The 57,671-nt window shown below is 50.7% G+C and carries 50 protein-coding genes (1 of these 50 running past the window's edge); 11 read left to right on the top strand and 39 right to left on the bottom strand.

Translation table 11 applies throughout. The annotated features are described in order from the left end of the window. The 10 genes from AC0YNW_RS18050 to AC0YNW_RS18005 all read right to left on the bottom strand — a co-directional run. Positions 1-525, bottom strand: partial view of a TRM11 family SAM-dependent methyltransferase gene (locus AC0YNW_RS18050; RefSeq protein WP_475833106.1) — the 5' portion only. The gene continues 411 nt to the left of window position 1, outside the view; the window shows 525 of its 936 coding nt (coding positions 1-525); its start codon is at positions 523-525; the stop codon falls past the left edge of the window. A gap of 11 nt (positions 526-536) precedes the next feature. Continuing rightward, on the bottom strand, positions 537-893 hold the full coding sequence (locus AC0YNW_RS18045; RefSeq protein ID WP_387471499.1) for a LapA family protein: 357 nt from the start codon (positions 891-893) through the stop codon (positions 537-539). 146 nt (positions 894-1,039) lie between these two features. Continuing rightward, on the bottom strand, positions 1,040-2,074 hold the full coding sequence (locus AC0YNW_RS18040; RefSeq protein WP_387471497.1) for an NADH:flavin oxidoreductase/NADH oxidase: 1,035 nt from the start codon (positions 2,072-2,074) through the stop codon (positions 1,040-1,042). 95 nt (positions 2,075-2,169) lie between these two features. Beyond that, positions 2,170-2,814 (bottom strand): SGNH/GDSL hydrolase family protein, encoded by a 645-nt coding sequence (locus AC0YNW_RS18035; protein ID WP_475833105.1) that lies wholly within the window; start codon positions 2,812-2,814, stop codon positions 2,170-2,172. 82 nt (positions 2,815-2,896) lie between these two features. Then, positions 2,897-3,907 carry a zinc-dependent alcohol dehydrogenase gene (locus AC0YNW_RS18030; protein ID WP_475833104.1) on the bottom strand — a complete coding sequence of 337 codons (1,011 nt, stop codon included), beginning with the start codon at positions 3,905-3,907 and terminating at the stop codon, positions 2,897-2,899. A gap of 21 nt (positions 3,908-3,928) precedes the next feature. Then, positions 3,929-6,187 carry a helix-turn-helix transcriptional regulator gene (locus tag AC0YNW_RS18025; protein WP_387471491.1) on the bottom strand — a complete coding sequence of 753 codons (2,259 nt, stop codon included), beginning with the start codon at positions 6,185-6,187 and terminating at the stop codon, positions 3,929-3,931. Between the two features lie 58 nt (positions 6,188-6,245). Further along, positions 6,246-7,109, bottom strand: a complete 864-nt coding sequence (locus AC0YNW_RS18020; RefSeq protein ID WP_475833103.1) for a carbohydrate ABC transporter permease — start codon at positions 7,107-7,109, stop codon at positions 6,246-6,248. Next, on the bottom strand, positions 7,103-7,987 hold the full coding sequence (locus tag AC0YNW_RS18015) for an ABC transporter permease (RefSeq protein WP_387471684.1): 885 nt from the start codon (positions 7,985-7,987) through the stop codon (positions 7,103-7,105). Before AC0YNW_RS18015 ends, AC0YNW_RS18020 begins: the two co-directional genes overlap by 7 nt. 173 nt (positions 7,988-8,160) lie before the next feature. Beyond that, the gene (locus AC0YNW_RS18010) at positions 8,161-9,789 is read right to left on the bottom strand and encodes an extracellular solute-binding protein (RefSeq protein ID WP_475833102.1); all 1,629 of its coding nucleotides are present in this window, start codon (positions 9,787-9,789) and stop codon (positions 8,161-8,163) included. A gap of 319 nt (positions 9,790-10,108) precedes the next feature. Further along, positions 10,109-10,675 carry a hypothetical protein gene (locus tag AC0YNW_RS18005; protein WP_475833101.1) on the bottom strand — a complete coding sequence of 189 codons (567 nt, stop codon included), beginning with the start codon at positions 10,673-10,675 and terminating at the stop codon, positions 10,109-10,111. 342 nt (positions 10,676-11,017) lie between these two features. On the opposite strand from AC0YNW_RS18005, the gene AC0YNW_RS18000 reads away from it, so the two are divergent. Both AC0YNW_RS18000 and AC0YNW_RS17995 read left to right on the top strand, forming a co-directional pair. Next, complete coding sequence (locus tag AC0YNW_RS18000; protein ID WP_475833100.1) at positions 11,018-11,941, top strand: hypothetical protein; 924 nt, start codon at positions 11,018-11,020, stop codon at positions 11,939-11,941. Positions 11,942-12,076: 135 nt separating this feature from the next. Then, complete coding sequence (locus AC0YNW_RS17995) at positions 12,077-12,322, top strand: NHLP leader peptide family RiPP precursor (RefSeq protein WP_475833099.1); 246 nt, start codon at positions 12,077-12,079, stop codon at positions 12,320-12,322. Positions 12,323-12,372: 50 nt separating this feature from the next. On the opposite strand, the gene AC0YNW_RS17990 is transcribed toward AC0YNW_RS17995, so the two are convergent. The 4 genes from AC0YNW_RS17990 to AC0YNW_RS17975 all read right to left on the bottom strand — a co-directional run bounded on the left by AC0YNW_RS17990 (position 12,373) and on the right by AC0YNW_RS17975 (position 16,436). Then, positions 12,373-14,271 carry an ATP-binding protein gene (locus AC0YNW_RS17990; protein WP_475833176.1) on the bottom strand — a complete coding sequence of 633 codons (1,899 nt, stop codon included), beginning with the start codon at positions 14,269-14,271 and terminating at the stop codon, positions 12,373-12,375. A 202-nt stretch (positions 14,272-14,473) separates the two neighbouring features. Beyond that, on the bottom strand, positions 14,474-15,193 hold the full coding sequence (locus AC0YNW_RS17985) for a hypothetical protein (RefSeq protein WP_475833098.1): 720 nt from the start codon (positions 15,191-15,193) through the stop codon (positions 14,474-14,476). Further along, a complete protein-coding gene (locus tag AC0YNW_RS17980; protein WP_475833097.1) occupies positions 15,190-16,071 on the bottom strand; it encodes an ATP-binding cassette domain-containing protein in 882 nt (293 codons plus the stop codon). The genes AC0YNW_RS17985 and AC0YNW_RS17980 overlap by 4 nt, the downstream gene beginning before the upstream one ends. Beyond that, positions 16,068-16,436, bottom strand: a complete 369-nt coding sequence (locus AC0YNW_RS17975; protein WP_387471475.1) for a GntR family transcriptional regulator — start codon at positions 16,434-16,436, stop codon at positions 16,068-16,070. Before AC0YNW_RS17975 ends, AC0YNW_RS17980 begins: the two co-directional genes overlap by 4 nt. 292 nt (positions 16,437-16,728) lie before the next feature. Between AC0YNW_RS17975 and AC0YNW_RS17970 the strand changes: the two genes are divergently transcribed. From AC0YNW_RS17970 to AC0YNW_RS17960, 3 genes are all read left to right on the top strand, one after another. Further along, positions 16,729-19,107 (top strand): beta-propeller domain-containing protein, encoded by a 2,379-nt coding sequence (locus AC0YNW_RS17970; protein WP_475833096.1) that lies wholly within the window; start codon positions 16,729-16,731, stop codon positions 19,105-19,107. A gap of 186 nt (positions 19,108-19,293) precedes the next feature. Then, the gene (locus AC0YNW_RS17965) at positions 19,294-20,262 is read left to right on the top strand and encodes an acetylxylan esterase (RefSeq protein ID WP_475833095.1); all 969 of its coding nucleotides are present in this window, start codon (positions 19,294-19,296) and stop codon (positions 20,260-20,262) included. 211 nt (positions 20,263-20,473) lie between these two features. Beyond that, positions 20,474-21,340, top strand: a complete 867-nt coding sequence (locus tag AC0YNW_RS17960) for an alpha/beta fold hydrolase (RefSeq protein ID WP_475833094.1) — start codon at positions 20,474-20,476, stop codon at positions 21,338-21,340. 647 nt (positions 21,341-21,987) lie between these two features. On the opposite strand, the gene AC0YNW_RS17955 is transcribed toward AC0YNW_RS17960, so the two are convergent. The 11 genes from AC0YNW_RS17955 to AC0YNW_RS17905 form a co-directional block, all read right to left on the bottom strand. Then, positions 21,988-22,533: a GNAT family N-acetyltransferase gene (locus AC0YNW_RS17955; RefSeq protein ID WP_475833093.1), complete on the bottom strand. Its 546-nt coding sequence runs from the start codon at positions 22,531-22,533 to the stop codon at positions 21,988-21,990. 90 nt (positions 22,534-22,623) lie between these two features. Next, positions 22,624-23,157 (bottom strand): GNAT family N-acetyltransferase, encoded by a 534-nt coding sequence (locus AC0YNW_RS17950; RefSeq protein ID WP_475833092.1) that lies wholly within the window; start codon positions 23,155-23,157, stop codon positions 22,624-22,626. Positions 23,158-23,311: 154 nt separating this feature from the next. After that, positions 23,312-23,512, bottom strand: coding sequence for a hypothetical protein (locus AC0YNW_RS17945; protein ID WP_475833091.1), 201 nt, complete (start codon positions 23,510-23,512; stop codon positions 23,312-23,314). An 82-nt stretch (positions 23,513-23,594) separates the two neighbouring features. Continuing rightward, on the bottom strand, positions 23,595-25,076 hold the full coding sequence (locus AC0YNW_RS17940; protein ID WP_475833090.1) for an ABC transporter substrate-binding protein: 1,482 nt from the start codon (positions 25,074-25,076) through the stop codon (positions 23,595-23,597). Positions 25,077-25,244: 168 nt separating this feature from the next. Then, positions 25,245-26,741 carry an ABC transporter substrate-binding protein gene (locus AC0YNW_RS17935; protein WP_475833089.1) on the bottom strand — a complete coding sequence of 499 codons (1,497 nt, stop codon included), beginning with the start codon at positions 26,739-26,741 and terminating at the stop codon, positions 25,245-25,247. 277 nt (positions 26,742-27,018) lie between these two features. Further along, on the bottom strand, positions 27,019-27,621 hold the full coding sequence (locus AC0YNW_RS17930) for a response regulator (protein WP_387471457.1): 603 nt from the start codon (positions 27,619-27,621) through the stop codon (positions 27,019-27,021). Next, a complete protein-coding gene (locus AC0YNW_RS17925; protein WP_475833088.1) occupies positions 27,618-28,757 on the bottom strand; it encodes a histidine kinase in 1,140 nt (379 codons plus the stop codon). The genes AC0YNW_RS17930 and AC0YNW_RS17925 overlap by 4 nt, the downstream gene beginning before the upstream one ends. A gap of 66 nt (positions 28,758-28,823) precedes the next feature. Beyond that, on the bottom strand, positions 28,824-29,876 hold the full coding sequence (desA, locus tag AC0YNW_RS17920) for a Delta(5) desaturase DesA (RefSeq protein WP_475833087.1): 1,053 nt from the start codon (positions 29,874-29,876) through the stop codon (positions 28,824-28,826). Between the two features lie 129 nt (positions 29,877-30,005). Continuing rightward, on the bottom strand, positions 30,006-32,003 hold the full coding sequence (locus tag AC0YNW_RS17915) for a dihydroorotate dehydrogenase (protein ID WP_475833086.1): 1,998 nt from the start codon (positions 32,001-32,003) through the stop codon (positions 30,006-30,008). 53 nt (positions 32,004-32,056) lie between these two features. Continuing rightward, a complete protein-coding gene (locus AC0YNW_RS17910; protein ID WP_475833085.1) occupies positions 32,057-33,295 on the bottom strand; it encodes an aminopeptidase in 1,239 nt (412 codons plus the stop codon). A 54-nt stretch (positions 33,296-33,349) separates the two neighbouring features. Then, entirely contained in the window at positions 33,350-34,324 is a 975-nt protein-coding gene (locus tag AC0YNW_RS17905; protein WP_475833084.1) for a helix-turn-helix transcriptional regulator, read from the bottom strand. A gap of 146 nt (positions 34,325-34,470) precedes the next feature. Here AC0YNW_RS17905 and AC0YNW_RS17900 point away from each other — a divergent pair, with 146 nt between their 5' ends. After that, positions 34,471-35,355: an SDR family oxidoreductase gene (locus tag AC0YNW_RS17900; protein ID WP_475833175.1), complete on the top strand. Its 885-nt coding sequence runs from the start codon at positions 34,471-34,473 to the stop codon at positions 35,353-35,355. Positions 35,356-35,418: 63 nt separating this feature from the next. Here AC0YNW_RS17900 and AC0YNW_RS17895 read toward each other — a convergent pair whose 3' ends face one another. The 4 genes from AC0YNW_RS17895 to AC0YNW_RS17880 all read right to left on the bottom strand — a co-directional run bounded on the left by AC0YNW_RS17895 (position 35,419) and on the right by AC0YNW_RS17880 (position 38,733). Continuing rightward, positions 35,419-36,288, bottom strand: a complete 870-nt coding sequence (locus AC0YNW_RS17895; RefSeq protein WP_475833083.1) for an SDR family oxidoreductase — start codon at positions 36,286-36,288, stop codon at positions 35,419-35,421. 14 nt (positions 36,289-36,302) lie between these two features. Then, positions 36,303-37,106, bottom strand: a complete 804-nt coding sequence (gene speD, locus AC0YNW_RS17890; RefSeq protein WP_387471443.1) for an adenosylmethionine decarboxylase — start codon at positions 37,104-37,106, stop codon at positions 36,303-36,305. 150 nt (positions 37,107-37,256) lie between these two features. Beyond that, complete coding sequence (locus AC0YNW_RS17885; RefSeq protein ID WP_475833082.1) at positions 37,257-38,174, bottom strand: DUF4871 domain-containing protein; 918 nt, start codon at positions 38,172-38,174, stop codon at positions 37,257-37,259. Then, positions 38,167-38,733: an RNA polymerase sigma factor gene (locus AC0YNW_RS17880; protein ID WP_475833174.1), complete on the bottom strand. Its 567-nt coding sequence runs from the start codon at positions 38,731-38,733 to the stop codon at positions 38,167-38,169. Before AC0YNW_RS17880 ends, AC0YNW_RS17885 begins: the two co-directional genes overlap by 8 nt. A 139-nt stretch (positions 38,734-38,872) precedes the next feature. On the opposite strand from AC0YNW_RS17880, the gene AC0YNW_RS17875 reads away from it, so the two are divergent. After that, complete coding sequence (locus tag AC0YNW_RS17875) at positions 38,873-39,970, top strand: AI-2E family transporter (RefSeq protein WP_475833081.1); 1,098 nt, start codon at positions 38,873-38,875, stop codon at positions 39,968-39,970. A gap of 115 nt (positions 39,971-40,085) precedes the next feature. Here the strand turns inward: AC0YNW_RS17875 and dcuC are convergent, their stop codons facing one another. From dcuC to AC0YNW_RS17850, 5 genes are all read right to left on the bottom strand, one after another. Next, positions 40,086-41,516 carry a C4-dicarboxylate transporter DcuC gene (dcuC, locus tag AC0YNW_RS17870; RefSeq protein ID WP_475833080.1) on the bottom strand — a complete coding sequence of 477 codons (1,431 nt, stop codon included), beginning with the start codon at positions 41,514-41,516 and terminating at the stop codon, positions 40,086-40,088. Between the two features lie 35 nt (positions 41,517-41,551). Further along, positions 41,552-42,478 carry a ribonucleoside hydrolase RihC gene (gene rihC, locus AC0YNW_RS17865; protein WP_387471435.1) on the bottom strand — a complete coding sequence of 309 codons (927 nt, stop codon included), beginning with the start codon at positions 42,476-42,478 and terminating at the stop codon, positions 41,552-41,554. A 72-nt stretch (positions 42,479-42,550) separates the two neighbouring features. Continuing rightward, complete coding sequence (gene rbsK / locus AC0YNW_RS17860; protein ID WP_475833079.1) at positions 42,551-43,435, bottom strand: ribokinase; 885 nt, start codon at positions 43,433-43,435, stop codon at positions 42,551-42,553. 13 nt (positions 43,436-43,448) lie between these two features. Continuing rightward, the gene (locus AC0YNW_RS17855; RefSeq protein ID WP_475833078.1) at positions 43,449-44,423 is read right to left on the bottom strand and encodes a LacI family DNA-binding transcriptional regulator; all 975 of its coding nucleotides are present in this window, start codon (positions 44,421-44,423) and stop codon (positions 43,449-43,451) included. A 261-nt stretch (positions 44,424-44,684) separates the two neighbouring features. Then, positions 44,685-45,677 (bottom strand): lipoate--protein ligase, encoded by a 993-nt coding sequence (locus tag AC0YNW_RS17850; RefSeq protein ID WP_387471429.1) that lies wholly within the window; start codon positions 45,675-45,677, stop codon positions 44,685-44,687. A gap of 169 nt (positions 45,678-45,846) precedes the next feature. Between AC0YNW_RS17850 and AC0YNW_RS17845 the strand changes: the two genes are divergently transcribed. Then, positions 45,847-46,821 (top strand): aldo/keto reductase, encoded by a 975-nt coding sequence (locus AC0YNW_RS17845; RefSeq protein ID WP_475833077.1) that lies wholly within the window; start codon positions 45,847-45,849, stop codon positions 46,819-46,821. Positions 46,822-46,834: 13 nt separating this feature from the next. Here AC0YNW_RS17845 and AC0YNW_RS17840 read toward each other — a convergent pair whose 3' ends face one another. Together AC0YNW_RS17840 and AC0YNW_RS17835 are read right to left on the bottom strand one after the other, a co-directional pair. Further along, positions 46,835-47,548 carry a DUF4085 family protein gene (locus AC0YNW_RS17840; protein ID WP_475833076.1) on the bottom strand — a complete coding sequence of 238 codons (714 nt, stop codon included), beginning with the start codon at positions 47,546-47,548 and terminating at the stop codon, positions 46,835-46,837. Positions 47,549-47,642: 94 nt separating this feature from the next. After that, complete coding sequence (locus tag AC0YNW_RS17835; protein ID WP_475833075.1) at positions 47,643-48,629, bottom strand: Gfo/Idh/MocA family protein; 987 nt, start codon at positions 48,627-48,629, stop codon at positions 47,643-47,645. A 91-nt stretch (positions 48,630-48,720) separates the two neighbouring features. On the opposite strand from AC0YNW_RS17835, the gene AC0YNW_RS17830 reads away from it, so the two are divergent. Further along, the gene (locus AC0YNW_RS17830; RefSeq protein WP_475833074.1) at positions 48,721-50,109 is read left to right on the top strand and encodes a DUF5808 domain-containing protein; all 1,389 of its coding nucleotides are present in this window, start codon (positions 48,721-48,723) and stop codon (positions 50,107-50,109) included. Between the two features lie 266 nt (positions 50,110-50,375). Here the strand turns inward: AC0YNW_RS17830 and AC0YNW_RS17825 are convergent, their stop codons facing one another. Then, positions 50,376-51,140 (bottom strand): AAA family ATPase, encoded by a 765-nt coding sequence (locus AC0YNW_RS17825; RefSeq protein ID WP_475833073.1) that lies wholly within the window; start codon positions 51,138-51,140, stop codon positions 50,376-50,378. 46 nt (positions 51,141-51,186) lie between these two features. After that, complete coding sequence (locus tag AC0YNW_RS17820) at positions 51,187-51,696, bottom strand: CYTH domain-containing protein (RefSeq protein ID WP_475833072.1); 510 nt, start codon at positions 51,694-51,696, stop codon at positions 51,187-51,189. Between the two features lie 162 nt (positions 51,697-51,858). On the opposite strand from AC0YNW_RS17820, the gene thiD reads away from it, so the two are divergent. Together thiD and AC0YNW_RS17810 are read left to right on the top strand one after the other, a co-directional pair. Beyond that, positions 51,859-52,680 carry a bifunctional hydroxymethylpyrimidine kinase/phosphomethylpyrimidine kinase gene (thiD, locus tag AC0YNW_RS17815; RefSeq protein ID WP_475833071.1) on the top strand — a complete coding sequence of 274 codons (822 nt, stop codon included), beginning with the start codon at positions 51,859-51,861 and terminating at the stop codon, positions 52,678-52,680. 83 nt (positions 52,681-52,763) lie between these two features. Then, entirely contained in the window at positions 52,764-53,630 is an 867-nt protein-coding gene (locus AC0YNW_RS17810; RefSeq protein ID WP_475833070.1) for a DUF4358 domain-containing protein, read from the top strand. A 1,195-nt stretch (positions 53,631-54,825) separates the two neighbouring features. On the opposite strand, the gene AC0YNW_RS17805 is transcribed toward AC0YNW_RS17810, so the two are convergent. Next, positions 54,826-57,561 carry a hypothetical protein gene (locus tag AC0YNW_RS17805; RefSeq protein WP_475833069.1) on the bottom strand — a complete coding sequence of 912 codons (2,736 nt, stop codon included), beginning with the start codon at positions 57,559-57,561 and terminating at the stop codon, positions 54,826-54,828. Positions 57,562-57,671: the final 110 nt, after the last annotated feature.

Raw genomic sequence — 57,671 nt, 5'->3', positions numbered from 1 at the left:
TAGACTTTGCTCCCCGGCAGCAATGTTCACGATCGCTCTCGCAGCGCGGGTAGGAAGCGCGGTGGAATAGTTCTGGGGCTTACCCTGATGCTTCAGCCAATGCGATTCAGCGTCCTCGCAAGGACCGAACAGCCAGCTTCCCTTATACCGGATCAGCCCGAAGAGCTTGTCCGGCCTGCGCATCTCCGCTTGCCCCTTCAGCACCGAACCCGCCATTCTCTCCAGCATTCGCCGCTCTTCATAAGCGTGATGCTCGTCTCCTTCCGTATACAGCACTTTGAAAGTTCCGCTGATAGGCTGGAGCAGGGCCAGACGCTTGGTCAGTTCCGACATGCTCGCCGCTTCCTCGATAACCTCGATGCGTCGCTTGAAGAATGGACTTCTGTTCACAGACGGCGAGACTTCGCTTGCCGACGATACGATGCCGTGACCGATAGCCGCCTCGTCACCGAACATAGAGTGAAGCTCTAGCCCACATAACTCCGCTTCATCCTCATGTCTTGCATATGTATAGATGGCTTTCATGCTCTCACACCCTAGCGTTTGCTCTCGTCTTCTCCATCCGGCTGGCTCTCCGGCTGTTCCTCGGAAGCTTCATTCTCCTTCGCGTCGTATGCGAAGCTCGCTTCGAACTTATCCGATGCGTCTGGCTGCTCGGCGATACGCTTCTCCAGTGACTTAACCGTCTTCTGCAGCTTATAAATGCGCAGCATGCCGAACAAGCCTACCGTCAGACCGCCAAGCAATGTCGATACCAGAATAACCAGAATAAGCGGCGTATTCGTCTTGGCGAATAGAAAGTTAACTTGCACTTGATCCACATTGATGACTGCAAATACAGCAATGACCAGCGCAAATGCGAATGCCGATATCAGTATGCCTTGTCCCTTCATGAACGATCCCTCCAGTTCTTAGGTTAAGATTCTCACAATTAATCCAAATAGTCTAGTGGCAAAGAGGAGATCCCGCGCGAGCAAAAAAAGAGCCGGCCCGCTCGTCATGTGGACGAGCAGCCAGCTCCTAAATTCATAATCGAAGCTTAGTAACCACGGATATAGGCTGTCGGCACATGCGCGCGGAAGTCGCCTCCCGTTTCCTTGATCGCATGAATGGCCCAATACGGGTCGCGCAATAATCCGCGGCCAATCGCGACCAGATCGGACTTGCCTGTCGCGAGCACCTCAGCCGCGAAGTGAGGATCGTCCAGCATGCCGACAGCGATTACGGGAACGCCCAGCGCCACCTTCACCGCATGTGCAGCTTCCAACTGGAAGCCCGGCTCTACCTTCGGCCGCTTGGCAGGTGTCGGCGTACCTTCACCGCCCGTCGAGATATGAAGCAGGTCGACGCCCGCTTCCAGATAGGTGCGGCATAGCTCGATACCGTAATCGATGCCATAGCCGTCCTCGACGTATTCGAGCGCAGAGATGCGTAATAATAACGGCATATCTTCCGGCATATGCTTCTTCACTTCAGCAATGACCTCTCGGCCGAATAACGTCAGGTCTTGTCCGTATTCATCGTCGCGCGTATTCGTGCGCGGCGAATGGAATTGGTGCATTAGATAGCCATGCGCGCCATGCAGCTCGATCGTATCGAACCCTGCCTCTACCGCTCTGCGGGTGGCGTCGCCAAATTTCTTGACCATATCCTTGACTTCATCCGTCGTCAGAGCGCGCGGTTGTTTGTACGTCTCGTCGAAAGCGATAGCCGATGGCGCTACAGGCTGTGCGGCATCCTGCGCTTTCCGTCCTGCATGCGCGATCTGGATGCCGATCTTGGCGCCATGCGCGTGCGCAGCGTCCACAATACGCTTCAGCGCCGGAATGTGGTCATCGGACCACAAGCCCAGACATTGGTCGGAAATCCGGCCGTCAGGCTCGACATTCGTCATCTCCACGATGATAAGGCCAATGCCTCCTAGCGCACGGGATGTATAGTGCAAGTAATGCCACTCATTGGCGATCCCGTCCTTCTTCGTAACGCTGTATTGACACATCGGTGCCATAACTGTGCGGTTGCGAAGCTGGAGTCCTTTCATAGAAAAGGGTGTTTCTAATGTGAATCCACTCATTGGTTTCTTCCCTCCTGAATCTGTCTGCATGACCGCGCCGTTCGAACGGTACGTGGTAATCTATTGTACAGCTGCGTTCACAGTCATGCAAGCACTCAGAGGGGGCCGCTGGCTCCAACCGCTTGAAGCCAAGCTCTAGCCATTAACGCATGTCCGGCCGGTGTAGGATGGACGCCATCCGGCGCCCAATATTCAATGGGGGCTCTTGCTCTCGCTTGCGCGAACAAGCCGTCCAGCGGCACATAGATAGCCCCTACCTCCTCCGCCAGATTGCGAATCGCATGAATCTTCGGATCGAGATCCTCACGGCATTGCCGGTGAATTTCCGCATGAGGGAGTACAAAAGGCTCCACGAGGATAAGCTTCGATCCGCAGGTCTCCACTGTCTTCAGAAGCAGCTTCCGGTAGATGCCGATGAAGGTCTCTGTCGGCAGATGCTGATCACGGTCATAGCGTCTCATCGCATCATTAATACCGATCATGACACTAACCCAGTCAGGCTTTAGCGCAAGGCAGTCCTCCTGCCAGCGGCCCTCCAGATCGATAACGCGATTGCCGGAGATACCTCTGTTTAAGAACTTCACGCCAAGCTCAGGATACATAGCGCCGAACAGACCGGCCGCCATGAACGCATAGCCGCTTCCCAGACTATGCGGGTCATGATAGTCGCGGGCAGCATCAGTTATGCTGTCCCCGATAAACAATACCGTCTCGTTACTCTTGATCACAGAACCGGACAATAACATCATCTCCTATCTTATGGTTACATTGGCGATTTCGATTAGGAACTCCTAACCTACTATGGTCAGTACTGCCCGCTACTTATGATTCGTCCGCTTCGTAGCGAATCAGCGTAGCAATTGACTTCCCCGTACTTCTATAATTATCGTAAGCTTCCGAAGCATGCTCTAGCGGATAGATATCTGTAATCAACGGCTTCATCGAGATGCGCCCTTCTCCCAGCAAGCGGATGTATTCCGCTATATTGCGGCCTTCCGTCCACCTAACATGGCCGCTTGGATAATCCCGGTTCTCCAATTCATATTGCTTGTCGTAGCGTCCCGGACCGCCAGCCCGCGAGATCAGAATCTGGGCTTCCTTGGCAAACATGAGCGCTCTGGAGTACGTCATGGACAGATCACCGACAATGATGACCTTGCCGCGATCCCGAATCCACTCCAAAGCCTGATTAATCAGCGATTCGCCCGGACCACCAGCGCATAACAATACCGCGTCCGCTCCCCCTGCTCCTGCCGCATCGCTAAGATTGCTGGTTAACTCCGCTGCATCGTGATACATATGCGGATAGCCCTGGCTTCTCAGCATGGCCGCACGTTCTTCGGTGACGTCGATGCCGGCGGTCCGAATCGCAGCAGCACTGGCAATCTGCGTAATCAGATTGCCAAGCGTACCAAGTCCCGCGACAATCGCTGATTCGCCAAATCGAAGATCCGCTACGCGCAGCGCATGAACAGCAATCGCACCGAGTCCCGCAAAGGCCGCTTCCTTCGGATCAACATGATCAGGCACGACGGCCGTCAGATTAGTCGGCACATTCAACCACTCGGCGTGTCGAACATAAGGCACGCCGTAGCAAGCGAGCCGCTGGCCCCGTTGCACGCCGCTTACGCCTTCGCCCACGTCTTCCACAATGCCCACAGCGCTATAGCCTAGCGGGGTGAGCGTATCTGAGCCGCGAGTAACAAACCCCATCTCCGTGCCGGGACTGATCGCCGAATATTCCGTTCGAATAAGCACATGGCCCGGCGGCGTCTCCGCTACCGCCATATCGGCGATTACGATCTTTCCGTGCTGCGTGGCAACTGCTTTCATCTTCTTTGCCTCCCATGCTTGTCAGCCCGTATTTTGTTTTTGCTTGCGATATTCACTCGGCGAGATGCCGTAATATTTTTTGAACGTCGTCGTAAAGGTAGAGGAGTTCAAATATCCCGTCTTCTCTCCGATCTCCGACACACTGTAATTGGAATGCTTAAGCAGCTCACGCGCATGGGACAGCCGCACTTTGTTCAAGTACTCCACATAATTGACGCCGAACGTTTTTTTGAAGTAGCTGGAGAAGTACTTAGGCGAAGTGCCCGTTACCTCTGCCAGCTGATCCAGATACAAATTCCGCATATAGTTCAGTTCGATGTACTGAGAGACGTAAGCCTTGTTCAGCTTGCTCGCCGGTTCAGCCGCTTCGCTGTGATGAACGATGTGCTGCGCCGCATCATGCAGAAGCTGCTCCAGCTTCTCCGGGCTTGCCCCCGACTCTACAGTGCGGAGAAACTCACTTTCAAGCAAGTACAACTCATCATTCCGGTTGGCGGAAGGGGCTGCGTGGCGAACCATGGCATAGAACAGCGACTTCGCGATATAAGCGAATTGGTGCTGATGCACATTCCGCTCCGCCGTCTCGCGAATCGTCTCCGTAACGATTGTTTTGCTCTCCTTCAGCTTGCCGTTCATCACGAAGCTGGCCAGCTTCTCCAGCTTCTCGATTGGAAGCGGCATGCTCCATTCATACTCCAGCTTGCTCGCATCAATGATCGATGCCCGCTCATTCACATGCCGATAGGCCATGGCATTCGCCAGGCTCTGATAGGCCCTGCTGCAATTAGCAAGCTCCGATGGATATACCTTGCTTACGCATGCGATTCCGGTATAACCGGACAGTTCACCCTGCTGCAGCTGTCCGAGCAGCAATCCGAGCAGCTTGAACAAGGTTTCTCGCTCGCTTGCCCCCCTGATGCCAATCAGCGCCAGGAATTGCAGCTCTCGCTCATGGTAGACGTTCGCCATAGCCTGCCTCTCACGCAGCCCCGTCCGGAGCAGCTCCGCAATCGACTCGGCCGATGCTTGTGTCCCATCCCCCGATTGTGCCGGAGCGCTCCAGCGGAACATGACCATGACGAACTGCTTGTTCAGGAAGAAATCCGCTTCATAACGCTGGATGAGCAATTCATGCTCAGCCGACAGCTCGCGATGATCCAGCGCCAGCAATAGAATGCCTCTGCGCGCCTCTCCATCGACAAAAGCCAGTTGTTTTTTATACGTGTCGTTCTCCGCTTGCATATGCTTGATCCCGCTAAGAATTTTCGCAAAATCATTACCGCTATGCCGTCCGCCAAGCTGATGCAGGATGCGCTTCACCGGCTTGTTCAGATAGATGCTAAGCAGGATGGACAGCAAGATGGCGCATAAGATAGCTGTAAACATAATAAGACGGTTCGCCTGCGAGACGGAATCGATGTTCTGGAACTGGAACGGAATTTTCTCGATATAGATAAACTCGTTAAAATCCGATTTATAGAAATGATATTCGTAATTTTCCCGTGTCAGCGAGGTTTCCTGGGTCGAGCTCAAATAAACCTCTTCCATCATCCCGGTCATATTAAGCGCCGAATCGGTGCTGTACACGACTTGCTGATTCTGATCGAGAACGATGAGCGAAGCGCCTGGAATCATCAGATTCTGGCTGACTTGCTTCATGAATGCCTTTTCATTAATAAGCAGCATGACATTTTTATTGGACAATCTCACTTTATTGCCGCCTGCTGCAATCATGAGCTTTTTGGTCGTTTCTTTGAATGTATCCGAAGAAATGCGGTAGTAATCGCCCTGAAACAGCTTGAACGAATTTCTCTCCTTCATATAAGTGCGCCAGTAGGTAGCATTGAACCGGTCATGCTTGTACTTTTGGTTGAAAAATTGCGTCATGCTGCTCGTCCCTGTGGATGTGATGACGAGTTCCTGATCATCGTAGAAGATGACCGCATCCTCGATAAAGTCGACCGAAGACACAAGCGATGACAGATTGTCTTGCAGCAAATAAACATCCGACATATCCACATGCCCGTCTTCGCCCGGCTCCAGCACATTGTAGGGCAGCATATGAATGGAATGAATCAGATTGTTGATTGATCGGAAGTTGTTGTCGAAGGAGCCGATCATCGCCTTCACGGCTAACGAATTGTTTTCCGTCATCCGGTCATAGATGCCCGAGATTGAATTTCTGTAGAGATAGTACATGGAGATCACCATGATTCCGATGACAAGCAGCATAGCGAAGAAAATCTGGAAGGTCCCTTGATTTTTCAATAGTCGCTTCATCCTGTCGGCCACCCTTTCTTCTCATGCTGTATCCCATCTATTTCTACATCGAGATGAATTACCCCTTCTCCGCTCCCAACATTACGCCCTTGGCAAAATACTTCTGCACAAACGGATAGATGAGCAATACCGGCACCATCGACAATACAATTGTGGCATTCTTCTTCGCTTGCGGCGCAAGCGCAGAGGCATCCACCAAGCTCGCCCCGCTGCCTTCATTAAAGATCAGCATATCTCTAAGCACGACCTGGAGCGGATACATATCCGAATCATTCAAATAAATCATCGGCAGAAAGAAGCTGTTCCAATGCCCCATGAAGTAGAACAGGCCGATAGAGGCAAGCGCCGGCTTCGACAGCGGAATGACGATGTTGAACAAGATCCGGTATTCCGAAGCGCCGTCAATAAGCGCGGCTTCACGGATTTGCGAGGACATGCTCTCATAAAAGCTCTTCAATATAATAAGCTCCATCGTCCAGATCGCATTGGGGATGACCAGCGACCAGACCGTATCCGTCAGGCCAAGCTCGGAGACGATCAAGTAGTTCGGAATGATGCCGGGATTGAGGAACATCGTCAGCACAATCCCGAACATCCAATACTTCCGCCACAGGAAATCAGGCTTCGATAGCGGATATGCGGCAATCGCCGTTACAAGCAGGTTAATGGAAGTGCCCAGCGTCGTATAAAAGATCGTATTCAGATAGGCACGCGGAATGCGGGCATCCTTCAGCACATCCACATACGCATTGAAATTCAGGTCGATTGGATACAGCCATACGTTCCCTTGAATGACCTGGGACGTGCCGCTGAGCGAGATCGCGAATATATAGACGATCGGATACAGCGTCACCAAAGCCGCAATCGTGAGCACCAATCCATTGAACACGCCAAATAGCGTAATTCTCGATTCCCCTACCATAAGCCGCGCCCTCCTAGCCTTCTACTGATGAAATTAGCGGTTAGCAGCATGATCATAGCAATCAGCGCTTCGAACATGCCGACCGCCGCAGCATAGCTGTAGTTCGTCTCCAGCAAGCCTTTGCGATAGACGAAGGTTGAGAAGACGTCTGCTACCTCATAGGTCGTTGGTGTGTAGAGCAGCAGCACTTTTTCATAGCCGACGCGAATCATCGAGCCCGTCTTCAGAATGAACATGATGAGCACCGTAGGCAAGATGCCCGGTATCGTAATATGCCAGATGCTGCGCAGTCTGCTGCTGCCGTCCACCCTCGCCGCTTCGTACAGCGTTGGGCTAATGCCTGAGATTGCAGCCAAATAGATGATCGCTTCATAGCCGGCGGTCGACCATATATCAGATACAACGTAGACGGTTCTGAACCACTCCGGCAGGATGAGAAAGTAGATTTTCTCCAATCCGAGCCATGCGATGATCTGATTAATAATGCCGCTGCCCGGCGACAAGAAATCAATGATCATGCTGCTGATAATGACCACGGATAGAAAGGCCGGGAGATAGGTGAAGGTTTGCACCGATTTTTTGAACCATTTCACCCGAACCTCATTAAGCAGAATCGCGAGAATAATCGGAAATGGAAATCCGAATAGGAGCGAATAGAAACCCAGTAATAACGTGTTCTTGAACAAGAGATAGAAATCATCGCTCGTAAAAAACTTGGTGAAATGCTTCAGTCCTACCCAATCGCTTCCCATTATGCCTTGAAAGACGCTGTAATCCTTGAAGGCAATGATCAGTCCGTACAACGGACCGTAGCGAAACAGCAGATAAAATACAATGCACGGAATAAATAGAATCAGAAGCTGCCGGTCGCGCTTCATATGCTTCCAAGTCGCATGCAGCCGCGATCGGAATGAAGCGGAACGCTTCTTATGCTTCTGGACCGTCGTCCCCGTGACTGGACTTGGCATGTGCCGTTCCCTCCTAACGAGGATGGCGGCGGCATCCGCTTGTGAATTGGGACAGACGCCGCTCGCATCATCCTAACCGATCGTTATTTCGCTGCAGCGTCCAGTCGCTTCTGAGCCGCGTTGTAGACTTCCATATACTTGCTCTCGCCCAGCTTCTCTGCTGTCTTCTGCCATTCCGTCCACTCTTTCTCGCCATACGACTTGTTCAGGATATACTTTGCATTAAACTCATTGGCCGCTTTCTCCAGCGCGACCTGGTATTCCGCGACAATAGCGATTTCTTCATCCGTCAGATTAAGCTCAGGGTCCATCGGCTCGAACTTGTTCGCCGATACGATCTTGTCCTGCGCCTCCTGTTCCTTTTCGGTGAAGTTATAATAGACGGAGCGGCGGTCAGGAGCCAGATACATGCCTTCCAGCCATAATCCGTAACGGTCTTCCAGCACTTTAATATCAACCAGCGGAAGATCAGACAGCTCCGGATAGACCGGCTTGCCGCTTGCGTCGAAGCTGAACGTCTCGCCTTCCACGCCCAGCGTAACAAGCGCGGCGCCTGACGGACTCGTCAAATAATCCAGCAGCTTAAGTGCCGCTTCCTTGTTTTGATTGTTAGCGACAGCAATACCGAAGCTCGTATCGATTTTAGGCAGCGTCCTATTGTTGCCTGTCGGTCCAATCGGATTACCGTAACGCAAATTGTATTCCGGGTTATCCGCGCTAATCTGGTTGTAGAACAAGTCCAGGCGTCCGATCCAGTCCCAGGTCACGAACGACTTGCCTGTCGTCATCTTCGACGTCCAGGAATCCGGCGTGTCGGTCAGGAATTCGGGATCAAGCAGCTTCTCATCGTACAGCTTCTTCAGGAAATCGAGCATTTCCTTATGCTGCGGCTGCGTAGAAGCGAACTTCCACAGCTTCTCCGATTCATCATAATAGGCCGGATAGCTTGCTCCCCCGAGCCCCCAGCCATAAGCCAGATCGCGGAAAATGTATTCCTTCGTCTTGGATGCCATGGGGTACGAATCCGGGTATTGCTCCTTTAGTTTCTTGAGCGCGTCATAGAACTCATCCGTATTCGTCCACTCCGGGATTCCGTGCTTGTCGAAGATGTCTTGACGGAACATCATGCCATGATTGACGTCGCGGTTCATATTATAGATCGGCCAGCTGTACAGCTTGCCATTCTGATCGCCATGGGAGGCGATAACCGACGTATTCTCGTCGATATACAGCTTCTTGAAGTTCGGCAGCATGTCTGCATAATCGTTGATCGCGACCACGGCGTTCTGCTGGCCGATCTTCTTCAGCTCAGCCGGCTTAAGACCATGGAAGATATCCGGCAGCTTGCCTGAAGCAAGCGTCATCCGCAGCTTATCCTGGTAGGTGGCCGAGGAGTAATTCTGAATATTGAGCTTGATACCTGTACGTTTCTCAATTTCTTTCACGATAAGCTTGTCATTGACCGGATTCTCGCTTACAAGCATCCAGGTCAGCGTGGTTGGCTTATCTACGAGCGGGAGCGTCAGCCCTCCTGTATCCCCGTATGGGTTGACCGCTTCTCCCCCGTCGTTGCCTCCGTCGCTCGTCGGCGATGGCGACTGTGTCGGCGTCACGCTCGGGCTATTGCCGCCGCTGTTGCCGCTGCTGCAAGCTGCGAGCATCGATACAACCAGCGTCAAAGCAAGTACAACTGTCATCAGCTTCTTTGACATTTCTGTTTCCTCCCTGTGGTATGGTTTGGCTTGATTGATAAGTGCAGTTCACCGTCATCCGGCTGATTCACATTGTATAGAGGGTTTCTCGGCATCGTAAATAAAGCGTTTTCATTTCTATCGTCTTTTTGCTCTGCTTTACGAACATTGTATCCCTAAATCCAGTCCTATCAAGGGTTTTGAGGCTGTGGAATTTGCTAAACCGATTGAAATTGCTAAATTGTCGCATGAAAAATAAACCTATTCTTTTCGAATGGGCTGGGAGCAGAGCAGATCATATGGCAACAAAAAAAGACCTCTGCTGCAGAGATCTTTTGGATTAAGCGGTACGGAATGCGCTGGCTGCCGGTATGCTCTCGAAGCCCGTATAGGAATGCAGTCTTCCGTGATAGACCAGCTCCAGCTCCGGCGTATGCTGCAGATCGCCAGGCGTCACTAGCAGTGGTGACTTGTCTACCAGACTCACACCGCTTCTCTCGAACACCGTAGCAACGAATTGAGAGCAGAAGTAGGCGTAGCGCCGTTCCCACTCGATGTTGAACACAACACCAAGCATGCCTACCAAATTATATTTGTACAAATCTTGATATTGTTCGAAATGCTGTATTTGGTTACGAATGCTATTGTATGTCGCTTGGCTCACATTACAGCGGTACAGCGCGCACATCGATTCTTCGAAAAAATCGCCCCGCACATTTTCTTTCACGAATCCGGCGAAGAAAGGATTGCTTGGATTCTTCCTGCCGAAGCTATATACTTCGTCCAAATCCTTGTCAAAAGCAATAGATGCATGATTCAGCGGATCTTTCGTGAAGGTTCTTATAATTTTTGTTAAGACGGTTCCGGTATCGGTTAGCAATACATATATTTCTTTATCTCTGTTCATGACTTTCTGACCTCCACATGAAAGAACTCTTCTAGGTATTAACTTTAATGCAGGAAACGCAAAATTATTAACCTGCTCAGGTAATAGATGACCCTCGACTTTAGTCCAGTTGTGCTCAGCCTCTCATGAAAGAGAAAAGTGAAAATTTGATGAACGTCATCAGTCCTTCTTCATTCTACTGGATTTTCCAGCTTTCCTCAACCTATCAAACAAAAGATTTCATCAAAATAAATTCATATTCTGTCAGGATTTGTAGGAGCCTTGCCTGCGGCCATGATATAGTAGGAAAAAAAGCTTGTTTCCTTATATCCTACTCTATTCATGAACGGGAGATCGGTTACGATGGACTGGTACCAACGACATGTTAACAGCTTGAGCTCCGTATTCCGAAAAGCGCAGTTGCAAATTGCACAGTTCCCTCGCCCGCTTGGTGACATTGGGCATGCGTATGCGATGAACTATAATCCGCTGGATGATTCGGATAAGGGCAAAGACTACATATGCGTCCTGCTGCCGTACTGGATGCAGGAGATGACCGGCATCTCGGACGAGCAGTGTGATAGTCTGGCGCTTGCCAATATATATGGCATGCTTTACTTTTTTATTCTTGATGATGTAATGGATAGTACGCAGATCGAGCGGGTGAAGTCTCAACTTTCTTTGGCAAGCCTCCTGCAATTGGAGATGTACGCTCTGTTCCGGGAGCTGTTCCCTTCAGAAAGTCCGTTTTGGGCCTACTACGACCGCTACGTGACAGCCTGGGCGGATTGTGTTGTGAATGAGGCGGAAGCGGATTACTTTGTTCATGATCCGATTCGTACAGCCGGAAAGGCAGGTCCCGTGAAAATCTCAGCTGTTGGCGCATGCTTGCTTGCCGGAACCGAGGACCGCATTGCTGAAGTCGAGCAATCGGTCGACCTGGCTCTGATGACCTTGCAAATGCTGGACGACTGGGCGGACTGGCAGGAGGATATGTCTGAAGGCAGCTATAACGGGCTGCTCGCGTTGATTGCTTCCGAGACGGGCTTAACCTATAGTACGCTGACCGAAGAAGCTGTCCGGTCGCGCATCTACGTGCTCGGCTGTATGAACCGATATGCCGATATCGCAAGTCGCAATCATGACAGGCTGATGAAGCTTGGCCATCGCATCCCTGCCATCGAAGAATACCATCACTATATGGTAAGCAGCCTTCGCCAAATAGCGGACGGGATCGAAACGACGAAACGAAAAGCGCTGGGCGGCGGCATTAACTTTTTCCGCTAACGACACACAAGTCCATCCTCCTAGAACCACAAGACTAGAAACGTGTAGAATATAGTAAAAAAGTTGTAGTAAATGTCGAATAATCATGCTATCCTAGTCTTGGTAATCCTATACATATTTGAGAGGATGATTACGGTGCCAAGCGAAAAGGAACTACGAGAAAAGATTATTGAGAAGGCGTGGTCCGACAGTGCATTCAGACTGCAACTGTTGACTGATCCCAAAGCAGCGATTTTAGATGCGTTTAGTATCGATATTCCTGCTGAATTCAACCTCAAAGTACTGGAAGAAACGAATGATACTTTCTACCTGGTTCTGCCTAAGAAACCGGACGATAAAGATAGCGCTGCCACTCAAGTCTGTGGACCAAGATGGATTTAATAAATAAAAACCGTGATCTCCTATTCTATTCGAGATCAACGGTTTTATTTTTATGCTGACTGAATGGTTATGCAAGCTTCTGTTCCTATACCTTTTGTACTTTGAAACTTTAAATTTCCATTCATTGCTTCTATTATTCGATAAGTAACCATGAGGCCTAGTCCCGTACCTTTAGTTTTCTTTGAATAATAGGGTTCTCCTAATCTCTTTAAATCTTCTGGGTCTATTCCTTCTCCGTTATCTTTAACTTCAATAACAACATCATTATTTTCATTTTTATATGCATTTATCTCAACGGTTCCATTCTCACCCAAAGCTTCAATACTGTTCTTAATAATGTTAATTAGGGCTTGTTTAAATCTAGATGAATTACCGCGAATCAATAACCCTTCATCACAATTTAATTTTAAGGACCCGCCTGACATTGTTGCTAATGGGGCTATGATTGCTGCTATTTGTTGCAATTCCTCAGATACATCAATTTGATTTACTTCGCCTAAGTCTGGTTTTGCAAAAGTAAGGAAGTCTGTAATAATCTCTGATGCTCTGTCCAACTCATCTATTGCCAAAGTCATGTAGCTTTTATCTCTTTCATTTGATTTTCGACCTAATAATTGCAAGAATCCTCTTGTTACTTGCAAAGGATTTCGTACTTCATGCGCTATTGATGCAGCTAAGTTGCTAATCAATTCAATCTTCTCGGATCTTTGAAGTTCATTATTAAAAATCTCTATTTGCTTTGAATATTGTATAGCTTGTTCATAATTATGCATTACTCTGCGAACTAAAATAATAATAAGAGAGGCTAAGAAAAATAAAATACTAATTTTCCAATAGAACATTTTATATAATTTATTATTGTAGATGTACCATATTAACTCTATGAGAACTACTCCGGCAAATATGGATATTCCTGAAGATAAAATCATGGCTTCTTTATTTTTACTTTTAAACTGATAAGCTAATGAGACCAAGAGTATTATGTTACCAATCAAAATAGAGATCGTAAACCCGATAAAACCAACACTATAATAAATCTGAGATATCTCATCAGAATATAGGCTTGCTATTAAAAGACATAAATACACAACTACAATGTACTTTTGAATCGTTTTATATTTTGAAATTAAACCAAAAGGTCCACTCCCAAATATTTTTTCAAAAAATGAAAATAATGCGGGAATTAATAACGATGAGGCAATATCAAAAAGGATATACACTAATCTACCATACTCGGGAAAGAACTTATCAACAAATGAAGAATAAGTAAAAATCATAACCCCAATTGTCAACATCACCATAAATAGCGAATTCCATCCTGGCAGGAATCTGCGATTTAAAAATAACATGCTTACCATCATAAAGAATGCAATAAAAATCAAACCCGTCCCTAAAACCACATCAATTAAATCAAACTTAATATAGTTTTTGTATAAATCATCAAACTCTCCAATCTCAATTGAGTTTTGTAATCCTAATCTTTCAATGTTCACAACAATCTTCACATATATAATTTTAAAAGATTCAATATTTGATAATGGAACGATTACCTCGTTAATATCGTATGAATAATTTCTATGTCGCTCCATAGTTACGCTATTATCAATGTAGATAAGCATGTCTTTTGCATAGAGCTTGGTAATATTCAAAGCCGGTCTATTATAATTCAATTCAGGTAATTGGATTTTTAACCATGCCGATTTAATTCCGTCGGGAAGGGAAGGATACTCCTCGCCAGCCTTAACGGGGAACCATCCACCTTGATCGCCTAACGAGGTGACTTGCTCGATCGTCATCTCTTCACCGGGCTTCTCCCAGAGCATTTGCCAATCCGTAATGGCATTGACTTGCTCCTTGCCTTCCGCATAAAGCTGGGCCCCCGGAACTAGCAAGGACAAAAGAACTAATGCAATGGCAACTTTATATATAGATCCTCGTGTTTCCCCCATAATAGACACCGTTGACCGACCTCTTCACGTTGATATTTTTTTCATAATTCGACAATCTTCTGCAAAATTTCCTACTAACATTTTCCTCTATTCCAAATATAATAGCAACAGTCTAAATGGGCTGTTTTGCAAAAAAAATGTCCCGATTGCCTCTCACCCCGTGAAGAAGTGATAAGCATCAGGACATAATGGAGTACAACATTTAGATCAACTTGCGCTTGATGGCCACCGTACGATGCATGCCATAATTCAATGCCATTATGATGCCGACGATGAGCAGAACGAGCAGCATTTCTACTACAAAGGACATCGACAGCCCTGTCATGTTATAACCGAACAGCTCGATCGGTCCGGTACCGCTCACCATTTCGATTAAGATAATAGGGACAAGGGAGAGGATAGAAATGGCTATGCCACTCTTCCAGTTAAAACGGTAGAAACTGCTCCCGATCATCCAACCAATAGCGAAATAACCCAGGAATCCGAGGAAGAACTCCACGCCGGATTGCAGTAGCGGAGGTGTAACCAGAATCTCCTGCCCTCCGAACCAATCTGTCAGCAAGCGCTCCACAGGGAAACCGATGATCATCACTACAGCGCTTATAAGTGACATCAGCATGGTGAATAGGATAGCGCCTCCTACAAAATGCTTGCGGGTTATGCCGCTGGAGACGAAGCTCGACAAGGATACGGGTGTCAGCAGTATGCCAATCACCAGAAGGTATATTTTCGGCGAGATACTGGCGCCTGTCCAGATGCCCTGTCCCACTCCCAACTCTTTTGACAGATTGATGGGCAGACCCAAGTGAATGCCAACAAAGATCGCCACAAATACGATCCAATATCCAATAAGCGAGAGCCGATAGCCGTTCCATAGGTTGCTTGCTACAATGAGTACAGGGTGCTTTCGCTTCGCTGTCATACTCCCCCGCCTCCTTTCTTCGTTAAATGTACGAACAGATCTTGCAGCGGCACAGGTCCAAGCTCCAGTCCGTCCTTACGCGCGCGGTTCACGTGCTCCTGATTCAACTCTCCGTATACCGTCACAGACTTGGTTCTGCCAAGCTTCTGCTCTCCGAGTACCTGCAATCCAATCACATATTCATCCACCCGCTCAGCAGGTCCTGTAATGGAGACGCCCCGTTGTCTCAGCGATTCCGATTCTTCGTGCAAGAGCAATCGTCCGTTATCCAGAATGAGCACCTCTTCGAACAAATTGCCCACTTCCTCGATCAGATGTGTCGAAAGAATGAAGGTACGCGGATGCTCCATATAATCACGCAGCACCTCGTCATAAAAGGCATACCGGGTAGGAGCGTCCATTCCTAGATACGCTTCATCGAATATCGTTACAGGAGCCCGGCTCGCCAGGCCAAGCGTAACGCCAAGCGCCGATTTCATGCCTCTCGACAAGCTGGAGATACTCTTCTTCAGCGGAAGCTGGTACAGATTCAGCAGATGATTCGCATATTGCTCATCCCAATTCGGCCAGCAGCTTGCGGCCAGTTTGATTGCATCCTTTACCTTGTAGCCGTCCGTCATATGGCCATTTTCTTGAATGAAGCATACCTGACTCATAATTTCCGCATTCTCGAATGCAACCTTGCCGCCAATCAGCACTTCACCCGTTGAAGGCTGCCTAAAGGAAGCTAGGGTCGACAGCAGGCTGGTCTTGCCCGATCCGTTCCGTCCAAGCAAACCATAGATTTTGCCGCCCTCCAGTCTGAAGGACACATTGTCCACCGCTACGGTACGTCCGTAATGAACGCCTACGCTTCTTATATCTATGCCTAGCGTCATCGTCCCTCGCCCTCCTTCCGGCTTTCAATATGGTTCAATATATCTGTGATCGGTACGCCGATCTGTCTCGCTTCCTCGACCATCCGGTCAACAACTTCCTCGAAGAAACGTTCCTTGCGCGCTTGAACCAGCGTCTGCCGCGCATCTGCACTTACGAACATGCCAATCCCTCTTTTCTTATACAATATGCCTTCCTCCGTCAAAAGCTGAAAGCCCTTCGCCGCCGTAGCCGGATTAATCCGGTAAAACGCCGCATACTGATTGGTCGACATCACCTGCTCCTCTTCCTTCAATGCGCCGGATACTATGTCAGCCTTGATTTGATCAGCGATCTGCTGATAGATCGGACTTCGTTCATCGAACACGTCATCACCTCTTTGCTTATGTGGTTCATTACTTATGTAACTAACCATATAACTTCTACCGGTCATCGTCAAGCCCAATTCCAAAAAATTCGAAAGATCTTGCGCACAAAAATGGTTTCCCTTACCATGTGAAGGGAGATGAGATCAGAATTGCACGAACCCTAACAGCATGATTTTGCTGATGGGAATTGTAACTTCTGGAAAGGTTTTTGCGTTGAAGAGGATAGCAACCGGGGATTCTGACACGGAGAAGACTGGCATCACCTTATTGATCAAAAAGGGAGGAACAATCATGAAGCGAACTGCCTTATTGGCGGCTTGCCTGGCGATCGCACTATGTCTTCCGTCGTCGCTTCCATGGACGGCCACAAGCGAAGCTCTTGCATCACCGAAGCCGATTCGCATCGAATTGGAAGGCAAGGAGCTGCCGCTTGCGGCGCCCGCCTATATTGAACAAGGCTCTACCCTCGTACCCGTTCGGGAGATTGCTGAAGCATTGGGGGCAAAGGTTACGTACGACAAGAAAAACGGGGAGCAGACCATTCGGTTGACCAAAGGCGAACGTGAAGCCTTGCTTACGATTGGCTCGAAGGGGATGCTTGCGCAAGGAAGAACCATCGCGCTCACTGCCGCCCCGCGTACCGTCAACAGCGTCACGTTCGTCCCGCTCCGGGCGATATCCGAAGCGCTCGGAACTGTTGTGACATGGGACGGCCAGACGCGTACAGTCCATATCGATAAGCCGCTGGAGCTACCGGCTGTCGGAACAGAAGAGAAGCTGATCGAGCTGCTGAAGTCGACTCCGACTGATGACAGCGCCATCATCTCGCTTCCGGGATTATCCATCCAAGGCAAAGAAGAAGTCCCCGTAGATAGTTCAGCTCCGCCAGTAGCAGAAGCTAATGGAGAAGCCGGGGCACCTGGCACCGACTATTCTCAAACGAACATTCAGGTCAGCGGCGTAGACGAAGCCGATTGGGCCAAGACCGACGGCCGGTTCATCTATCAGATCAGCGGCTCTCGCGTCGTCATTACGGATATTTCCAACCCTGACCAGCCGCGTCTAGCCAGCGAATTAACGTACAGCTCGAAAGAACAATTCCAACCCGAACAGCTGTATGTAGACGATACGCGCCTGATCGTAATCGGCTATACGACAGACTATGGCGTGGATACGATTCAGACGCAAAGCGAGCAAACTACCGTTATGCCTGAAGCCGAAAGCATGCCGCTATTGCTGCCGTCACCGATGAAGCAATCGGTAAGATCCTATATTTACGACCTTCAGAGCAGCGGTCGGCCCAAGCTGAAACGCACACTGGAGCAGGAAGGCAGCTACCTCTCCTCCCGCAAGATCGGCGACGCTTTATACATCATCACCAATAAGCTCTATCGCAATTATTCCCTATATGCCAAGTCAAAAGGACTTCATCTGGATGCCATGACAGGACAACAGACGGACTTCAACCAGTTGGCTGCTTCCTTGCGTCCCGGCTATGCCGATTCAGCAGTGTCAGATAAGCCGCAGAACGTATCGCTTGACGATATTCATTACTTCCCCGACATCATCGACTATTCGGTGCTGCTCGTTGGTGCCATCGATCTGGGCCAGCCGGAAGGCCAGCTTCAAATATCGGCTTATCTGGGATCGGGTGATAAAATTTTTGTCTCCCAGCGCCATCTTTATGTGTCCCAACTGCTGTATAAGACAAAGGACAAAGATTTTGAAATGGTTACGAAGTTCCACAAGTTCCGGCTGGATTACGGCAGCGTACTCTATATGGGAGAAGGGACCGTTCCCGGCTATGTCACCGATCCGTTCTCAATGAATGAACATGAGGGCTACTTCCGTGTAGCCTTGACGAATGGCGATCTCACATCCGATTATCCGGGCGAGTCCAGCCAGATCTACATCCTGGATGAGAAGCTTCGTATTATCGGGAAGCTGGACGGCATAGCGCCGGGCGAACGCATGTATTCGGTACGCTTCATGGGGAAACGAGCCTATATGGTCACCTTCCGCAACGTCGATCCCCTCTTTGCCATTGACCTGAGCAACCCGCAGCAGCCGAAGATTCTTGGCCAGCTTAAGATTCCGGGTTACAGCGATTATTTGCATCCTTATGACGAGAATCATCTGATCGGCTTCGGCAAGGACACAACCGAAATCAAAGGCTTCGGATCAAATGATACAAGGGCAATAGCCACAGGAATGAAGATCGCCCTGTTCGATGTCAGCGATGTGAGCCGTCCAAAAGAGAAGTTCAAGGAAATCATCGGAGACATCGGCACTCAATCAGAGCTGCTGAACGACTACAAGGCGCTGTTGTTTTCCAAAGAAAAAGGGCTGCTTGCCTTCCCTGTCACGCTCTATGAGATCAAGGATAAAGATGCTGAGGGGAACGCAGACTCATTCGCCCACGGCCAGTTCGCCTATCAGGGCGCCTATGTGTACAGCATCGATCTGGAGAAGGGCTTCCGTCTGAGAGACCGAATTACGCATCTGTCAGATGAGGAAATGCTGAAGAGCGGCATGTATAGCTACAACTATTCGAAGGCTGTCAGACGAATTATGTATGCGGGTGATACGCTGTATACGTTGTCGGATGCCATGCTGAAGGCCAATTACTTGAGTGATCTTAAGGAACGCGGCGAGCTGCTATACCCATAGCCATTGCGCACGGGAGGACAGTGAATACACTGTCCTCCTTCACTATGATTGGATTTATACGCCAATCCTAACGAATCTGGTATACTATTGTCCGTACGAAAAAGCAGTGCATTGCACGTTTAAAAACAAGCCTCGAATAAACTCATGAAGAAACAGAAGCTATGCTAACCTGAGGAGGAACTCAACATGCCACAGCCTTACGACTTGCCCTTGGAACAGCTTCGCGCCTATAAGCCGCTGCCGACCAGACAAGACGACTTCGACGATTTCTGGAATACGACCCTGGAGAAGCTTGCGGAGGTCCCTCTCCACTATGAACGCACCGAGCTATCCTATCCTGTAAAAGGGATCAAAGTGTACCGCGTGCTGTACACCGGATTCCATCATGCGACCATTGAAGGCCTGCTGGCCTTGCCTGAGGGGACCGATCCCCTGCCGGGAATCGTAGCGTACCACGGCTACAATTGGTGCCAGGACAGCGATATCCATGAGACCGTCAACCTGGCGTTGAAAGGCTACGCGGTCTTGAAGATGATGTGCCGCGGCCAGCACGGCCTGAGTGTCGACAATGTGGTGTCGTCGAACGGGCATGTGACGGGCTGGATGGCGAAAGGCATTCAGAACAAGGACGAATATTATTACAGGGCCGTCTATATGGACGCCGTGCGCGCCATCGACGTTCTAGCCGCGATGCCAGAAGTCGATCGTGAGCGTATTGCCGTAACAGGCGGCAGTCAGGGCGGAGCCATCACTCTTGCGGCAGCTGCATTATCCGACAAACCGAAGCTTGCGGTCGCGGATTATCCGTATCTGTCCGACTTCCAGCGGTCGATTGATCTCGCGCCGCGCGGTCCATACGGCGAGCTGAATGAGTACTTCCGGCGGCATTCCGGCAACCCGGAGATCGAGACGAACGCACTCAGAACGCTATCTTATTTCGATCTGGTCAATCTGGCTCCGCGCATTCGCTGTTATTCCTGGATGACGATCGGACTTGTCGACGACATTACGCCGCCGTCTACCGTATTTGCCGTCTACAACCATCTCCAGTGCCCGAAGGATATTGCCGTATACCGGTACTTCGGCCACGAGCTTATGCCCGGTTCAATAACGACCAGGCTCCAGCTGTTCATGGATTATTTGCAGCCATCCTGACTGGTCTGATAACTGTATATCCTCTATATGTACCACCCTGCGCCCCCTGAGCACAGCTCGAATTGAACGACAGAAACGGAATGCATGTACATTCCGCTTCTGTCGTTCTTTATTTTCCAACCATTGACAATATACTCATTTTCCATTATCATTTTTACCATGGCAAATAATTTTTCCCTAAGGAAACAATTTAGATTGCGAGGTGAACGGAATGCCCAGAGCCGCTATTGAGCACCCACTATTCGAGCAATTGATTGCGTTCCGAACGACCTACCCCAAACAAACGCTTCCGTATGACGGACTGCAATGGAAGTATCATATAAGCGGCAAAGGAAAGCCAGCGCTGCTGCTGTTGCCCGGCGGTCTAGGAAGCGGCGAAGCGTTTTTCGCGCATTTCATGGAGCTGACGAGCCGCTATACCGTCATTGCTCCTTATTACGGCAGAGCCGAGGATATTGGACAACTGACGGAAGGTATCATAGCCATTATGGAGCATGAGCATATCGAATCGTTTCATGTGCTGGGCCAGTCCTTCGGCGGCCTTGTCGCGCAAGCGCTGCTCTCGAAGGTGCCGCACCGGATCGACAGGATCATCTTGTCCCATACCACCACCGCTTCTCCAGACCCTGCAGCCGCTCCCAGTCAAAAACGCATCATTCGTATCCGAAAGCTGATCCGCATCGTCAAGATGGTCCCACGCTCCATGTTCATTACCGTATCCCGCAATAAAGTTCAGAAGCACTTCCGCTCCATGCCTGCCGGTGAAGTCCCCTTCTGGCAATGGTACTTTGAAGAGCTTATAAGAAGCCAGACAAAACAGGAGCTTCTTGCGATCTATCAGTGTATGCTGAACTTGGATTCGAAGCCTGTCCCGCCTGTGAGCCCGATATTCGATCAAAGCAATATGCTCATTATCGATTCTCCCGCAGACGCATCCTTCTCGGAGGAAGAACGGGATGCGGTTCGAACGCAATTCCCGGATGCCGACTTTTTGCGGTTCAAGCATGCCGGGCATCTCAGCATAATTACAGAGAGAAAGCAGTATATGAAGGAAATCCGCAAGTTTCTAATCTCTTAAAACAACAGCACGCCCAGCATATTCGGCCCGATAAACTAATAGCCGAGCATGGATTGGCGTCGCATCCAATTGTTCGTTTTCATATACGTCTCCCCCTTGGCATGCTGGCTAACTTTGGCTGACCTCATCTTATCAAGGAGGGGCGGGGGCTTATAAGGAACATTTCCACCGCATTCGTATCACAAAATGACGCATTTTCCGCCCATCATACCGCCTGCTTAGATCGTGGATTTGTTCTATATGCGTGTCGTAGGGAGGGGCGTGCTGGGCAGAGGTTTCTGGCAACACTAATTCACCATTTCCGCCGCATTCAACCAATTAGTTGTTTCTGGCAACACTATTTCACCATTCTCGCCGCATTCAGCCAATTAGTTGTTTCTGGCAACACTAATCCGCGATTCCGGGCTAATATCTCCGTTTATGTGTTTCTGGCAACACTATTTCTGTGAGCTACAACTTCTGTATCTAACTAAGCGCCAGCGTCCAAGACGCTCCCTCCCTCCTTAAAAAGAAAAAGCAGGAACATTCGTCAACTACGAATGTCCCTGCTTCTCCTGCAATCCAACTATCCAGTCATGCCCTGCTCTTCTGAATTCTCTCGTCCCAATCTCCGAAGTTCGCCGCAATTGTGCTGCGGACCCGAAGACCTACGCCTGCTGCTGCATCTTCTCATACTCATGCACCAGAATAGAATACTGATGCGAGTCAAGCCATTTGCCTTTGTGGAACATATGCTCACGCATATGCCCTTCATAGGTCATGCCGAGCTTGCGCATGACGGTGGCAGAGCCGATGTTGCCCGGGCGGCAGGTCGCGTAGACCCGATGAAGGCCAAGCTCCCGGAATCCGTACCGCAACAGGGCACCAGCAGCTTCGGTTGCATAGCCCTTGCCCCAATGCTGACTGTTAAAACAATAGCCAATCTCGCCTTGCGACGCTGGCAGGACGTATAGCCCCGTACCACCGATTAGCTTCCCGCTTTCCTTCAGCACAACGGCAAGCTCATATCCCTCTCTCGGCTTCTGCGCCTGAATACGTAGCATATGAACAATAAAATCCCGCGTATCCGTCTCCGAGTTAGGTCCCCATATCATATGAGTCGTCACAACTGGATCTGACGCATATTCATGCACTGCTTCCTGATCCTCATGAGTAAACTCCCGAAGCAGTAATCGTTCCGTCTCTAACTGCATATCACGCCGCCTCCTTTAGTCTGCCTAACGTTCAAACAGCACTCTATGCCTCTGCGATGACTGTAATGATTTCTCTGCTTACAGCGCTGCCTACTCTCTTCCATCAATCCAAAACCGCTTCAAAACTACACCCTTCTCCGTTGTAAAAGGGGAATCCGGCACACCGCCCGCCCCTCGGATCGTCCGCTCCGAGGCTTCGTTGTCGTGATCGCATACCAGCAGCACGCGATCGATGCCCATCGCTTTCGTAATCTTCAGCGCTTCCGCAAGCTGCACCGACGCATATCCTCTGCCGCGGCGCGAAGGGCGAATGCCGTAGCCAATATGTCCGCCGCTCTCCAGCAGCTTCTGATTAAGCCGATGACGGATATTGACCGCCCCGACCACTTCCTCATCCTCGTTGATCAGCCAATAAGTGGAATGCGGCACAAAGGCGTCATCCTTCAATTTCTCCTCGCTGTCCGCAGCACACAAAAATGCCAGATAAGCTTTAAAATCCCACGGATCTTGTTCCACCACCCAAGGCACGATAGCATCAACGCCCTCCGTCATCCAATCTTCATAAAAATTCATATACGCTTCACGGTAAGCCAGCGACGGCTCCACCAGCCTCACATTGCCCATGCGGCATCCCTCTTCTCCAATTTCCAACATCAAGATAATGGACACTATTATATCGATGCAGCTTCAACAATGCAATATGAAAGACCGTCCCAAGGCTCATCAAGAGCCCAAGGACGGTCTATTCCGAACTATGTGATTCTTCCAAACATCCCGCTTACTTCTGCTGCTTCAAATAATCGTTATGACGCTGCGCCATCCGAACCAGCGTCTCGTCGCCAGTCTGGTTGCCGAGGAAATACTTCTCGTATTCCTGCGAACGCAGATCCATGACTTCCTGCGGCACGCTGCGGATGAGCCATTCGCCGATATTCAGCATCGCCGCTTCACCACCGAGGAATACATTCTCCACCGGCATTTTCGAAGTCAGCTGTTCGCCGAGCAGCGGAGTCGTCTCTTGCGATTCTCTCGCGTCTATCCTTGCTTTGCCATCGATTTATCTAAGCTCCCTCGTCAGCAGCCAAATCCTCAGCTTCCGATGGCGCATCGGATGGCTCCAACCCTTCAGCCGGTAACTCCGTCTCTGTGACTTCTTCAGTCGGCTTGCTTCCGTCACCGGAAGCATCAGTCCTGGCCAGAAGTGATTCACCTCTTGCTTGAAGCGACTCCAATGCCTCCTCCAGGCCTTTGCTTCCATCCTGGACGGCTTGAAGCTCCTCGTCCTTCATCCAATAAAATTCATTGTAGAAAGAATCGGGCAGCCTGTTCTCTACTGCTGCCTTTTTATTGAACGATGGTTTTAGCTTGTAGAAAGCCTCAAAGTGATGTCCCGCATCGTCGCGGATATACTTCGTATGAATCGGAAGCCCTCTGCCAAAGCCGAGCTTGGATTTCAACCGAGTATGCTCTTCATTAGCCACGAAAGAAATCAGCTTCCACGCTGCCTCCGGGTTCGGGGAATCTTTCATAATCGCAAATACTTCCGAGAGAAAAAATCCATTGGAACTGTCCCGATTTTGTTCGCCAACCGGCACGGTAACCATATCCCAATCCTTGATCAAATCGCCGCTATCCTCCCCCAGCTTGCTTATTTCCTCCAATTCCCGAAGCAAATAGCTTTGATCGATGAGCATAGCTACACGATTAGACAAAAACGGATTTTGCTTCAAGTAGCCTTGGTAGGTCATAGACACTGGATTGCTCTGCTGATCTTGACGATAGAACGTATCCGAATCCGTCAATTTCTTCGCCACCTCCACTGCCTCTTGCCACGCAGGTGTGTTGACCGTTATTTGCCTCGTAGCTTCATTGACGTACTTCAAGCCTTCGCTGCTCATGATCATATCCGAGATTTCATTCAACGTCCCGGAGTAACCCAGCTTAATTCCATATATGCGATCCGTTGGCTCTCCGTCTGCTGGGAAACGCTCAGCCAATTGGATCACCTCGCTCCAGGTCATTTGATCAGTCGGATAAGGGATGTTATGAGCATCGAATAGTCCTTTGTTGTAATAAAGCACCCGTCCACTGAATGACGATGGCATGCCATACTGCTGACCATCCCCTATCTCCTTCATCATATCGATAATGCCAGGCACCAATTTATCCGTATTGATCTTATCCCGGGCCATGTACGTATCCAGGCTTAGAAGCTTGCCTTTCTCCGTTAACGTCTCCAGGTCATACAGGTCAATTAACAGTAAGTCCGGCTTTTCTTTTTCAATTAGCTCTTGTTTGGCTTTAACGGGATCTACTTCGTTGCTGTTGTATATCCGCTGCAGGGAAACAATCTCGAACTCGATCTCCGGATACAACGTGCTGAACAGCATTCCGTAATTTCGATAAAATTCTTCTTCGGAGTAGTACAGAACCTTCAATGTAACGGGATCACTCGTTTCCTGCTCCTTGCCTCCTAAGCTGCATCCGGTGAACATCATGCATACCACTAGCAGCAAGGAAAGCTTTTTACACCAGTATGTCACTTTCTTTCCCCCTCGTTACTTATTAGTCCGAAAAAAATCGGTCATCAACCACTCATCATTTTACTTATAACGATTGCTTCTTATATTTTTTTCCATATTTATTCTAAAAAAATGAGACATCCCTTATGGCTTTTTGCCATCTGAATGTCTCATTCGTCAGTTAGTTCATTATTCTACAACAACAGATTCTACAGTACCGGACGCTCCGGCTGCTTCTTGCATTTGCTTCATTTGTTCTGCGTTACGCTCTTCCCATAGCTTGTTAACCTCTTCATCCGTCATGGACTCTTGAGCAAGCAGTTCTTCACCCTTCGTATGCAAGGCAGCAAGCGCATCATCCACAGACTTGTTGCCGTCCTGAACTGCCTTGAACTCCTCTTCCATGTAAGAGTAATACATCATGCCGAATTGCTTCGGAAGCTTCTCGAACTCTTTGTAGTCCATGCTAGGCTTCGAAGGCTTCAGCTTGTAGAATGCCGCATAGTTGTGGCCTTCATCATCCTTGATATACTTCGTATGAATCGAGAAGCCGTTGTTGTAAGTCAGCTTCGACTTCACGCGCGCATAATTTTCACCGGAGATATAGGAGATGAACTTCCAAGCCGCATCAGCGTTCGGCGAGTCTTTGGCAATTGCAAAGATATTGTTGTACCATGTGCTTGTGCTTTGATCCGGCATTTGCGGACTGACCGGGATTGTGACAATATCCCAATCCTTCACGATTTTACCTTCATCCTTGCTGTAATACTCAGCAGCTTCCTTCAAGTCGCGGATATAATAGCTGCCATCGATTGTCATCGCTGCACGATTGCTTGTGAATGGATTGCGCAGCATGTAATCGTCGTAATTGCCCGAGAAGCCCATATTATTTTGTGCTTCAAAGTACAAAGCTTCGGATTTAATGGCGTCATAAGCCGTTTGGACCGCATTTTTCCAGCCAGCTGTATTAATCGTCATCGTTTTAGTTGCCGGGTTAACATAGTTCAGACCTTCGGATTGGGCCATGGTTTGCGCCAGCTCGTTCAGACTGCCGCTGTAGCCAGCCTTCAGGCCGTAGACGCGGTCCTCTTTTTCTCCATCGGTCGGGAACTGTCTAGCCAATTGGATAACTTCGTTCCATGTCATATTATCAGTCGGATACGGAATATTGAATTTGTCGAACAAGCCTTTATTATAGAACAACACTTGGCTGCTGAAGCCGGAAGGAAGACCGTACAGTTGGCCGCCGCCGAGCTCCTTCATATAGTCGATCATTCCCGGCACAAGTCCAGCTGTATCGAACTTATCCTTGGCAATATAAGCATCCAGGTCGGTGAACTTGCCGTCCTGTGCCATCTTCTCGTACTCTGTAATATCAAGCATCAGTATATCTGGCTTTTCCTTATCGATCAGTTCCTGTCTGGCCTTCTCATAGTCAACCTCTTCGCCATCCTCGCCCCTATTGCCGCGATAGATGCTTTGTGTTGTTACAACGGAAATATCAATTTCCGGATATAACGTGCTGAACAGCATGCCGTACTCCTGGAAGAAGCTTCCTTCATCATAATACATCACCTTGAGTGCTTGCGGCGTACTCGAGCTCTCCTCTTTGCCGCCCAAGCTGCAGCCTGCCAGAAGTGTCGTTACGAGCACGACAGAAGCTGCTTTTTTGAACCAGTTTTTCATTTCTTTTTCCTCTCCCCGCTTTTTTTCTAACTCCCATGTCATCCAATATGTACCATAGACTATACGTTTTTACGAACATAAAAGTTGCAAGTGACATCGTTTTTCCATGCTTTTTTTGATAAAAGCTGGTTTTCTATGCTCGTTTAGTCTACAGGTCCCCGTCTCCTCTTAACTATAATCGGAATTCCTGTTTTAGTTGTAAACATCTTGTAAATATGTTGTAAATATTTTCTTAAACTTTCTTAAGAAGTACCCCGAATCATAATAAAAGAGCCGGTTACTTGAACCAGCCCTTCTCCTTGAATCTCGTAATTGCCTCAATCCGATTGCTCACGCCCAGCTTATCCAGAATGACGGAGATGTAATTGCGTACTGTCCCTGTTGTCAGGAAAAGCTCATTTGCGATCTCTTTCGTGTTTTTGCCGTCGGCCACCAGCTCCAGCACTTCCTTCTCCCGCTCCGTAAGCGGATTATCAGAGCCGCCGCCGTAAGCTTCGTCCATCAGCTCGGAAGCGTACACCTTTCGACCGGACATAACGCTTCGAATGGAGCTTGCCAGCTCCTCGCTGGGACTGTCCTTAAGCAGATAGCCGCTGACACCGGCCTTAATCGCTCGCTCGAAATAACCCGAGCGGGCGAAGGTCGTCAGAATGATGACCTTGCTCGCGCCTCTCATCTCTTCCGCAGCTTCCAATCCGCTCTTAAGCGGCATCTCGATATCCATGATGCAGATATCCGGCTTATGCTGCTTAGCCAGAGCGATCGCTTCCTCACCATTCGACGCCCGCCCTACTACCTTCATGTCGTCCTCCAAATCCAGAAGCGAGGACAGCGCGCCAAGCAGCATGCGTTGATCCTCCGCTATGACGATTGTAATCATTCGCTAGTCTCCTCCTTCGTGGGACGCTTCACAACATGCGGCACCGTAATATTCAGCTCGGTTCCTCTGTCAGATCTAATGCTCAGACTCCCGTTAACGAACTCCAGTCTCTCCTTCATCCCGCGAAGCCCGTTGCCTCGATAATACCCGGGCCGTACTGTCATGCCTATGCCGTCATCCGATACGGTGACCGAGAAGTCGGTCAGGGTCGATGTGAAGGTGATCGTGCAACGCTTGGCCTTACTATGCTTCACCACATTCGTGACCGCTTCCTTCATAGACATGCAGAGCACGTTTTCGGTCAGCAGGTTCGTATCGTTTAGCCGGTAGTCCCCTACTACGTGAAGCTCGATATCTGCTGCGGCTAATATTTGCGTAACGCGATGCAGCTCCTCGTCTAGCCTGGCCCCCCTCATCTGGGTGACCATCTCGCGTACTTCCTTGAGGGCGGTCCGGGCAGTTTGCTGCACGTCGCGTATTTCGGCTTGGGCGCGAAGCGGATTTTTATGAACCAGCTTACCCGCCAGATCGCTTTTGAGTCCGATGAGAGACAGCTTCTGGCCAAGCGTGTCATGCAGGTCACGCGCGATGCGCTGACGTTCCTCCTGCTTCACAAGCTCCGCTATCCGTTTGTGGGCATCCTCCAGTTGGCCTTCCAGCTGGCCTTGCTTCTTCTGGTTATACGTATTGAACGGAAGCAGAATAACGACGATCAGGCTGATCAGAATAAACGGAAATTGCGTGAAAAACAGCTGATTTTGGGTAGCAAAGCCGTAATTGACCGTAATGAACGTACTTGCCAGATGAATCGCATATAAAGTGAAAAAACCTGCTCGGTTCTGAATATTGCCAATAAAAAAAGCCAGGAAAATGGAGAAGTACACGTAGCTGAACAGAAGCGTCATCGCAATCGATATGAGAATTTGCACACTCGTCCAGAAATAGACAAGCCATCCTTTGGAGACAAAGGACAGCCGGTAGCATACGAAAAATAAAATGATCATGACAATGCCGGAGATGACCTCCGGCGTTGACGAAGAGCGGAATATAAAGTAAAACGGCAAGATGCAGAAGACGACCCAAACGTATGGGCTCAGCCCGGTATTGCGGTGAAAGATTTGATACCACTTATTCATCTGCAACCACATCCTCTGCCTTCCGACTCATGCCGTGTCTTTCTCGTTATTGTAGCATACTCCGCATTAGCTTGCCTTGCGGGGATTACCTGAAGGCGTTACACGGCTAGTCGATGACGGTCGTCTCAGACGGTCCTTCACAGCGCGGAAGCTGACGAACCGCTTGCCTTCTTCATCCCACAGTCTGAACTTGAGTGACTCGAAGCTCTGGCGGATCGTAATCGTAGTCGCCTTATGCAGCGGCGGTACTGCATCATGCGCCGTCTCCAGATAATAGTTCGGCACCTTCGGGCTAAGATGATGCACATGGTGGAAGCCGATATTGCCGGTCAGCCATTGGAACAGCTTCGGAAGCTTATAGTACGAGCTGCCATCTACAGCCGCCTTCACATAGCTCCATTCTTCCTCATGCTCGAAGTACGAATCCTCGAACTGGTGCTGTACGTAGAACAGCCATACGCCAAGCACACCGGACAGATAGAAGATCGGGCCTTGCACCAGAAGGAATGCCTGCCAGCCGATTGCCCAGCACATAAGCGCGTACACGGCAACAATAAGCGCGTTCATCAGATACGTATTCATGCGTTCCTTGCGGCGGGCACCCTTGCGGTTGAAGCGGTATTGGAACAAGAATACATAGATAGGTCCGATACCAAACATAATGATCGGATTCCGATAAATCCGGTAAGCGAGCTTCTGCTTCCAAGATGACGCAGCATACTCCTCCACCGTCAAGATCCACAAGTCACCTACGCCCCGCTTGTCAAGATTGCTGCTTGTTGCGTGATGAATGGCATGTGAGTTTTTCCATTGCTGATAAGGGACTAGCGTAAGCACGCCAGTTATAATACCCATGATGTCGTTGGCCCGCTTGCTCTTGAAGAACGAGCCGTGGCAGCAATCATGGAAAATAATAAAGGCTCGAATAACGAAAAAGGATGTGGCTACGCCAAATGCCAGCGTTAGCCAATAGGATATGGACAAGCTCCAGTAAGCGGCATACCATAAGACAACCAGCGGGAGCAGCGTATTGAACAATTGCCTTATGCTAACGTTAAGTTCGGAATGTTCAAAAGGGGCTACGCTTTTTTTCAATTGCATTTGTTTGGGATCAGACATGCTGACGTCCTCCTCTGAGTTCCATAGAGCGGGAGGAACTAGCCTTCTCCGGCTCTTGCTTACTCCATTGTAGAATAACGACCGTACCTGCTCCTAGTCATAAACGTCAAGTCGCCTATATGACAAATGTCATATAGGCAACTTCTTCATCATGTATGGATACAACAGAATAAGGCCAGCTATGTACAAAAACACTGCCACAAATGCGGGAAGAAGATGCATGAAATCGATGTAGCCGATGCCGTAATGAACGGATAGTCCGGCATAAAATCCTGGCGCCCCTCCGATCAAGAGCGTCCACCATAACCATCGCCTGCCTTGGCCGATCCCCCAAAGGGCAATAATGAGAATCGCGATGGCATCGCACAGCAGTGCGCCTCCAAAGCCTGCCCGGTCATGGGCAATTAGGGAGATCAGCTTCGGATTGACGGCATTTAATTGATCTGGCACAGTGCCCAGAAAGGCCAGATCCGCCTTCACGAATACATGGGTTACGCCAACGCCGGCAATTGCAATGCCGCCAGCCGTAAGCGCAAAGCCTAATGCAACAAAGCACAGCTGCCCCCACATCGCCAGCCTCCATGCCCGGTCATTGCGCAGATTGACCGGCTTGCGGCTCGGTCTGTCGGCATGGCCTCTGAGGGAGAAGATGAACATGGGCAGGAGCACGGCAGCCGCCAGCGCATGAAGCGGATCAAAGTAGCCATAGCCCAGGTAAAGAAAGAAACTGGAGAAGCCCACTGCACAGGAGGACACAAGAGCCGTACGCGCCCAATGCTGTCCGTATCGCAAGCCGTATCTGGCAAGCTGATAATACAAAATGCCGATGGAGATCATCGTACCTGCCAGCGTAATCCGGTCATGCGACATAAAGTGGAGCAAGTGGTGGTTCACATGATGGATCTCTGGGATCGACATTCCGAGGAATCGTGTATCGTAGGATAGCAGCACATCCGTCGCCCCGATCCACCAGGCCAATAGTCCGCCTATGATCATGCCGACGCCAAGCAGACACATCCATCCCCAATTGCGCCAGAAGGGAATTGGCTCTGGCGGTGACTCCTTGCGAACCGTCTCGTAGATGATCGCCTCGTTAATCCGCTTGGGCAAGCCGGGGCCGGAATGAACAAGCCCGCTGTGCAGCATGATGAGATCGGCTCCCGCTTCAAGCAGTCTTAGCGCGTCCAGCGGCTCATGGACACCCCCGCCAGCCTTGATGATGAAGTCATCACCCATCCTCTCGCGTAGCAGAGCGGTCTTGCCCAGCGACGGGTCCAGACCAGCCTTGCCCACGACAGCCTGCCTTATTGATTTGCCGTTCGTCGTTCCTGCGGAAGCTGGCTGACCAGTCTCAGATCTTGATCGGTTATCTTCATCTGGCAGGATATGCTCCAGCCAAGCTTCGCCGATAACGGCACCTTGCCAGCGGACTTCTTCCGTGCACTCTATTAGTTGCAGCAGCCGCTCATCAGGCAATGATAGCGGGACGTACAGGAACAGCGGCAGCTCTTGGTTCATTCGCAGTTTCGCAAGGCCATGACCTATGCGCTCAACTTGCTCCCATGGTTGATCACCAGAAGCTATGTCAATATAAAATCCGGCCGCTCCCGACTTGGCCAGCGTCTCCATCAACTTATTCAGCTGCTCCAGCGCTTCGCCGGACGATGCGCCAGGCATCGGCGTCAGGCGCGCATAGGAAGGCAGCTTATGCTTCCTATGCGCCAATCGCTCTGCTATAGCGGCCAATCCGTCATTCTCGAAGTAGTCAGGATAATAGATCGTCTCGCTTGTGCGGTCATTCCTTATCGGATCGTCGCTCCGAATTGCGCTTACCGTCACAGGCCCCAACTCCATGAAGCCAGGCCCGAACTGCGCAAGCGCCTCCTGCGCGACTCCTGCAGGATCGACCCCTCCCGATACCCCAATCGGCGAAAGAAGCGCCAAGCCTGCTGCTTGACGCTTCAATATCGGGGACAGCTCCATATGGCCGAGCGTCCGGATGACGAACGAGCCGCCCGGCAGGCGGCTGATCGCACCCATCGCTCCCAGCGTGAACGAGCGGCTGACGCGTGACGGCAGCCGGGACAAGAGCGGACGGAATAGGGTTTGATAGGACCAATCCGGCATAGCGTTCAGTTCTCCCCTTCCCTAAGCTTTACACCGTAATTACCACTGGTGCATTAGATCGCCCAGGCTCCCTTGCGGAAGACAGGCACGACTGTGCCATCGGCTTGAATGCCGTCAATATCCATCTCGGCAGAGCCGATCATGAAGTCGTTATGTGTAATGCTGGAATTGACGCCATGAGCTTCAAGCTCCTCCGGCGACATCGTCTTGCCGCCTTCCACGTTGAACGCATAGCCGCTGCCGATTGCCAGGTGGTTGGACGCGTTTTCGTCGAAAAGCGTATTGTAGAACAGGATGCCGGACTGGGAAATTGGCGATTCATGCGGCACAAGCGCGACTTCGCCCAAGTATTTTGCTCCTTCGTCCACATCGACCAGCTTCTTCAGAATTTCTTCGCCTTCCTCGGCTTCTACTTTCACAACTTGGCCGTTCTCGAAGGTCAGCTTGAAGCGGTCGATAATGTTGCCGCCATAGCTAAGCGGCTTCGTGCTGGACACATAGCCGTTCGTACCCGTCTTCAGCGGCACGGTGAATACTTCCTCTGTCGGCATATTCGCCATAAAGGAGAAGCCCTTCTCGTTCGTGCTGCCTGCGGCTACCCAGATATGCTTCTCGTGCAATTCTACTGTCAGATCTGTGCCCGGCGCCGTGTAATGCAGCTTCTGGAAGCGATGCGCGTTCAACGTCTCCGCCTTCTCGTGCAGCGTTTCATTGTGCTTCACCCATGCTTGCACCGGATCAGCGTCATGCAGGCGCACGGAATCGAAGATCGCCTTCCACAGCAGGTTCACCGCTTCGCTCTCGGATACGTCAGGGAACACTTTCTTCGCCCACTCTGCTCCTGCCGCAGCCACGACCGTCCAGCTCACCTTATCGGATTGAATCGCTCTGCGGAACTCGCGCAGGCCTTGGCCAGAAGCTTTCTGGAAAGCAGAGATGCGCTCCGACGGAATACCCTTCAGCAGGTCGGGGCTGGATGCCGTAATGGAGATGAACACCGCGCCGCGATTCACAAAGTCATTGCGCTTGGCTGTCTCCCATTCCGGGAAATGGCTGAACACATCATCCGCTGCCTTTTCATATTTCAGACGGGACAACTGGTCATCCGTCCATTCTACATGCACATTGGAAGCTCCCGCTTCATAGGCTTTGGCAGCTACAAGACGAACCAGCGGCGCGATCTCAATGGAAGCTCCGTTTATGTAAACCTCTTGGCCCTGCTGAATGTTAACGCCTGTGCGAACGATCAGTTCGGCGTATTTCTCAAAATACTGCTCCATATTTGTGCTCATATGTACATCTCCTCTATCTTCAAATGATGGATCAGGCATGTGCCTATCCGTAATTTATGCACGGTTCCAGTATACCACTCGCAGCGCCTCGATTTCATCCATGACCATCTTCCTTAGTACGGATGGCTCTAGCGCTTCCATGCTCGCTCCATAGCTCATAATGATCTGGCAGGCCGACTCCAGCGTCTCAAATTCCACGCGAGCAGACGTCCATCCCGAGGTGTCATCCTCCTCTTCTTGCCGCATAGAAAGAACATACCTCTCCGACTCCAGACGGCGCAGGAGGTTATTCTTGAGCCTGACCACCGCGGGGTAACGCGGCAGCTGTCCTTTGAAATCCGCCAAGGAACGCTCCCAGTATGCCGCCAGATTGAATGTCTCTGGAGGACGGAATCCGTTCGGAAGCAGCTCTGCTGACCTCAGCCTCGATATGCGGAAGGTGCGGACGTCCTCCGCTTCTGTCAAAGCTGCGACGTACCAGACATTGCGCTTCGCCACCAGTCCAAGCGGCCTTATGACGCGGTCTGAGGGGACGCCATCGCGATCATAGGCAATACGAAGCTCCCGCTCCTCCCAGACCGCCTCCTGTACGATCGGCAAGTGCGGGTGTTGGTCCTTGCCGTATTTCTCCGCATGCCAGCCGGCTCCGTCGATATGGATTTTGCTGCGGACCAGCTCTGCATTCTTCCTCGCCGCATCCGTCGTCGCCGCCAGCAGCTTCCGAAGCCCCGCCTCCAATGACTGCCGTTGGCCCAAATCGCCCAGCGCATCACCCTGGCTCGATAGAAGCAAAGCGGTAAGCTCATCGGCGTGAAGTCCCGTCAGGCTGGAGCGGTATCCTTCCGTCAGGAGCCAGCCGCCTTGCGGTCCGCGCTCCGCATACACAGGAACGCCCGCACTGCTTAGCTCCTCCATATCGCGCAGAACCGTCCGCTCGGTCACCTCCAGACGCTCCGCAAGCTGCTTCGATGTCAGCTTCCCCTCGGATTGCAGCAGCAATACAATGGACATCAGCCTTCCTGCACGCACAATCATCACCTCTTCCCAACGTTGTTCATCTGCTTCCATCTTATCATGTTTATATGACAGAGGATGTCGTATATGAGCCAATATACTAAGGAAGCAAGATACTTATCCATACAGAGAGCGAAGGAGTTGGCTGAATAATGACAACCATGGGACCGTTGCAAGGAAAAGTCGCCATTGTAGCGGGGGCTACAAGAGGTGCGGGAAGAGGCATCGCTGTCAGTCTGGGCGAAGCGGGCGCAACTGTATATTGCACGGGACGCAGCATGGCCGGAAGCCCGTCGGACCTGAACCGGAGCGAGACGGTACAAGACACGGCGCGGCTCGTCACCGAAGCGGGAGGCGTTGGCATTCCCGTTCGCGTCGATCATACGAATGAAGCCGATGTGTCGGCGCTGTTCGAGCAGATCAACCAAGAACAGAATGGACGGCTCGATCTGCTCGTTAATAATATTTGGGGCGGCGAGAAGCTGGTCGAATGGGAGACGCCATTCTGGAAGCATTCGCTTGTGAACGGCCTTCTTATGCAGGAGAGAGCCGTTAAAGCCCATCTCATCACCAGCTATTACGGCGCGCCTCTCATGGTGGAGCAGGGATCGGGCCTTATTATTGAAGTAACGGACGGCATTGATTACCGCTACAGAGGCAATCTGTTCTACAGCTTGGCCAAAATCTCGCCGATTCATCTCGCAGCCGCAATGGCCGAGGAGCTGAAGCCGCATGGCGTGGCGGCTGTTGCCGTAACGCCGGGCTTCCTCCGCTCCGAGGAGATGCTGGAGCATTACGGTGTGGCGGAAGCCAACTGGCGGGAAGCCGTCACCAGCGGCTTGCCGAATGCGGAGCACTTCGGACAATCAGAGACACCGCGCTTCATTGGCCGGGGCATCGCCGCTTTGGCTGCCGATCCGGATTACGCTTCGAAGAGCGGCTCCGCGCAGGCGAGCTGGGATTTGTCGGACTTATACGGATTCAAGGACATCGACGGCAGCTCTCCGCATTGGGGACGCTATGCGAAGGAACACGGCTTTCTATAAGCGGAACATGGAACAGGAGAGGCCGGACATCGGCCTCTCCTTGTTCGCTTCAACATCATCGTCTTATCCGTTCACGATTTCTCCGCCGTTAATATGAAGGATCTGGCCTGTCATATAACTGGAATCCTCGCAGGCCAGGTAGACATAAGCTGCTGCCAGCTCATGGGGCTGGCCTGGCCTTCCCATCGGTGTGTCCGAGCCGAAGGTCGATACCGCCTGCGGATCGAACGATGCCGGAATAAGCGGCGTCCAGATGGGACCTGGCGCAACGCCGTTGACACGGATGCCCCCGCCTGCGAGATTAGCGGCCAGCGCCCGCGTGAACGACACGACAGCCCCTTTGGTCGAGGAATAATCGATCAGCGTAGGATTCCCCTTATACGCCGTAATGGAGGCGGTATTAATAATCGATGCCCCTTGCTTCAAATGAGGCATAGCTGCAATCGTGACATGGAACATGCCGAATACATTGGTGCGGAACGTTGCCTCCAGCTGCCTCGGCGTAATATCCTCCAGCTTCTGGCGCACATGCTGCTCCGCCGCATTATTCACGAGAATGTCCAGCTTGCCGTGTGCTTCGATTGCTGCGCGGATGAGCCCTTGCCCGAACGTTTCTGAACCGATATCTCCCGCAACCAGCTTGCATTTCACTCCATGCTGCTCCACGATCTCCTTGGTCTGATTGGCATCGTCATGCTCGTCTTTGTAGGCGATGACTAGCGATGCTCCTTCCTTCGCATAAGCAACGGCAACCGCCCTGCCTATACCGCTGTCTCCGCCTGTAATGACCGCCACTTTGCCCTTCAGCTTGCCTGCCGCCTTGTACTGGTCCGTCTCGAAGATTGGAGGCGGGCTCATCTCCGATTCGTTGCCGGGCTGCCGCTCCTGATTTTGCGGGGGAAAAATCTGCTGTTTTTTATCCGAATTCGCCATCGTCATCTACTCCTTTATTTGGATATGTGATAAAAGATTTCGTCCATCTCGCGCCTGAGCAGCCGTTCGATCTCCGTCTGTTCGCCTTCGCTTAGCGAATCCTTTGTATACCCGAACAGGTAATTGTTCAGATCGAATTGCTTCAGCCTGCATTTGGTATGGAACGTATTTTCCTGATAGATGTTCACGTCAATCATGTCATAGAGTCTGCTCTGCTCCTCCGGGATATAATTCTGGATGGAGTTGATCTCATGGTCGATGAACAGCTTGTTGCCGTCGATATCCCGGGTAAAGCCGCGCACTCTGTAGTCGATCATCATGATATCCGTATCAAAGGAATGGATTAGGAAGCGCAGCGCCTTCAGCGGCGAGATCTCGCCGCAGGTCGATACGTCGATATCCGCGCGGAACGTGCTGATCCCTTCGCTCGGATGGTACTCGGGATACGTATGCACCGTAATATGGCTCTTGTCCAGCGCCATCACAACAGTGGACGGCAACGGGCCCGGTGTCTCCTCGAAAGTGTCGACCGGCACTTCCACCACTGGCCCCTCCGATACAAGCAGCGTCACGCTGGCCCCTTGCGGTACATAATCCTGCTTGGCCGTATTCAGCACATGGGCGCCAATGATGTCCGCTACATGATTCAGAATAGATGTCAGCCGGTCAGAGTTGTATTGCTCATCGATGTAAGCGATATACGCCTCCCGCTCTTCCTTCGTCTTCGTGTAGCAAATGTCGTACATGTTGAAGCTTAGCGATTTCGTCAAATTGTTGAAGCCATGCAGCTGTATCCGCTGCTCCGGCGTTAGATTCACTTGGGAGCACCTCTTTTCCATACCTACTATTTCCTTTTACCCCTCTGCCAATTCCATGAATCGACTTTCGTCATATCCCTGTTACCCGTCCATATAAAAAAAGGCATCCGCCTTGCTGCCCGCACAGAGAGCAAGGGGATGCCTTCATCCTTAACTATCTTCGTTTTCTTTGACATCCACTACGATGCTTCCCATCAGTTTGCCGTTCATATAAGGGAGCAGCCGCCATATCCCCGGCTCCGGCAGCATCATGGACGATGGCAGCTGGTCATAACTGCCTGCAGGCCGGTACTCCAGGATGGTAACCAGCTTCTCGTTGCCTTCCCTTACGGCCTTCACCTCGAAGTTGCCTTCCTGTGCCAAGTTTCTATCGAGGAAAAACCACATATACTTATTGTGCTGGTTGGCAACAAACCCTGGATCTATAAAAGCTATCACATCCGGAATCCCCCTCAGCTCAAATGTCTCCACAGAGAAGGTAGGTGTAAGCGACCAGTCCGGCTCTGCTACATCCAGCACCACATCGGCATAATACTCGCCATCGAGGCTGATCTCATAACGCCACATGCCGCCCAGCGGCAGCGCGAAGCTTGCGGTCCATCTCTCTAGTCCCGCATAACCGGAACTCGGCACCTCCACAACCGTCGGTTCTACTACAGTTACGCTCTGTCCAGTAGGCAGATGCACCGCCTCGATGGAAAGCGACTTACTGAGCAGATCACTGAAAGGCGCGGCAAAGTGAAAGAGGTATCCGAACGGAGCTCCGGCTCTAAGCTCGGGATCTGGGAACACCTCCACTATCAACTTTCCGTTATCATAATACGCATGATGAGCCGGGGGAACCTCTCCTTCTGTCTGCCAGAACGATAAGCGGCCCGCGATTAAAAATAACACCATTCCCATGATTGCGATGGAGGCCAGTAAAGCAGCCCGGAACATTCGTTTATGCCTATAGGTTTCTCCCCTCATCCCTTGCCTCACCTTGCTCTTCAGTTCATTCGTGAAATGAGAATGATAGAAGGGCGATTCCTTCAGTCCAGCCTCCCAGTTCCCATTGCGACTATCCATCGTCCTTGCCTCCTTCCTGTTCCTCTTTCAGCAATTCGGACATTTTCTTCTTCGCCCGGAACAGTCTGGACTTGACCGTCCCCTCCGACAAATCGAGCGTCGCTGCGATCTCATCCATCTTCATTTGATAATGGTAAGCGAGCAGCAGCACTTCCCTGTGCTTCCTTGGCAGCTTCATTACGGTCGCCCATACTTCGCGGGAGGACATCCGCTCGAATACGACTTGCTCAGCAGAAGCAGTCGAGCCTTCTGCTCGATAAGTCCCCATCAGCACAGCCCTTCGTATAAACGCATTTCTCAAGTAATTCAGCGATTTGTTGCGGGCAATGCTAAGCAGCCAGCTCTTCACGCTCGCCTCTCCCCGGAATGTGTACATTCGGTTATACACGGTCAGAAACACTTCTTGGGCGATATCATCCGCAGCGTCACGCCGGCGAGTAAGAAAATAAGCGAAGTTCCATATATCCTCGCCGAATTCCGTCATCATATCCTCCAGCACGGCAGAACGGTCGAAGCCCTGCGCCAGATGATGCAAGTAATGCTTCTCCAAAGTTTTCACCTCTATGAATAAGACCCCGCAGACATCCCAATAGTTCCATTTTTCCATATTTTTTTCGTTTCATATATGAGATTCAGGTTTACTTACCTTTAAAAATCATGAGCTATGGATCGCTTGTCGCATGAAAGGGGATAGCCGCATGTCTTGGAAAGAAAAAAAAGGATTCAAATGGCTGGTAATGGCCATTCTCGTGCTGCTTCTCTTTTATTTGCTCAGCCTGAATCGCAGCTGGTTTCAGCCTATTGGCGTCGTTCTAAACGCGGTTTTTTTTCCGTTTGCTGTAACCGGCGTGCTTTACTATTTATTCCGCCCGCTTGTGGAATGGCTGGAACGCCGAAAAACACCGCGAAGTATCGCGGTGCTTCTCGTTTTTCTCGTAATCGCCCTGTCACTTGCCGGAATCGTTCTGACGGCCGGCCCGTTCTTCCAAAAGCAATTCGCCAGCTTCGTCGCTCAAGTTCCCGAGATGGTCGAATTTGTGGCGGATGGCATAGAATCGCTTCGCAATGGACAGCAAGCTCTGGCCCCTCCTATACGAGATGCCATTCCGAATTTGAGCCAAGAGATCGGCTCGGAGTGGAATCGATATGCCGGCTCGATCGCCAATAGTATGCTGCGTATATTCAATTGGATGAGCAACGCCTTATTCGTACTGGGGCTTGTGCCGTTCATCCTCTTTTACGCGCTCAAGGATGGAGACAAGCTTGTTCCGAAGCTGATTGACCTTGCGCCATCCTCCTACCGGGAGCATGTGCCTCCCTTACTGAAGGATTTGGACGATACTCTCTCCTCCTTCATTAGAGGCAAGGCTGTTATTAGCCTCGTCGTAGGCATCCTGCTCCTCGCAGGCTATTCCATTATTGGACTGGAATACGCGCTTGTACTTGCCGTTATTGGCATGCTGGCGAATATCGTACCTTTCTTCGGTCCCGTTATCGGCGCAGCGCCTGCTGTGCTGGTTGCCCTTATCCAAGATCCCGTAATGGCGCTTTATGTCGTACTGGTCACGGTTATCATCCAGCAAATCGAAGGCAACTTCATCTCGCCGCAAATTATGGGAAAAACGATGGACATTCATCCGGTAACCGTCATCGTACTAATTATTGCTGCTGGGAGCCTCACTGGACTGATTGGCATTCTGATTGTTGTACCGGTTTACGCCGTTGTGAAGGTATTGATCAATCATGGGCGGCTCATCTTGCATGCCCATAAGCGCCAACGCATTCATCCCCAATAAGGGATAAAGGTAAACACGTGAGAGCATAGGCAAGGGCTGCCTCAGAAGTCGTATATGACCTCTGGGCAGCCCTTTTTTCCAAACATACGTTGATTGAACAGCCTGGAACTTTGCCTTACAGGAATATAATCATGGAGAGAACAAACATAAAGATGACTCCGGCAATCATAGGAACCGACGTTCTTTTGACAATGGCAATCGGATCTGCCTTAACGGTTCCGGCCACGATCAGGATAACTGCGGCTACCGGCGAAACGGCACGGAAGAGATTGCCCGACAGACCAAGCGGAACGGATATCGCAATCGGGCTAATGCCCGCCGCAACCGCCAATGGCACAATCAAAGGCACCATCGCAAAGATCAGCGCTGTGCCGCTACCGCTCAAGATAACGATAAGAGCAGTTAATGCTACCAGGATAAGAGGCAGAATAAAGTCCAGCCCATTCCCCTGAATATGCTGCATCGAGGTTTGAAGCTCGTCCACCAAACCAATTGATTTCAGACCTGTTACGAACACGGACGCCGCTACGAGCAACGCCACGATCGGAATAGCTCCGCCCATACCTTTGAAGAAGGCTTCCGTCTTTTCCAAGACGCTCTTATTTCCTTTATGCCTGATCAATTCACACACAATAGCAAGAATCAGGGATACTAATGTCGCTACTTCTACACTAATACTGATCGATTCACCTGTCGTAATCTGAACCGCATACACACCTAACAACAAGATGATAGGGAAGATCGGAAGAATGGCATAAACGGTTTTAAACAGTTTGCCTCCGCTGATCTCAGCGACGGCTGGCGCATCCATGTTCTCCGCTTCATTGGCTTTTGTATTCAGCTTTTCTTTCTTATCCATTCGCTTCTGCCAGAAGTAATGAACGATAGCGATAAATATCAGCGTCGGAATGGACACGAGAGCATGATAGTTGAATACATAGTTTGTTACGTTCATGCCCTCGAACATGGCATGCTTGGCCAATTCCTCGGCAATCGCCACGTTGTCGCTTCCGAGCGGAGTCGGTACAATGGTTGCCGACGTAGCGATTACCGCACCTGCGGTTAGGGCTGTCATGCCGGCTTTTCGCAAGATCGGGTAAAGCGTGGCAAGCAAGATGATCGCCAGGTTGGATGCGCTAGGAATAACCAGCGACAATACGTTGCCCAACAAGAACACGATAGGGACCAGGAAATAAACGGATTTGATTTTAGCGATAGGTTTCGTTAAAGCATTAACCGTTACTTCATTGGCACCGATGGATGACATGTAAGCTGTATATCCGCCCAAGATAAGGACGATAAAGCCCGCCGCTCCGAAGGTTTGCTTGAATTGGGCGACGATGACTTCAAGCGGATCGAGCCAAAATGATCCCGTGGACTCAAATCCTTTAATAGCGATTTCTTTGCCCATCCCCATACTAATGAGGATGAGAATAATGCCCATCAAGAAGAGTGTAATTTTAATATCCATCTTTTTGATCAGCATATAAATAACGATCGATACGGCTATAATGGCCGAGGCATACATGACGATGTTAGAATCCATGATGTTATTCCTTCCCTAGTTGGAATGCTTATTGTTTAATTGCATTTCTTCAAACTTTCCATAAACCATTGCTTGAACATGTCCGGATCCAGATCAACGCACACTTTGGCGTTGCTAGGCTGCTTCAGGTATCCCTTCAAATCCACGACGGTACATCCTGCAGTTAGTGACCCGTTCAGTTCCACATCCACGAATGTGTCCACCACTTGGAACATTTCCGGCTGCAACAGGTAGGCAATAGCGCAGCTATCGTACATTTTCAAGCCTGTTTTCATGCTGCCGCCTCTGTATTTTTGGAACAATTGATAAATCATGTTCCCCGTCTCATTCATCACTTTCAGCTCAGCGCTGTCTTCCGGGTACACCAGAGCCTTCAAGCCAACATCTAGCCCCACCATGACAACAGGCAGACCGGCTGAGAAGACAATCTTCGCCGCTTCCGGATCGGCGAATATATTAAATTCAGACATGACGCCCATATTCCCGCGAGTTGTGGAGCCGCCCATCAATACGATTTCAGCAATCTTCTCTTTCACTTCCGGGTACATCTTAAGCAATAGCGCAATATTGGTTAGCGGTCCGATCGGCACCAGGGTGATAGGCTCTTCGCTTGCCATAATGACGCGGTGCATGGCATTCACGGCATTCTCTTTCAACACCAGATCTTCCGTCGGCTCTTCAAAGTCAAAACCGTCCATCCCCGTTGAACCGTGGATATCGCTTGCGTCAATAGGGTCCTTAATAAGAGGTCTGTCCGCACCTAGTGCGACCGGAACGTTTTTGCCAAAGAACTTCAGCAAGCGCAGGGCGTTAGTCGTTACTTTCTGTAAGCTGACATTACCGGCAATCGTCGTAATTAAGCGTACATCCAGCTTTTCACTATAGAGAGCTATGGCAAGGGCTACCGCATCATCAATCCCCGGGTCTGTGTCAATAATGATTGGTCTTGGTTGTTGAGTCATCGTATAATTCCTCCTAAAATGAAAATATGAAGTAAGCGATTCCAATGCATATATAAAACAGCCGCCGGGTCATTACGCCCGGCTCTTCATAAACGCTTCCACTTCTGCTGCTGTAGGCATTCCAGTCTGTGCGCCAAGCTTCGTTGTGGACATAGCTGCAACCGCGTTGCCATAGTAGCAAGCGTCTCGGAGTGGCATACCTTTCGAAAGCGCAAGCGCCAGTCCTCCATTAAACGAATCCCCAGCTCCCGTCGTATCCACGACATCGATTTTGAAAGCAGGAATGTGGATATCCTCGCCGCCCTCACGAATCGAAACCCCTTGGCTTCCTTTCGTGACGATCAGCTTCCCATCCAGCTCCTCTTCGCTTCTCCCTTGTCTGAGCAATGTTTGTTCATGTTCGTTCGGGGTCAAATAATCGATATCATGAATGAGTTCAGACGGCAGCTCTTGAATAGGGGCCGGATTAAGAATGACAGTTACTCCGTTCTCCTTCGCAATCTCAACTGCCTTCTGCACGCCTTCCAGCGGAATTTCCAATTGAACAATGAGAATATCGCTTGCTGCAATGGCCTCCCGCTTGGATTCAACGAATGCAGCCGTTACATAATTATTAGCCGCAGGCACAACAATAATACTATTGTCCCCGTCAGCTACCACAATTGTTGCCGTTGCTGTCGAATCTGTAACCGGTTCCACATTGCTTACATTAACGCCTTCGTTTTGCAGATGCTTCAGAATATGTTGGCCAAAATCATCATTGCCAATACAACCGATTAATTGAACATGAGCTCCAAGCCTGGCGGCAGCTACTGCTTGATTAGCTCCTTTGCCTCCAGGATTCATTTGAAAACGATTGCCGAATAGCGTCTCGCCTACCTTCGGCACTTGGGAAGTAATCGTCACCAAATCCATATTAATGCTGCCTACAACTGTAATTTTGGGTTTCTGCTCCACTCCGGTAAACTCCTTAAGTAGAATTTCTCTCTATAAGCTCTACATCCAATTTATAATAAGTGTTCTCTATAGGTTGGTGTTCCATTAAACTAATTAGCATTTCAGCAGATACTTCTCCCAGTTTGTAAATAGGCTGAACAATCGTCGTTAGCTCCGGCGTCATGACTGTGGATAGCTTAATTCCGTCAAATCCGATAACGGCAAGCTCTTCAGGCACTTTCTTGCCAAGCTGGTGAGCGACTTTGAGCGCCCCAATAGCCATAATATCATTGGCGGCAAAGATACCGTCTATCTCCGGATGCAGACGCAGCAGCTCTGCCGTAGCTTCAATGGATGACTGCATATCGTAGTTTCCATTCACGACGTAGCTTTCTTTGAACCATGGCTCATTCGCAACGACTTCTTTGTAGCCTTCATAACGCTCTTCCGCATTGACAACGCCGTATGAGCCTCTGATGTGGCCGATGTTTTTGCACCCTTTGCTCTGCAAATAGCGCGTAGCCATCATAGCGCCCTTCTTGTTCTCTACTACAATTGTCGGAAGTCCCTTGCTGATCTCTCGGTCAATGCTTACGACAGGAATGTTAAGCTCCTCAACCTGCTGAGCAGTCAGTGTATTGGAAGAAACAATAATACCGTTTACATATTGTTGTTTCAGTACATCCAAGTAGGCTTGCTCTTTATCTCCATTCCCATCGGAATTGCACAGTATAACATTATAGCCAAGCTTAGTGGCCATATCTTCAACAGCCCGGGCAAGCTCGGTAAAGAAAGGGTTCATGATATCAGGAACAATTAAGCCAATCGTGCTCGACTGCTTCTTAAACAGGCTTCTCGCCACTTCGTTAGGCTTGTAGCTCGTCTCTTTGATGGCCTTTTCAACCTTTTCTCTCGTGCGCTGACCTACATAGCCTTTATCGTTCAGCACTCTGGACACCGTCGCAACAGATACGCCCGCAATCCTCGCAACGTCTTTAATTGAAGTCATGTTCTCACTCCACCCTGATAGGTAACCGGTTACACAATTAATATACACCTGATTATATCGTTAGTCAATATCTCAGATTTTGTCGGAATGGTGTCTGCCGAGGTTCACTGAAATGTCAAAGAGGCCAGTCCGGCAAGCGACTGGCCTCTTCTTCTTGGTGATGAGTAAGTATCATCCTAGCTGCATGCGAGTTTTTCGGCATGAAAGACAATCAAATCAGGCCGCATACATGCTTGCAAGATGTCCCTTCTTCTGGCCCTCTTACAGCAATAGCTCAAGCCATTGCTCCTTCGTAATCGCGCCAAAGTAGTACGGCAAATCCAGGCTATCTGTCAGTTCTCGCAGCGAGGCCGCATCATAGCGGGTTCCTGCTAGGCGTTCCGCAACCTCGGCGCTGTCGCCCCGGCCGAAGTAATCGCCATAAATTGCCGCTTCCGTAATGACGCCCTCTTCTACTTGCAGACGGACATCGAACGTGCCGACGCCTTCAATGCGCTTGCGCTGCTGCACGTTGAACGCAGGCGAGCGGCCATAGTTCCACTCCCAGCTGCGGTAGCGCTCGTCCGCCAGCTTGCGGACCTTATCCCAATCCTGCTGAGTCAGCTCGTATAGCGGAATCTCTTCCGAACCTTCGAACAGCGATTGAAGCAGCTTCTGCCGGAACTCCTCCGTCGTCATCGGTTCCTTCAAGAACTCAGATATGTTCGCCACACGGCTGCGGATCGACTTGGTCGACTTCGACACATACTTCTCGGCGTTCACCTTAAGAGCGGATACCACGTTTTCGATCTCGGAATCGAATAGAAGCGTGCCATGGCTGAACATTTTGCCCTTCGTATGGAATTGCGCATTGCCAGAGATCTTCCGCTCGCCGACTTGCAGGTCATTGCGCCCGGTCAGCTCGGCCTCTACGCCCAACTTGCGAAGCGCGCTCACGACAGGCTCCGTGAACTTCTTGAAGTTATGGAACGAACCGCCGTCGTCTTTCATGATGAAGCTGAAATTCAGATTGCCAAGATCGTGGTACACTGCGCCGCCACCAGACAGCCTGCGCACGACATGCAGGTTGTTATCCTTCACATAGTCGGCGTTGATTTCTTCCACGGTGTTCTGGTTTTTGCCAATGATAATGGACGGCTCATTAATATAGAACAGCAGGTAGTCGTCTTCGTTCGGCAAGGAACGAAGGATGTATTCTTCAAGCGCCAGATTAAGCGCCGGATCGGTAATGCCGTTGTTGCTGACGAATCGCATGAGTCATCCTCCTTCACGTTGTCGAAGCCATGCTGGCTTGGCCAATATGACTTCGTTAGGCATGGCCTTAGGGAGATTATACCTGTGAGCGGTGCTCCGGTTCAACCGGGATGGATTTTGCCGTGGACGAGGAGTAGAATGGGTAAAAACGAAGAGGAGCTGATTGGATATGGAATACCGTCGTTTGGGAGATAGCGGGCTCAAGGTGTCCGCGCTGGGGCTTGGCACGAATGCGTTCGGCAAGCGGTCCGACGAGCGTGCTTCAATCGATATCATTCATGAGGCGCTGGACAGCGGCATTACGTTCATCGACACTGCCAATATCTATGCCGGTTCAGAGTCGGAGCGAATTATCGGTGTGGCGCTGGAGGGCAGACGGCATGACGCTGTACTGACGACAAAGGCGGGCCTGCCGCGCGGCGCAGGCGCTTATGAACGCGGATCATCCAGGCGCCATCTGATGAGCGAGCTGGAGGGCAGCTTGCGTAGATTGCAGACGGATTACGTGGATTTGTATCAGATTCATACCTTCGATCCCGAGACACCGCTGGAGGAGACGCTGCGGACGCTTGACGATATGGTCCGCTCCGGCAAAGTCCGGTATATCGGCGCATCCAACTACTATGCTTGGGAGCTCATGAAAGCACTCGGCATCAGCGATAAGCTGGGACTGAACGCGTACGTGTCCATGCAGACCAGCTATTCGCTTGCAGACCGGACGGCGGAGCGAGAGCTTATCCCGCTTTGCCTCGATCAAGGACTCGGCATCATTCCATACTTCCCGCTGGCGGGCGGCATTCTTACCGGCAAATATGCCTCGGCGCAGGATGCGCCGGAGGGCTCGCGCGCAGACACCGATCCCGGCTTCAAGCGGTTCATGGAGGATAAGAACCTGAAGCTGGCGCGCCAGGTGAATGAGCTGGCGGCGGAGCTAGGCACAACGGCAAGCACGCTGTCGCTTGCTTGGCTGATGGCCCGCCCTGCGGTCTCGACGGTCATTGTCGGAGCGACACGCGTCAGCCAGCTTCGCGACAATTTCGCCAGTGTAGACCTTAAGCTGAGCGCAGAGACGCTGGCCCGGCTGGACGAGATCAGCGAGCCGTTCAGACAAGGCGATCCGTTCGCGGTATACCGGCTTTCTTAGTCCAGATGATCGCTTAGTTCGACTGCCCGTTGCTGGAGCTTAAGTCAACAGCCGGCTCCGTTACGACACTCACGCGGCTTGCCCGGATAATGAGTTCATTCATGTCCTGCAAGCCGCTGCCTGCGTCTAGCAAAGCGCGCAGCTCGAAGCCATTGCCGCCTACATCCAGCTCCTCGTAAAGCCAGTGGTTATCGAGCAACGAGCTAAGCGATTCATAATGGGTCACCCCTTCGAACCGAAGGAATAGGTGATCATGGCCAAGCATCGAGCCGCTGCCATCCAGCAGCAGCTCGATGCTTTTTTCATCTGCACTGATCGTTTCGGCGATAATCTTGGCATCATGGAGCCGATGGATGACGCTGCGCTCTTCAGGCAGCTGCGATTCAATCGCTTTGTAGCGCGCCCAGTACGCATCCTTTGCCTCGTCCCACTCGCGGTCAAACTCTTGCCTCCATGCTTCGACCTTCTTCCGAAATGCTGGGGAAGGCATCCCCATTCTCTTCAAGTCGCCTTCGCCGCGCTGAATAGCTTCCTGCAGTTCCTGCGGCATATGACGGTCAAAGATAGGCTCCAGATAAGTATAGAAAGCGATTGATTCCTCCTCGTAATCCCTGTCATTCTCCACATACCACTGCCTGTCGGCTGCATAATCCTCTTCGCTTTCATGAAAGACGAGAAAGCCTCGAATTTGCATCTTCCGGTACTGCTCCGCCGTGAAGTATTTCATCCTATTCCCCCTCTTCTTATGACCGTCAAGCATGGCAAAAAAAGGCCGGATACGAACTCCCCTCGCTCGCTCCAGCCTCATGGTTCATGCTTATCTATACGTTATCGGCTGGGTAGATAATGCCGAGCTGCCTTCTGGCTTCGTCCATAATCTCCATTGTAATAAGAGACACCTCATGCGTATTAACGGAGGACTCTCTCTTGCCTTCTTTCAGCAATCGGATAAATTCATCCAGCTCGTAGTACATCGTATGTTCAACCGTCGGTCTGGTCAGATCCTCTACCCGGCCGTCGCGCGTATGCAGCTCGATCCGTACCGGCTCGCTGATTTTATTAATGACCAGATTGCCGTCCTCGCCATGAATCTCATTCGGCAGTGTCGAGCTGGTAATCTTGGAATGCATCATCACCGCATCCATAGAGCCGTAGCCCAGAATGATGCTGCCTTCTCCGTCTACTCCGGTAGCCAGTTTATACCCATCCGCCTTGACCGTAAGGGGTCTGCCGAACAGGGCAACGGCGGGATAAATACAATAGATGCCGATATCCATCAGAGAGCCGTTGGACAGCTCTGGCTTGAACGCATTCAGCACTTCGCCGGACTTGTAGGCGTCATAGCGGGAGGAGTATTGGCAGAAGCTCGCAAAATAACGACGAACCGGCCCGATCCGCTCCAGATTGTCGCGTATCGCGCCAAAGCCCGGCATAAGCGTAGACTTCACCGCTTCCATCAGCAGCGTACCCGTGCGGTTCGCTGTATCGATCATCTCTCTCAGCTCGCGGGCGTTGGACGCTGCTGGCTTCTCGCACAAGACGTGAATGCCATGATTCATCGCGGTGATCGCATGCGGCGCGTGAAAGCTGTTAGGACTGGCTATGTAGACGGCATCGATCTCCCCGCTGGCGAACATAGCGTCCAGACTGGTGAAGCGATGAGGAATTTGGTGCTTGTCCGCGAATGCCGCGGCTGTCTCTTCCGTACGGGAATAGACGGCTGTCAGGCTGAATTGGTCATGCAGCTTGGCCGCTGCGAGGAATCTTTCGGTAATCCAGTTTGTTCCGATAAGGCCGAATCGTATCATGTTGAGCAGCTCCTTCTCATTTTGACAAAAACATATGTTCTATATTATATTGGGCGAGAGCATCAGAGATATCCTAACGGGAGGTAGAGTATTGGACACATTGATATTGCTTATTCCGGGTCTGATCGTATATATTACCGTTCTGCTTGTATACGGGACGCAGGCGAAGCCGAAAAACGGCATTCTGTTCGGCCTTAAGCTGCCTGAAGCCGCGCTCCAGGACTCGCGAATCGCCGCGCTCCAGGTGCAGTTCCGACAGTCATACCGCTGGTACGCCGTCGCCGGACTGCTCGGTCTGGCACCTTTGCTATGGCTCGGTTCCTATTTTTCTTTATCTTTCATCTACTTTATTTTGTGGGTCGCAGGCGTCATGTACACCTCCACCGTACCATTTAAAACCATCCATCACAAGGCCGTCGCGCTAAAAAGGGATGAACAATGGTTCGTTGGCAAGAAGCGTTACATATCGGTCGAAAAGGACATTGCCCGGCTGGCTGCCATGAAGCCTTGGTCGCCCTATTGGTTCGCATTGCCCGCCGTGCTGAGCATTCCGCTGATCGCCCTGTCGATCTCGCATGACAATCCGCTGCTGCGCCTGACCGGCTTCGCCTCTTTGGCAATGACCGCCGTCTTGCTGCTGCTGTCGCTCAGCTTTACCCACGGCAAGCCGCGGGCCTACAGCCGGAATCCGGTAGCGAATAACGCCATTCATCATGCCGCGAGACGCTATTGGTCCATCCTTTGGCTTATTCTGGCGATATTCGAGGTCGCTAACGCATTTATCGCCTACAACGTATTATCCGAAGGTACGATGATCCATATCAATCTATGGATGGGCGGCATCGCGATGGTCTCGCTAGTCCCTCTCCTCGGCATCTATTACGTTCATAACCGCGTCAAGGAGCTGGAATACCGCTTCGGCAGCACCGACGGCAAGGGCTATCATGCAGAGGACGACGACCTGCACTGGCGGCATGGCTTGTCCTACTATAATCCACAGGATAAGTCCCTGATGGTACAGAAGCGCGTCGGCACCGGCACAACCGTCAATCTGGCTACCAAAGGCGGCAAGCGGATTTATTACGGAAGCTTCATATTGGTAGCTCTCGTCATTCTGCCTGTGACGTTCATGATGGTGCGCGCGGATTCCTCTCCGCCTAAATTGCTTATCAGTGATCAAGGAATAGTGTCGATCAAAAACACTGAATACGACTACAGCTTTGCTATCGACGAGATCAAAGAGCTCACGCTTGAGGGTGCTGTGCCGACCGGCTTCCGCTCGAACGGCATCGCGACATCCACCTTTGCAAGGGGCAACTTCAAGCTCGCCGAGCTCGGGCCTGCCAAGCTGTACGTATTCAAGAAAACGCCGCCGTACATTGTCATGAAGCTCGACGATCTGGTTGTCATCTACAATGATGAAGAACCGGCCAAGACGAGATCGCTCTATCAGGAGCTGAAGAAAGCGTCGGGTCTTTAAATCGGATTGCTACTACCGTGCAACCCTATGATGCACGAAATCACGAATGTTCTCATGATCGTGATCAGTTTCAATCAACCATCTGGAATCATACGCTCATTTTAAATAACATCAATAGGCTGGCTGGCCCTTCGGGGCCAGTTTTTTTCATTCCGCTGGCGGACGCAGTTCTATCCGATTATCGATGATTGCTTGCACCACGTGTCCTCGTCGATCATGATGGGGCCGAGCATAGGGGCACATCAAATACATGGCTCACATCGTCGTCAGTCGAATCCCTCTTCCAGCAAATCCTTCAGCATCCGGTCCCGATTGTTCAGAAATTGTTTTGTAATGATGTAATGCTCCGTCTCTTCCCATGTCGTCGTCCCAATGCCGTCCGCTGACAATTCATAGATAACGGAATCCGGGTAGGCCATCACGATTGGTGAATGGGTCGCGATAATAAACTGGGAGTTATCCTGTATGAGATCATGCATGCGGGCGAGCAGCGCCATCTGTCTGGATGGGGACAGCGCCGCTTCGGGCTCGTCAAGAATATACAGCCCGTTGCCGCCGAACCGGTGCAGAAAGGTCGAGAAGAACGACTCCCCATGCGATTGCTGATGGAGCGACTTGCCGCCATAAGAGGATATGATAGGGGGGCCAAGCCCCTCGCGATCCATCTCATCAATGCTTGAAGCCAGATTGTAATAGCTCTCTGCCCGGAAGAAAAAGCCGTCCCGCGGCCGACTTGCTCCCCGCACCGGCTTCAGATACTGGTGCAGCTCCGAATGCGTCGCCTCTGTTTGAAAGGTAAAGTTAACGGTTCCGCCCTCCGCATTAAAGCCGAGCGCCACTGCGATCGCCTCCATCAGCGTAGATTTGCCTGAGCCGTTTTCACCGACCAAATAGGTCACTTTCGGGTGAAAGTCCAGCTCATCCAGCTCTCGCACCGCATTCAGGCTGAACGGGTATTGGCGGAAGGAAGGCACGTTATCCCGAAGCAGGGCAATTTTGCGCAAGAACCCGCTTCTTTCGTGAATGGACATGCATCATCGCTCCTCTCCTGTGTCCTTGAATTTGTTATCCGCTATCTTATCTCTCCTGCCACTTCTCGCCTTGCAGCTGCTTCCATACCGTCTTGTTGCTGTATTGCTTCTGCGAGCTGATGTCCTCACCGAACCACTCCGGCGCCTGGAAAGCGTTCGCCTCCTCCAAGGAAGGGAATTCTACCTCCAGCACGGACAATTGAATTTGGTCGTAATTGTCGATTTCAATCGTGCGCCCATTCCATGAGGCAGTGATCCGGTTTTTCGTCAGTGGCGTAAAGCCGAAGGCTTCAGTCACCTGAGCATACATACTCGCCGAGATGCTGTACTCCACTTCTTCTCTCACCAACCCGTTGCCGCTCTTGAACGTATGCGTGTGCGACACCTGTCCAGTTGCCAGATCGATTAGCCTGCGAACCCTCAGTTCTTCATTTTCATCAATAGCCAGGTAAGTCTGTTCGATTCGTTGCTCCGATTGCAGGACCAGTTCTCCCGCTTCAATCTGCGCCTGCGGGTATCGCGGCAATAAAAACTTGCGTTCTATCTCCAATGACATACAAATTCACTGCTCCTCTATAATTGCTTATTCTCCAAACTACCAAATTCGCTTAACCGAATCAACAGCACTTCCCCGACCTTTATAAAAAATACATTTCGATGGGAGCTTCACGCTGATACAATAATAGCTAATCTATGTGCAAGGAAAGGATATGCCACTATGCAACCTTCAACCGTCATTCACAAGGCGTTAACGATAGCCGGATCGGACAGCGGCGGCGGTGCCGGCATTCAGGCCGATCTGAAAACCTTTCAGGAGCTAGGCGTATACGGCATGTCTGCGATTACTGCCATCACCGCGCAAAATACGCTTGGCGTACAAGCCGTCTATCCCATGGAAGCCAGCGCCGTTGCCGAGCAGCTGCGCTCGTTAGGCGATGATCTGCCGCCCGACGCCGTCAAGACGGGCATGCTTGCCCATGCCTCAATCATTACTGCCGTTGCCGAGCAAATTGCCCATTATCGATTCCCCCATCTCGTCATCGATCCCGTCATGATTGCGAAAGGCGGTACATCCCTGCTGCAACGCGAAGCTTTGTCAGCGCTGGTTAAGGAGCTGATTCCGCTCTCTTTCATGATCACGCCGAACATACCGGAAGCCGAGGAACTAACGGGAATGAGCATCACAAGCTTAAGCGACAGGGAGGAAGCGGCTCGGCGCTTGCATCAGATGGGCAGCGACTATGTCATGCTGAAGGGCGGGCATGATCCCTCTACGCGCGATCAGGTCGTGGACATGCTGTACGACGGCATGGCGTTCCGCTATTGGGAGCAACGGCGCATCGATACTCGCCATACGCATGGGACGGGCTGCACCTTCTCCGCAGCCATCACCGCCGGACTGGCTCAGGGCATGACCGCTTATGAAGCGGTTGACCTTGCAAAAGCCTTCATTCATGCGGCGATCGAGCATTCCCTTGAGATCGGGGCAGGACACGGACCTACGAATCATTTTGCTTATCGTCGACTTCATGGGGATTGATAGCTATACTCTCATTTACTGCAACCTTTCACGGCATAGGACCGTCTAGTTGTTCGACTTCATGAGAATAAGGAGAGAACAGCATGATCAACAACAAGAAGTTATTCAAGACGGCAGCCGCTCTGACGATTGCATTATCGTTACTGGCTGGTTGCAGCAACGGTGACGGCAAAGAAGCTGGCAACGCAGATGCCAGCCCTAATGTGACCGCATCGGCAACGCCTGAAGCTACGGACAATGCGGGCAACGAAGACACGTCTTCTTCGCCAGAGCCGTCCGACGAGGCGGAGCTGCAAGCTAGCGAGAAGCCGACTGATGAAGACGCTGCAAAAGAGAGCGCCGCGCCATCCGCTACAACGAAGCCATCTGCCGATGCGGCAGCAACGGCGAAGCCGACACCGAAACCAACAGCGAAACCATCCGTGAAGCCGTCTGAGAAGCCAAGCACGAAGCCGACTGAAAAACCGTCGACCACCGCGCCAAGCCAGAAGCCTTCTCCCAAGCCGACTGTGAAGCCTACCGAGAAGCCGAAGCCGTCGCAGAAGCCGGAAGCTTCTGATAAGGTGAAGACATCCGATATCGTCGACAAAATTTTAGAGGATATTGAGCTGCCAGTGCTTATGTCCGTTTCAGGTGAACAGGTAAAGGACTCGTATTATTTTGATCCGAGCGAACTTGTTGCAGAGGGTTCGTATCATCAAGCGATGATGAATACAAAAGCTACGGAGCTGGTGGTTGTGAAGCTGAAGTCGGACAAGCATTACGAGGCTGTGAAGGAAGGTCTGACCAAGCGCGCCGAAGACATCATCAAGACGTTCTCGCAATATTTGCCGGACCAGCACGAGGATGCGAAGAACTACCAGATTGTGCGCCAAGGCAACTACGTGATGCTATCGATCTCCCATGATCAAGCAGGGATTAAGAAGGTATTCGAAAGCTTCTTCAAATAAGCTAGTTTGTGTTTGAAGCTGCAATATACATAAAGAGGCTGTCCCGCAGGTCAACGATTGACCTTACGGGACAGCCTCTTTCGTTTATTTCGCCTATTGAGTCCATTTAGTGGTGCTACACAACACTATTCCGCTCGTATCGTCGATTCTGTCTATTTAGTTGTGCCACACACTATTCCGCTCGTTTCGCCGATTCAGCATCTTTAGTTGTGTCACACAACACTATTCCGCTCGTATCGTCGATTCAGCACATTTAGTGATGTCACACAACACTAATTCACTCATCTCGCCGATTCAGCACATTTAGTGTTGCCACACAACACTAATTCACTCATCTCGCCGATTCAGCACATTTAGTTGTGCTACACAACACTAATTCGCTCATCTCGCCGATTCAGCACATTTAGTTGTGTCACACAACACTATTCCGCTCGTATCGTCGATTCAGCACATTTAGTGGTGTCACACAACACTATTCCGCTCGTATCGCCGATTTAGCACATTTAGTTGTGCTACACAACACTAATTCGCTCGTATCGCCAATTCAGCATTAGTTGTGACACACAACACTATTCCACCGAGTTCAACCGATTATTTCACTCATCCCGCCCGATGGCGAGCTTGCAAGTCGATTCCATCAACCTAATTCATTCCCATCGCCCGACGGCAAGCCTTTAAGTCGGTCTCACCGACTTATTCCCACCATCTCGCCCGACGGCGAGCCTTTAAGTCGGTCTCACCGACTTATTCCCTCATTTCACCCGATGGCGGGCTTACAGGTCGATTCCATCGACCTAATTCATTCCCATCGCCCGACGGCGAGCCTTTAAGTCGGTCTCACCGACTTATTCCTCCATCTCGCCCGATGGCGAGCGTGCAAGTCGATTCCATCGACCTAATTCATTCCCATCGTCCGACGGCGAGCCTTTAAGTCGGTCTCATCGACTTATTCCTCCATCTCGCCCGATGGCGAGCTTGCAGGTCGGTTCCATCGACCTAATTCATTCCCATCGACCGACGGCGAGCCTTTAAGTCGGTCTCACCGACTTATTCCCACCATCCCGCCCGAGAGCGGGCTTGCAGGTCGGTCTCACCGACTTATTCCCCCATCTCGTTCATCAGCGCACTTTTAATCCGCTTTCTCGCAATTGAGTGGACTCGTCCCCTCAACCGCGGGCAACGAAATACATCCAACCTAGCGCTCCAGAGCATCCGGAATGATCAGTCCGTTGTACCCTTTCATGCCCAGGTCATTGTCAAGCTCCTTGTAGCCTTCCTGATACTCGGTTTCCAGCATGCCAAAGTCATGGAATATCCATTCAAATTCGTCCAACTTCAAGATCGCCTCCAAATGGGCCGCCCACCCAATCGAGTAAAATAAATTGAACGTAAACGTCACTCGAATGTTGCCGTACTCGTCATACCGCGCGTTAATTGGCTGCCAAGCAAATGCGCGGGACGGAGTTCCTGCTTTCTCCAGCTTGGCAAAGTCAGTCTTGAGCCGCTGAAAGCCAGGGTTGTTCCAAGCCTTCTCCGTGAAAAGCGAACGCAGCTTCACCTTATCCATTTTGCCTTCCGGCAACGCAATATCAGTCAAACCAAGCGCCTGCTCCAGACGATTCGCATATCGTTCTACAATTGTCCGGATGCTCTCATCTTCCCTCGTCCGATCCTTCAGTTCAGTCAACGTAAGGGACTTCGTCTTCACATCCGCCTTCCAAGCCAACTCAACACGCTTTTCTCCCATGTACGACTGGAGTATCATCGATTGCCCCGAGGTCCCTGTCGCGGTTTCTGTATCAATCATACCGATAGTATCCGCCAACTGAATGCCCCCAGGACTTGCATAGCGAAAGGTAAGTGGCGTCGCTTCACCGTTCTCAGTGACTGCGTATGCGTACACATTAGTAAACTTTTCGCCATAGCTTTTGCCGATCCGTTGTTGATGCGTCTTCAATAAAATCAGATCAAAACCATCAAAAGATAATACCTTCATCTCACCAACAGGTCGCTCTAGCTCAAACGCCACTTTTTCCAAAGAAGGAAGCCTGATTTTTTTGCCAGCGGTATTGGTGAATTCCACATCGTATCGACCATAATACTGCCGTGCTCCCTTATAATGTTCAAGTTCCCCTTCCGAAGACCGTATTCGCAGCGTCCCGTAACGGCTCTTGCCAAGCGCACGATTTTCATTCCCAGGAAGACTAATCAGAGTGTCGCTGTTTTCGTTCCACCACTCATTACCTCTGAGACGAACAAGCTCACCCGAGAGAATGGGCAACCCTTCATCATTGAGTTCCGGTTCTGGCTTCGTATTGAAGAAAAGGAACGAGCTTTCCCCACGATCCTCCAGCATGAGCCAGTCTCCGAGCGCCTGGCGCAGCTGTTGTTCTGACGAGCTTGTGCTATATACCAGACGGAGTAACTTAGCCTCATCATCCCATTCAAAAATGCGCTGTTGCATGTCAGCATCGGAGACGTCGATATAGAGCTGCCCGCCGCTCTGATGCGTCCGCCCTTTCACATCGGGTGTCCATATCTTCATGTTCTTATGGTCGACATACACGAATGCCTTGGAATCATAGGTCCCTCCAGCCATCCTGAGGGTTACCGTCTCCCCATTCGCCAGCTTGCCTGCGTCCTGCTCCTTGCGGTAGGCTGTTAGCTTCCCTGTACGCAAATCGTATTCTTTATAGACGATATCTCCCTTGCTCCAGCCTCCGCTCGTCCTCTGAACTGGGCGGTAGCTCTCTACCAGCAAGCGATGCTCATCCAGCCAATTATAAATGCTGAGCCTCTCTCCTTTCGCGGCATGAAGCACACGCGACCTCTCTCCGTTCGAATCATAGAAAGCGATTTGCTGCGCGAAAACAACCGGGCCACTGTCATACCAGACCCCCATTTCATCGCCTTTCTTCGCATATTCCAGAAAAAAACGGGTGCTCTCTTTATTCCATACCAGTCCGGAATCCGACAACTGCATCGTATCGTCTATACTGAACAACTTAAGCACCTTGCCGCTTTTCGAATCCGCGACCATAAAGTGGTTGCTTACAAAGATAGGGTCCTTTCCCGTAAAAGAGTAGGCGAATCTCTCCAGGTCAGGTGTCGGATTCATGAGCGGCCTGGACGGGCCACCGCTGCCGGCATCACCCGTAGCAGGATAGGTCTGACCTCTATGCCCAATAAGTTTGAATGCTTCCATGTCCATCTGCCATCTCTTGCCTTCATAGCTCGTCAGCATGACCTCAACTACATGTCCGTCCTCATTCCATTCATAGTGGGCACTCAGCAGAAAGTCACGTTCTTCATCACTATCGGGATGAACCTTCCAAAAGGGCGGCAGCGTATGGAAATTTCCACTACCTAATTGAACGACAACAAGCTGGTATTGTATGATCTCCCCTTCTTTCAGCCGTCTAATAAACATCACTTCATGCTCGTTCAAAATCTTGACCTTAGGATAGTAATAGTGACCTGTTCCAACTTCCTCCATGTACAAAGGGTATATATCCAACTTGGCGGAATTCGGCCTCACGACAGCCAGGTCATACCGCTTCACCCAACCTAGTTCGGAATCGCCAGAGTCAATCTCCCGCTCCACCACATGAACGGAAATATCCCCTAGCGCATCTTCAGCTACACTGCTGGCATTTAGGGCTTTGCCTTTATCCAGTACCAAACGGATGCCGCCTATCGCTGGTTGCAGGTAGGCGTTCAGCGGCGGAATGGGGTCTTGGTTACCTCCCTCCCCTACGATGTCTGACGGAGGCAGCGTTACCTGTTCTGGTGCAATATCTATAGAAACCGGAGCTTTTGTGTCATTCACTACAAGCTGCTGCTCATCCCTCGGTCTCTCTAGAGCCGGAATAATCAGAAGCAATATAATAACTGCAGATACCAGCGCCATCAAGATCATTTGTCGATTCATCCATCTTCTCCTTATGCTCTTAGTGATGCTTGCAGCCTAGTAGACGGAACAAATCTTGAAATTGTTACACTTTTTTACAAATCCATCATTCCGGGTCCAATTTCTTCTAC

The organism is Paenibacillus sp. J31R120 (genome assembly GCF_056269225.1).
The sequence above is the reverse complement of the archived record's forward strand: the minus strand, read 5'-3'. Positions and strand labels throughout refer to the sequence as shown.

Coding starts and splice junctions, on each gene's coding strand:
- AC0YNW_RS17820 (WP_475833072.1), bottom strand. CDS start 51,696: ATGTCATTGGAGATAGAACGCAAGTTTTTATTGCCGCGATACCCGCAG.
- AC0YNW_RS18045 (WP_387471499.1), bottom strand. CDS start 893: ATGAAGGGACAAGGCATACTGATATCGGCATTCGCATTTGCGCTGGTC.
- AC0YNW_RS17850 (WP_387471429.1), bottom strand. CDS start 45,677: ATGCGATTCGTCAGCAACAACGGCATTACCGATCCGGCGCTTAATCTG.
- dcuC (WP_475833080.1), bottom strand. CDS start 41,516: ATGGATTCTAACATCGTCATGTATGCCTCGGCCATTATAGCCGTATCG.
- AC0YNW_RS17875 (WP_475833081.1), top strand. CDS start 38,873: ATGTCTTGGAAAGAAAAAAAAGGATTCAAATGGCTGGTAATGGCCATT.
- AC0YNW_RS17990 (WP_475833176.1), bottom strand. CDS start 14,271: ATGGGGGAAACACGAGGATCTATATATAAAGTTGCCATTGCATTAGTT.
- AC0YNW_RS17980 (WP_475833097.1), bottom strand. CDS start 16,071: ATGACGCTAGGCATAGATATAAGAAGCGTAGGCGTTCATTACGGACGT.
- AC0YNW_RS17825 (WP_475833073.1), bottom strand. CDS start 51,140: ATGTCCATTCACGAAAGAAGCGGGTTCTTGCGCAAAATTGCCCTGCTT.
- AC0YNW_RS18015 (WP_387471684.1), bottom strand. CDS start 7,987: ATGAAGCGCGACCGGCAGCTTCTGATTCTATTTATTCCGTGCATTGTA.
- AC0YNW_RS17945 (WP_475833091.1), bottom strand. CDS start 23,512: ATGCCGGTGGAGAATGTATTCCTCGGTGGTGAAGCGGCGATGCTGAAT.
- AC0YNW_RS17855 (WP_475833078.1), bottom strand. CDS start 44,423: ATGACTTCAATTAAAGACGTTGCGAGGATTGCGGGCGTATCTGTTGCG.
- AC0YNW_RS17930 (WP_387471457.1), bottom strand. CDS start 27,621: ATGATTACAATCGTCATAGCGGAGGATCAACGCATGCTGCTTGGCGCG.
- AC0YNW_RS17950 (WP_475833092.1), bottom strand. CDS start 23,157: ATGGGCAATGTGAGGCTGGTGGAGCCGTCGCTGGCTTACCGTGAAGCG.
- AC0YNW_RS17910 (WP_475833085.1), bottom strand. CDS start 33,295: ATGAGCACAAATATGGAGCAGTATTTTGAGAAATACGCCGAACTGATC.
- AC0YNW_RS17805 (WP_475833069.1), bottom strand. CDS start 57,561: ATGAATCGACAAATGATCTTGATGGCGCTGGTATCTGCAGTTATTATA.
- AC0YNW_RS17895 (WP_475833083.1), bottom strand. CDS start 36,288: ATGGCGAATTCGGATAAAAAACAGCAGATTTTTCCCCCGCAAAATCAG.
- AC0YNW_RS17935 (WP_475833089.1), bottom strand. CDS start 26,741: ATGAAAAACTGGTTCAAAAAAGCAGCTTCTGTCGTGCTCGTAACGACA.
- AC0YNW_RS17900 (WP_475833175.1), top strand. CDS start 34,471: ATGGGACCGTTGCAAGGAAAAGTCGCCATTGTAGCGGGGGCTACAAGA.
- AC0YNW_RS18025 (WP_387471491.1), bottom strand. CDS start 6,187: ATGAAGCGACTATTGAAAAATCAAGGGACCTTCCAGATTTTCTTCGCT.
- AC0YNW_RS17885 (WP_475833082.1), bottom strand. CDS start 38,174: ATGGATAGTCGCAATGGGAACTGGGAGGCTGGACTGAAGGAATCGCCC.
- AC0YNW_RS18020 (WP_475833103.1), bottom strand. CDS start 7,109: ATGGTAGGGGAATCGAGAATTACGCTATTTGGCGTGTTCAATGGATTG.
- AC0YNW_RS17965 (WP_475833095.1), top strand. CDS start 19,294: ATGCCACAGCCTTACGACTTGCCCTTGGAACAGCTTCGCGCCTATAAG.
- AC0YNW_RS17955 (WP_475833093.1), bottom strand. CDS start 22,533: ATGCAGTTAGAGACGGAACGATTACTGCTTCGGGAGTTTACTCATGAG.
- AC0YNW_RS18000 (WP_475833100.1), top strand. CDS start 11,018: ATGGACTGGTACCAACGACATGTTAACAGCTTGAGCTCCGTATTCCGA.
- AC0YNW_RS18010 (WP_475833102.1), bottom strand. CDS start 9,789: ATGTCAAAGAAGCTGATGACAGTTGTACTTGCTTTGACGCTGGTTGTA.
- AC0YNW_RS18030 (WP_475833104.1), bottom strand. CDS start 3,907: ATGAAAGCAGTTGCCACGCAGCACGGAAAGATCGTAATCGCCGATATG.
- desA (WP_475833087.1), bottom strand. CDS start 29,876: ATGTCTGATCCCAAACAAATGCAATTGAAAAAAAGCGTAGCCCCTTTT.
- AC0YNW_RS17925 (WP_475833088.1), bottom strand. CDS start 28,757: ATGAATAAGTGGTATCAAATCTTTCACCGCAATACCGGGCTGAGCCCA.
- AC0YNW_RS17915 (WP_475833086.1), bottom strand. CDS start 32,003: ATGCCGGATTGGTCCTATCAAACCCTATTCCGTCCGCTCTTGTCCCGG.
- AC0YNW_RS17970 (WP_475833096.1), top strand. CDS start 16,729: ATGAAGCGAACTGCCTTATTGGCGGCTTGCCTGGCGATCGCACTATGT.
- AC0YNW_RS17840 (WP_475833076.1), bottom strand. CDS start 47,548: ATGAAATACTTCACGGCGGAGCAGTACCGGAAGATGCAAATTCGAGGC.
- AC0YNW_RS17985 (WP_475833098.1), bottom strand. CDS start 15,193: ATGACAGCGAAGCGAAAGCACCCTGTACTCATTGTAGCAAGCAACCTA.
- AC0YNW_RS18005 (WP_475833101.1), bottom strand. CDS start 10,675: ATGAACAGAGATAAAGAAATATATGTATTGCTAACCGATACCGGAACC.
- AC0YNW_RS17810 (WP_475833070.1), top strand. CDS start 52,764: ATGATCAACAACAAGAAGTTATTCAAGACGGCAGCCGCTCTGACGATT.
- thiD (WP_475833071.1), top strand. CDS start 51,859: ATGCAACCTTCAACCGTCATTCACAAGGCGTTAACGATAGCCGGATCG.
- rihC (WP_387471435.1), bottom strand. CDS start 42,478: ATGACTCAACAACCAAGACCAATCATTATTGACACAGACCCGGGGATT.
- AC0YNW_RS17845 (WP_475833077.1), top strand. CDS start 45,847: ATGGAATACCGTCGTTTGGGAGATAGCGGGCTCAAGGTGTCCGCGCTG.
- AC0YNW_RS17835 (WP_475833075.1), bottom strand. CDS start 48,629: ATGATACGATTCGGCCTTATCGGAACAAACTGGATTACCGAAAGATTC.
- AC0YNW_RS18040 (WP_387471497.1), bottom strand. CDS start 2,074: ATGAGTGGATTCACATTAGAAACACCCTTTTCTATGAAAGGACTCCAG.
- AC0YNW_RS17960 (WP_475833094.1), top strand. CDS start 20,474: ATGCCCAGAGCCGCTATTGAGCACCCACTATTCGAGCAATTGATTGCG.